Here is a 57,671-nt window from a genome sequence, read left to right on the forward strand (position 1 = left end):
ATAGATCAAAATATTAAGCTGAATTTATTATACCAGATTATGTTTTATCCCTTACCTGTATTCAGAGGCGGAGGTTTTATTGATCAAATGCCGGTAAGAAATACTTTGTCGACACTTTTTCCGGGAGAAAAAATAAGTTATGATTCTCAGTACAGGATTTCTAAAAAAGAGAATGGAGGATATCTTGTAAAGCTGGAAGCGAAGAATAAAGGTGATCATTCACATTTTAAAAGTATATATCAGGATCAATATCAGAAGACACTTGGTGGCTCCTTAGCCTATAAATATTTTCTTGAAGGAGAGTATATGTATAATGAAGACTCCGTATTGTCAGAGATAATGTTTCACGTAAAAGAGGAGCTTAATGAAAACATGCTTTATGTCTGCAGGTACCATATAAGACTCAATAAACAATAACATCAGTATCATTATGAGCGAATTATATATAGCACAGGGAACCCCGCTTATCTGCAGTAAAGGCAGAAGACTCATAGGAATTGGAGTGAGCTCACAGTCTACAGTACATCTGAAGAGTGGAGCAAAGCTGATGGCTACAGAAGATGATCGTTTTAAGGATAACTTTATATGTCCTCAAATGATGATGGCCGGAGCTTTAGCCGGAGTTGCTGTTGCAGCAGCCTTTTCCGGAGGGCTTTTTGTTTTGGCAGCAGCTGCCTGGGCAGGAAGTGCACTTATTGATGATTGCCTCAATATCTGTTCCTTTCTTTGCAAAGGTAGTGATTGGAAAAATACTCACCCGAAAGTAAAAATTGAAAATAAAAAACCTTTATTGCAAAACTCCAGTTTACATTGTTTTCTGGGAGGTGAGGTTACCTTTCATTTACCAATTGCCCAGCTGAAGGAAGCTTCGACCGCCAGCAAAATGGCCAAGGATTCGTATAATGATGAATACAAAGACAAAAAGGGACATGATATCAAAATAGATGGGTATACCCGCATTGATACCAGTGATCAAAGCCAACTAGATAAGTTATTTGGTTCTGGAAAGCTTACTCCAGAGGATTTTAATACCAACAAAGACGATGGCTTTTATTCTTCCCTATATTATAAAGATACAGGTGATAAAAATACAAGTGAGTATTTTGTAGCTTTCAGAGGTTCTGAACCGAAAGGGATGCAGTTTTATCATGACTGGTTTATTGAGGATGGGGGACAGGCTTTTGGTTTTGATACTCCACAAATAGAAAAAACAAGAGCACTTGCTGAAAAAATGGATGGGGCTACAAATAAAAAGTAAAATTTACCGGACATTCACTCGGAGGAGGAAACAGTGCCATGGCTTCCTATTATACAGGGCGTCCTGGCTATACCTTTAATGCAAGAGGCGTTCATAAAAATACCTTAAATTACCTCGATAAGAAAGGAGCGGTAAAATCAACTTCAAATATTTTTAACTATAGTACAAGCAATGATATTCTTAACGGATTACAAAATAACAGAGAAGGGCTGCTTTCGACATTAGCCATATCAAGAATTCCGGGACTGAACAAGCTTGCAATTTTTGGAGGTCTTACAGGAGCTGTTCCACGTGCTTTAGGCCAACAGCATGAAATATTCGGCTATATTGAAGACAATGAGGGGTTGGGAATTAAAACTATAGGTAGCGGGCATAGCGCCTATGATGATGCATTTCAGGCGATGTTGGGTACAATCAATACAGATGTTATAGCTAATAATATATAATATGAAATCAACTATTTTAATAATATTTTCCATGATGACAATTTTTTCATGTTCAGATTTTGGGCTAAGATCCCGTAAAAAAGAGAATAGAGCTGAATATCCTCCTGCAAAGATGTTTAAAGGAGGCGGTTTACTGGCTGCACAAAAAATGTTTGATGGAGATCTTAGCGGGATGGAGCAGGTTATCAAAGAAAAGAAAATAGATATCAATACATTGCAGGAAGAAACAGGATATACATTACTCATGTATGCTTCTATTATTGAAAATCTGAATGCGATGGAAAAACTTTTGGAATTAGGAGCAGATCCCAATATTATAGTTCCAAATGAAGGTCTGGAATCACCTTTAAACCATGCTGTGGCACTCAACAATTATGAAATGCTTCAATTACTTTTTAAATATAAAGCCAATCCGAATCCTGAATTGGGACATTCTCCATTATCAAAAGCCATGCTGCTGGGAGGGACTGACACTACTGAAAAGAAAATGATTGATTACCTACTTCAAAATGGAGCAGATATCAATAACATCTCTTTTAACGGAAGTAATATCATGGAGGATGCAATAAGAGATGATCTGAATACAGCAGAGTATTTTCTCAGCAAAGGAGGACAGCCTAAAATTAAGAACACCAATCTTTGTCCGATGGCCAATTATATTGAATATAAAGAAAACCAAAAAAATGAAGGTAATCTGCCAGACTCTCCTTACTATCAAAAGCTGTTTGGAATCAAAAAACAATTAATTGATAAATATAAAGTAACCTTTCCTTACCGGAATGATACAATAGCAGAGGCTAAGCTAAGAATCCAACTCTATGAAAAGCTAAATCCTAAAGATAAAATATCTGTTAATTTTAATAAAAATTATGGTGAAAGCCGTTACCAAGATGATTTAGCTATTGTGAAAGGACGATAAAAGCAAGGTGAAGTAATTACAGAAAAAGGAACATTAAGATGAGAAAATCAACTATTTTAATAATATTTTCCATGATGATACTCTTTTCCTGTTCAGATTTTGGGTTAAGATCCCATAAAAAACAGAATAGAGAACAATATCCTCCTCAAAAATTATTTGAAGGAATTCAGCTTCAGGCTGCACAAAAAATATTTGATGAAGACAATTCTGGATTAGAAAACATGATTAATACTCAGCCTGAAATAATTAATCAGCTAAGTGAAAAGAAGGGGTATACCTTGTTGTTTATGCTACTATGCTCGAAAATATAAAAGGAATGGAAGTTTTGTTACAAAAAGGAGCCGACCCCAATATTATTACCCCAGATCTTTTTAGTTCTCCGGTTTCGCAGGCAGTAGGTACTAATAATTATGAAATGTTAAATGTATTACTGAAATACAAAGCAAAACTTAATCCGGCAATTGGGGTTAGCCCTCTGAGTGACGCAATGTTATTGGGAGGCGAAGGCACAGAAAGAAAAATAATAGACTACTTGTTGGAACATGGTGCAGATATGTATCGTATGATGGAGGTAATATAATGGAAAATGCTGCCAGAGATGATTTGAAATTAGCTATTTATTTTTTAGAAAAAGGTGGACAACCTAAAATAAAAGGAACAGAATTATGTCCTATGGCCAGATATATTCAGTTTGAGGAAGAAAATCAAAGAAAGCATAATAAAACGGAAAATTTAAATGAAATATTAGCATTTAAGAAACAATTAATTGAAAAATATAACGTTCAGTTTAATAAAAACTATGGTGAAAATCTTTTTCAGGAAGATTTGAAAAGAGAGAAAGGTACATGACGTAAGATATAATAAAATCCATCAACCAGAGGTTAATCAACAATAATGAATTTCATACAATATAAAATACAAAAAAAAGATACCTTACAAACTATCGCAGAAAAACAACAAATTTCAGTAAAGGAGCTTGTGGATTTTCATAATCAACATTCCGGTATGACGGGCGTTATTATAGGAAATGCGTTGCCGATTCATCTGGAGCATATTATTGTCAGTAAAGAACATTTAAAAAAGCAAAAAGTAAAAAGCATAAAAGAAGGTGATAAGGTTATTTTTAATCAAAAAGCAAGATATCGTTGTGTACAGGTTAATACAACCAGTATTAATGGTGAGATAGCCCAGTTTGTAGAACAAAAATTTCAATATCTTCTTAAGATGGATACCGTTAATCAACTGGGATCTGTGAAAAGGGAAGATTACTTAAAAAGATGACCCCTTCCGTGATGTTGGATGTGCTTGATTTCATTGCAGAAACTGATCATATAAAACATAATACCCTTTTTACATTGGATGAGAAAGGGAAAATAAATACCATCCTCAACAGGAGAGAGTTAAATGAAAATTGGATGGCATATAAAAAGCAAAAACTCCACCATAACCCATTTATCATGGAACTCGCCAAAACGAATGCAGATGCGGTTCAGGAGCTTATTAAGTTAGGAGATGCCCAGTTTTCTCAGGAAGCTTCTAATGAAGAAGAATATAGAAAAGACTTTTTTTATTTTACTTGTTTTAATCAGTATACTCTCAATGATCATTTGGAGACCAGTCATTTTGATTTTCTCTCCACAGTGGTGCCGCCTAATGTAGTGCCTCTTAGCTTGAGATATGATAAGGTTTCTGAACAAAACGATAAACTTACCATCAGAATGATTGCCGAATATCAGTTAACCAAAGAATTGGAAGAAAAGATTATCAGCCAATATAATGTTTTACATCGACCAAGCATAGGTTTTAGTTACACTCAATATAAATTGATTTTCCGCTCTACCATTGAAATAGATACCCAAACCAGGTTGGTGAAAACAGCCACTGTAAAGATGAAAGAATCAATTGCTGATAATATCGAAAACGAATGCAATTATACTATAAAACAACTTGAAAACTATACCCCGGATGAAGGAAACTAGGAATTTTCAATTTGATGGTGTTGATGCCAAAACCGAATGGAAAATAGGATTGATACTGGCAGTCCCCGCATTAGCTGTATTCTTTCTGGTAATGTATGTGTCAGAATTTTACTTACCTAAAACCTATTTTTTATACCCTGTTTTACTAGCTTCAGTTTTAACAATAGTAATAAGTATCCTGATATTAAAATTACTAAGTGGAACTATAAAAGAAAAAAAATGGAATATTAATATTGATGACAAGGTGCTTGAAATCACCTATAAAAATATAAAAAAAGCGATCCCGTTAACGGATATCAGATCCATTAAAAATCTGGGAAATGTAGGTTTCAGATATCTTACAATAATAACACATCAGGAAACAATTAAAATAAGAGTTGGGAATACAGGTTTTGTGCCGTTTTCAACTCAAAAGGATCTTGAAATCTTTGACGATTTTGTAGAATATCTCAGACCTTTTTTAGATGAAAATTTTAATAAAAAAGAACTTAAGAATAAAATCAATACTCAGGTATTTCCCAACTATGGGGTATATGTCGTGAAATCTGAAAAGATTAAATACAGTATTATAAACAGATTGAAACCCTGGCAAATCATGATTATCTTCCTGGGCGGTGGCTTTTTACTGTTGATTTTACTATTTACACAACTTGAAAAATATTGGTAAAAAAATATAGGTTATGGCAGTTTATTTACCTGAAAAAGTATATGCAGTATGTACTAATCAAATGAATCCCGATCCAAGGCAGCTTTTATTGAGTGATTTAAGAGAATCATTTGCACGAACCGTGAAGTTCGGAGCCGAAGATAAAGTTTTTCTCGTCAAAATTGATAAAAAACTGAGTGAGGATTTTAAATGTAAGTCCAACTGGAGCACCGGTGCAGGAATGGTAGCATTAGGAGCCGGTGTAGGAGTCGGACTTGGAATTGCGGCTGTATGTTTAACAGTACCCGTGGCAGGCTGGATTGTGGGAGGAGCTATCGCCGTTGGTGCAGTTATCTGGGGACTTTTTAAAATGGCTCAAAGGCCGTCATGTAGCGAGATGATTGGATTTGAGGAAAGCCAATGGACTTTACATCATACTACCGTAAAATTTGATAGTCGTAAAGTAGAAGTTAAAGATCTTCATTTAGCACTGACTAAAAACTCTATGCTAACCTGCAAAGAAGGGGGAGTCATACTTCCTTTCATCAATAAAGCAGATGCCATGAAAGCGGCAGATACTATTGCAGGTAACAATAAAACTGAATTCTGGACCAACGTTGCAGGAGGATTTTTAACCGGAGCCTTACTTGGTTTCGGAATGGGGGTGGCATTACCTGCAGGTGCAAGTTTAACATGGGTGCAAGGTACCATACATGCTGTAACTCAGGGATTAATATTTGGTGCATGGATTCCTATTGGCCAATTCGTCATTACCCCGCTGGCTGGTAAATTCGGTACGGGGGTAAATTCAGCACAGGCCGATGGAGATAGCTATAAAGATGTTAAAGGTGCTCAGCAAAGTACTGATGATCCAATAATTCCTACTGATAACTGGGATCTTTGGAGCCCGATAAAAGATGGTCGTGATATCAGAAAGAAACTAGCTGAAAATAAAGCTTCAAAGGCTGATCTTGAAAAATTCGATAGAGGGATTGCTGAGGCTAAAAAACAAGGAACCTATTCATTAAAAAATAATCCGGACTTAAGAGAGATGTTTGAAAGAATGAAGGCTGGAGAGTTTGGGAAGGAACTTAAGGAGCAGGTGAGCAACAAGAGCGGCAATTTTAGAGGAAAGGTTAATGAAAAAAATGCAAATAAATCTGCTCAAGCCCATTCAGAAAAGGCAAACCTTTCCATTAGTGAGAATAACAAAGCAAATATAAGAAGCGGAGCCACATCAACGGCAGGAATTTTAACCTTAATTGCTCCTTTTGCAGCCAGCTATTTTTCCGAAAGAGCAATAAGACTGGCAGCAGAAGGCTTCACAAATGATGTTACCAAAGGAGTTACTGTAAAGGCAACAGATGCTTAATATATCAATACCAGTACTATTATATAGATAAAAAAGAAATCACTTTCAGAATGTTCAGTAATGTTCTCATGAACAGCTTTAACCGTATCTGCAAAGTTTAAAGCTGTACAAATTATTGATAAAATTATAATCTTGTTTAAACACTTTTTTCATATTATATTTCCCAAATTCGTGTAATAGTTAAAATTTTACTCTAATTTTTCATTTGGGGTTAAAGCGTTTATTTATAATGATTTATCATTTCACACAACACTATTGTCGTAGAATTACGACAAGAAATCGTAGAACTACTACAATTTTTCAGATTTACGTTCAAAAGCTTTTTTTTCAAATTCAATGACTCTATCTTTGTTATATAATTATCGAACAACAATTTATTACTAACGATTAAAATTTACAATCATGGCAGAAAGAAATTCAAGAGGAATCTTAAAATTCAACGGAGGAGAAGGGCAGAAACTGTTAAAAATGAACTACAGTGTATCAAGATCTACAGACGTTTCAGGACGTGTAGCATCAGACCCTTCTAACGCATTAATCAAGGTGACAGTAGAAGCTACTGAAAAATCAGACATCCTTGAAAGCTTACTAAACGGTAAATATAAGCCGACAAAAGGAGAAATTACATTCAACAAATCTCACGAAGAAGGAACATTGATCACTTTGAACTGGGAAAACGGATACGTAATTCAACACGAAGTAGACTTCGACGCTGTGGATAGCAACAGCATGCTGATCAGCTTTGTGGTAAGTGCTGAAACAATTGACTATGGAACTTCTCAGTATATGGGATTATGGCCTTCTTCAGGTAAATAAGCCAAGTCAAACTAAAAATAGAGCAGTATGCCCGGAAGGGTATACTGCTTTTTTATGACAAAACATCAGGAAATTTTAAAACGCTCCCGTCCCTCGATACTCAAACTCGGTCCTCAGACTGCCTACTTTTATTCCTATTTTATTATCTTTGTTCATTATTGAAAATATGGACGCAACACAAGATAAAAGGCTGTTTCTCATCGATGCTTATGCGATGATTTTCAGAGGATATTACGCACTGATAAGAAATCCGAGACTAACGAGCAAAGGATTAGATACTTCTGCTATTTTTGGGTTTACCAACTCTTTGATCGAATTGATCAGAAGAGAAAAACCGACTCATCTGGCAGTCGTTTTTGATGTGGGGCAGGCAAGTGTAAGAACTGAAGATTTTGCAGATTATAAAGCCAACAGAAGTGAAACTCCTGAAGCCATTAAAATTGCCATTCCATACATTCATAAAATCCTGCAAGCAATGCATATTCCCATTCTGGGAGTAGAAGGTTATGAGGCAGATGACGTCATCGGTACCATTGCCTGTAAAGCAGAAAAAGAAGGATATACCACATTTATGGTAACTCCTGATAAAGACTTTGCACAGCTGGTTACAGATAAAATCAAGATTTATAAACCTGGATTAAAAGGGGGAGATATAGAAATTCTGGGTGTAGATGAGGTAAAGGCAAAATATGAAATTGAAGACCCAAAACAGGTGATAGACTTCCTGGCTATGATGGGGGATGCAGTCGATAATATCCCCGGATTAGAAGGTGTAGGAGAAAAAACAGCCATGAAATTCCTGAAAGAATTCGGAAATATTGAAACCTTACTGGCCAATACCGATAAACTGAAAGGAAAACTGAAAGAAAAAGTAGAAGCTTCTGCAGAACGCGGTATTTTGTCTAAAAAACTCGCGACAATTATCTGTGATGCTCCTATAGAATTTCATCAGGAGCAGTACGATCTTGAAACTCCTGACTTTGAAAAAGTAAAAGAAGTCTTTGACGAAATAGAATTCAGAAGACTCTACGAAAATCTGTACAGGGCTTTTGCACCAGCACCAACGGAAACAATTGTGGTAAGTGAAGTGGAAGTAAAACAAACTCCTGCCGGTACGGAAGTGAAAGGGCAGGTGATGCAGCTCGATCTTTTTGCTAATTTTGAAGAACTTGATCAGGCTACTTCTACAAAATCGTCGATTGAACATAACGATCATCTTTACCAGTTTATTAACAATCCAAAAGCTCAGAAAAAATTAGTAGCCAATCTCCTGCAACAAAAAGTAGTTTGTTTTGATACCGAAACAACCTCATTAAACGAATTGGAAGCTGAGCTGGTAGGAATGAGTTTTTCGTATAAAAAGGTCTTGCCTATTATATTCCTTTGTCTGAAGACAGGGCTGAGGTATTGCAGACCCTTGAAATTTTCAGACCGTTTTTTGAAAAAGAAGACCTGCTGAAAATTGCCCATAATTTAAAGTTTGATTATAAAGTCTTAAAGCAATACGATATTACCGTTAAAGGAGCCATGTTTGATACCATGATTGCCCATTATTTGCTGAATCCGGACGGAAGACACGGCATGGATTACCTTTCAGAGATATATCTGAACTACAAACCGGTATCCATCGAGACTATTATTGGTAAAAAGGGAAAAAACAGGGTAGCTTCAGAGATGCAGATCTTAGAACACAAACTGACTATGCAGCAGAAGATGCCGATATCACTTTCCAGTTATACGAGCTGTTTGCACCCCAACTGAAAAAGAAAACCTTGAAGAGCTTTTCTATACTATTGAAATGCCTTTGATGGAAGTTCTTGCGAAAATGGAACTGGCCGGAATTTCCCTTGACGAAAAATGGCTGGCACAGGAAAGTATTGATCTGGAAAACGATCTTAAACAATTGGAAGCCACCATTTTTGAACTTTCAGGAGAAGAATTTAATATGAATTCACCTAAACAGTTAGGCGACATTCTGTTTGAAAAAATGCAGCTTGACCCGAAAGCAAAGAAAACAAAAACAGGACAATATGCCACTTCAGAAGATGTGCTTCAGAAACTGTCTTCAAAACATGAAATCATCAAGCATATCCTGGAGTACAGAACTTACCAGAAATTAAAATCAACCTATGTGGATGCTTTGCCTTCACAGATTGATAAAAAGGATAACAGGGTACATACCAACTTCTCACAGACCACCGCGGCAACAGGCCGTTTGGCTAGTGTAAATCCTAACCTGCAGAATATTCCGATCAGAACATTGAGAGGTCAGCAGATTCGTGGAGCGTTCGTTTCAGGAGAAGGAAACAAAATCATTTCTGCCGATTACTCACAAATTGAACTTCGTCTTATCGCTGAAATTTCCGGTGAAGAAAATATGATTAAAGCTTTCCAGGATGGAGAAGATATTCACGCTTCCACTGCTGCTAAATTATTTAAAATTCCGTTGGAAGAAGTATCCAAAACACAGAGAAGCCAGGCCAAGACTGTAAACTTCGGGATCATCTACGGACAGGGAGCTTTTACCCTGGCAGAACAAACCGGATTATCCCGTACCGAAGCCAAACAAATGATCGAAGCCTATTTTGAAACCTATCCGAAACTGAAAGAATATATGGCTGAGCAGGTAAGCAAGGCCCGTCAGTTAGGTTATGTGGAAACCATTTTAGGAAGAAAAAGACATTTAAAGGATATCAATTCCAATAATTTTGTGGTAAGAGGTCATGCTGAAAGAAATGCTGTAAACGCCCCTGTCCAGGGAAGTGCTGCAGATGTAGTGAAATTAGCTATGATTAAAATCGACAGAGAACTGGAAGAACAACAGCTGAAGACTAAAATGTTACTTCAGGTACATGATGAATTGGTCTTTGAATCTCCGGTTGACGAAATTGAAACGGCTTCAGCTTTGATCAGAAAAGAAATGGAAAGTGCTTTGGAAACACAGGTTCCTTTATTGGTTGAAATTGGAGTGGGGAATAACTGGTTAGAAGCCCATTAGTAAAACGATACCATACTTAATAACAAAAAACTTCCGCTATTGTAAGCGGAAGTTTTTTTATTGGGTTTACTTATAAATTTTTGAAGCTTTACTGACCTGTTTCAATCAATGGATACAGAATGATAAACCTTTCTTATAATATCTTCGGGAGAAGCTTTTTCAAATAAATAGCTTTCTTTTTTCACCTGAAAAGTCTTGGTGGTAGAAGGCGTATTTTCTTCCATCGTATTGACGGTTTCCTGTGTAAGCTTACCTTTTAAAGGTTCATAATTTAAAGCAGAGTGAGACCCTGCTCCCATATTATAAGTCTCGATGTAGGTGAGAATAAGTTTTCCGTTGATATATTTGAATGTACTGAATTGATTTCCGTTGGGGCCGATATCATATAAATTAATGTGTAAATTGCCTTGGTCAATACTGATGTCTTCAGTGTCATGCATCTTATAGCCTGCTTCGTTGTACTCGTCTGGAAATACTTTTTCAGAAGCTATATCCAATCGGTAAGTTTTATCATTATTTTTTAAGAGAATAAGCACTTTTCTTTTAGCCAGGGTATCGGATTTCTTTCGTAGCACTAAAACTTTATCGGTAAGCTCATCATGATTGAGGTCACCTTCGGCTTCATATTGAATTTCCTCATCTTTAGTGATAAAATCTAATGGTTCTTTCCCGGTTTTAAAAGTTTCCTGTTGAGATTCTCTGTTTTGTAAAGAGTCATTTTTTGCTTCTTTAGAGATGTGGTTTTGAGGATGGGGTGCTTTTTTATCCTTATCGCAGGAATTGATCACAAAAAAGATAAGATCAGAATAGAAATGATTTTTTTCAAGGGTTATTTATTTAGTATAAATCTAGCTTTTATTTCGTTATAATGGAGCAATAAAATACACATGCTTCCTGATAGAATGGCCGGAAATAGAGATAAAGACAAAGTGTAATACATCTCCGATTTAAAATCATAGCTACTCCAGGAAGATTCCCGGTCGACAAAAATAGAATAGTTTAAGAAGAACCAGGTCACGATCAGCAATAAAAACTCAATACTGACCTTGATAGCAGCGCTTTTTATGAAAGAAAGTACCGAAAAAATAATGGATAGGAGCATGCCTGAAAAAAATGATATCCATACTGCATCTTCAAAAAACTGCATTCAAGGCAGCCGCTTGACATATGACCGGAAAGCCGGCCCATAGACCAATAGATTTCAGCACATGTTATAACGAAAATAATAATCGTGCTGAGGAAAAATTTCTTTGTAAAGTGAAAGAGTTTTTGGTATTCTGGTTTTTTATTCAAGGTATTGTTTTCTATGGCTTAATTTAGAGGTCTAGCGTGTTATGTAAGAAAAATACCCTGCTGTCATTGAAATCATGCAACAAGGTATTTTTAGGTGTATTTGATGATGATTAGACGTTGAATTCGATCTCACCGATATAGTACAGTTTATTTTCCTCACCGTCTACAGAAACGGGGTTAGGAATAACAAACCTGCTGGCAAAAATAATAGCGTTCACAGGAGTATCCAGGCTCAGCTCATTAAGTTTCTGCTCCAGAACAGGAAGCCATTCATCCGCATAAGAATATTCTGAAAATTTTTCATAAAGTCCCAGTCTTTCATCTTCAAATCCGTATTCTATAAAATCATCGTCAAACCATTTGATATTTTGTGACTCGGCAAATTTTGAGACATACTGGTCCTCGGTTTCTTCTTCCATATAATAACTTTCATCCTCTTCTACAAAGTCATAAAAGTCCTCTTCATTTTTAAAATATCCTAACCAGAAGTGTGAAATTTCTTTATCCATGGGGAAATATATTGATTGTTTTAATTTTTTCTTGATTAATTTTCTACACCGATGTGTATTCAGACTGTAATATTACGAAAGTTTTCACGTAAATAAAATCTTCCTGTCATGAACAAAGCATGATCATGCAGACAGGAGATCAATTTTTTTATCGTAAATTTAGTCTGGGTTAAATAAAAAACTATGGAGTTTCTTCAGGATCATTACGTTGTTAAAAACGAACTTTTTTTGATATTTATTTCTGTTATTCTGGGCTTGCTGATTGGTGCAGAGCGCGAATACCGTAATAAATCTGCCGGTCTTCGGACTTTTATTTTAGTTTGTTTCGGTTCGTGCCTTTTTACCATTCTCTCCCTTAAAATCGGAGTTGCAAATCCTGACCGCCTGGCTGCCAATATCATTACCGGAATTGGTTTTTTGGGAGCTGGAGTTATCTTTAAAGGAGAAAATAAAATTGAAGGTATTACAACCGCAACTACTATCTGGGCGACAGCATCTATAGGAATGGCGGTAGGTTCGGGGTATGTATATTTTTCCCTTTTAGGAACCGCTCTGGTATTGATTATTCTGAGTGCTCTTACCTATTTGCAGAGTTTTATAGACAATTATCATAAAATCCGGGAATACAGAATCTCATTCACATCTTCAGCCGATGTAAAGCATTGTGAAGAAATTTTCAAAAAATACCATTTAGCGTTTATAATGATCAAACAACAATACACTCAGGGGAACCTGACGGTTATCTGGAGGCTTACCGGCAAAACAGAACACCATGAAGAACTGATGAAGAATCTGGTTGATGATCCTAAAATCATAGCCTATCAATTTTGACAAAAAAATAAAGGCCGAAGCCTTTATTCTTATTTTTTCTTGAAAATATATAAATCCTTGTTAGGACCTGTAATTTCTTTTCCTTCCATATCAAGTTGGTAAAGGGCATTTTCCCCTACTTTATATTTGTAGTTGGCTGTTTTACCCTTCAAAGTGATGATACTTCCTGTCGCATCCCATGAAAAAGATCCTTTATCCTGGTTTTTAGAATTTCTGTCAAGGTATTCCTCGCTAATGCTGAAAGTCTTATCCTTATTAAGCGTTAAGGAAGTTTTGATTCCCGGGCAATCTGCACAAGGAACCACTGCTTCGTAGGTACCGTCCCAGTCAAGAGCATTTTCGGAAGTGTCACCTATCGCACTGGTGACTGGCTGGGCTGTACTGTCTGGTGCTGGCTGAATAGCCGGTACTATGGAATCCGTTGTAGCCACGGTTGTTTCGGTAGTTTTTTCTTTTTTAGAACAAGAAGCCAGAAGTAAAGCAGCTCCGATTCCTACAATAAACATGGTGTTTTTCATCGTAATAATTAATTTAAATATGTTTTTAATCTAACTACCAGAAATCAAATATTACGCCAAGGAACCTGAAAGTTTAAAATTCGGGAAAACCGGCTCGAAGTCATGAAAAAGTAGCAATATTCCTACATGAAAAAATACAGAGAAATGAAATGAATGTCTTTCATCAACAAGCTCCGAAATAAATTCTTCATTTTCAACTTTAGATCGCTTTTATAAAGCCTATTCTTATTTTTCTTCGTAAATTCGGGCAAAATTTTTGATTATGACAAAAAAGATACTTTTATCCGTATTTCTTTTGCCGGCTGCAATGGCATTTGCACAACAATATGGAGGAATGTGGATTCCTACAGAACTGAATGAAAAAGAAATGAAGGATATGGGAATGAAAATCTCTGCCAAAGATATTTTCAATACCCAGAAACCAAGCATTAAAGATGCTGTAGTACAGTTTAACGGTGGATGTACAGCGGAAATAATCTCCCCAAAAGGACTTTTATTAACCAACCATCACTGTGGTTTCGGACAGATCCAGGCACATTCTACAGTGCAGAATGACCTTCTGTCAAACGGTTTTTGGGCTAAAAATACAAGTGGAGAACTTCCGAATCCGGGCGTAAAAGTAGATTTTATTGTAGACATAAAAGAAGTGACTGATCCTGTTTTGGAAGGAACGGATAACCTTACAGAACCTGAACTGACTAAAAAAATCAACAATAATATCGAGGTTTATAAGAATTCTCAGAAAATTGAATCTTATCAATCGATTCTGGTAAAGCCAATGTACTATGGAAACAAGTATTATGCATATACCATCGAAACATATAAAGACATTCGTCTTGTAGGAGCTCCGCCTCAAAGTATCGGAAAATTCGGAAGTGATACAGACAACTGGGTTTGGCCAAGACATACCGGAGATTTTTCAATGTTCAGAATCTATGTGGGTAAAGACAACAAACCGGCAGAATATTCAAAAGACAATGTACCGTACGTACCAAAACATTATTTACCGGTCTCTATAAAAGATAAAAACGAAAACGATTTTACTTTTGTATTTGGATTCCCTGGGAAAACTACAGAATACCTTCCTGCTGTAGCAGTGGAGAAAATCATGAAGGATATCGACCCTGCGAGAATTGCTGTACGTGATGTAGCTTTAAAAACATTAGATGAAAAAATGCGTGCAGATAACGAAACACGTATCAAATATGCTTCTAAATATGCTTCAGTAGCCAATTACTGGAAAAAATGGATCGGTGAAGTAGAAGGATTGAAAAAGTCCAATGCAGTCGAGAAAAAAGTGATGTACGAAGGATCTTTAGTTGCAAAAAATTCACAGATCAAAACTACATTGGATCAGCTGAATAAGCTTTACAATGATCAGGCTCCCTATGCATTAAACAATGCCTACTACACAGAAGTGGTAAAAAATGCTGAAACATTAAAGCTGGCAGGTGACTATTATGACTTCATTGCTTCCGTAGAAGCCGGAAGAATGGATGAAAAGGAACTTTCAAAATTAAAAAAGAAATTAACTTCTTTCTATAAAGATTACAGCGCAGAGCTTGATGCCAAAGTAACTGCAAAATTACTGGCATTATATGCTAATAAAACAGCTCCACAGTTTTTACCGGCAGGTTTCAACAAGTATAAAGATGAAAATGCCAATATTCCTGTTGTAGAAGATATGTCTAAAAATTCGATCATCACAGGAAGAACTGCTGTAAATGGTGCTGCAGTAACTGCTGATATCGATAAAGCATTTTCTAATCAGGATAAATTGATCAAGACGTTAAAGAAAGATCCTGTTTTCCAGTTGTATGTTTCCATGAAAGATACCTATATGAAAGCTGCTGACCCACAGTATACTTCAATGCAGGCAAAAATCGATGCACTTCAGAAGAAATTTATGGCACAGCAAATGGAAACTGATAAAGACAGAAAGTTCTTTCCGGATGCCAACTCAACCCTTCGTGTGACATACGGAAAGGTGAAAGGTTCAAGCCCGAGAGATGCTGTTTCTTACGGTTACCAGACACACCTGGCTGGAGTTATGGAAAAATATATTCCGGGAGATTACGAGTTTGACGTTCCCAAAAAACTTATCGATCTTTATAATAAAAAAGACTACGGGATTTATAAAGATAAAACCGGTGATGTTCCCGTAGGATTTACCGCTACCAACCATACAACAGGAGGAAATTCAGGAAGCCCGGCGCTTGATGCTAACGGTAACCTTGTAGGCCTAAACTTCGACAGACAATGGGAAGGAACGATGAGTGATATTAATTATGATCCGCGTTTCAGCAGAAACATTATGGTAGATACCAAATATATTCTTTTCGTCATCGAAAAATTTGCCGACTCAAAATGGCTGGTTGATGAAATGAAGATTGTAAAATAAATATTAAAATTTATACCTTTAAGAATCTATTTAAATTTATTTTGAATAGATTCTTTTTTATTTTAACAGGATGAAAGACAGACTCATCAATTTAATGGCAGCTATTGAACATGATAATATCGGGAAAACTTTTCCGCTGGATTATTGTCTGCCCCTTTATCATACTGTTTCTGATGCAGATCTTCCCCATATCAAACATATCATTCAATATAAGAATACGGCACAGTTTGAGCAGGATCTGGATTATTTTTCGAAATACTTTCAATGGGTAGACTGGAACGAATTCAAACACCATGGTAACAGGAATTTCAGTTCAAAGAAAAAAATTGCCTTACTTACCTTCGATGATGGGTTCCGGGAGTTTTATGATGTGGTGGCCCCTGTTTTAGAACGTAAAGGAATTTATGCCTGTAATTTTATAAATCCGGCTTTCATAGATAACCGGGATATGATGTTCCGATGCAAAGCCAGCATTCTTGTTGACAGGATACAAAATATGAAAAACCCGGATCCGGAAGTATATCATCTGCTATCCCTTAAAAATCATTCAAAGGAAGCATTACAGCAACGTATTTTGAATGTAAAGTACAGAGAAAAAGATATGCTGGATAGGCTTGGAACAAAACTGGATATTGATTTTAAAAAATACTCAGCAGAAAATAAACCTTATCTGAGTACGGAAGAATTAAAAAAATTGACCCGCAAAGGTTTCGGCATATCGTCCCATAGCTGGGATCATCCCAAATACGGGGATTTGTCATTGGAACAACAGATGGAAACCACCGACAAGACTTTCGCTTATTTAAAAGAAAATGGGTTTCTTTATGAGACATTTGCATTTCCTTTTACTGATTTTCAGGTGAAAAAAAATTTTTTTGACGAGCTCTTTAAAAATGAAGAAATATACTGTAGTTTTGGATGTGCCGGGGTAAAGCTCGACACCGTACAAAATAATTTTCAAAGGATTCCCATGGAAATGGGGGAGAGTGGAGCAAAAATTTTGAAGAAGGAAATAGTTTATTTCAAAATGAAAAAGCTGATCCGTAAAAATACGATAGAAAGAAAATGATGCAACTGAAAACATTCAACAGAAAAGAACTGGAAGACTTTATATCATCCGGTGATTTCGAGCAATATGATTTTCTTCCCATTACCAGACATCGTGCGGTATCCCAGATTAATAATCCAAAAGCATCAGACGACCAGACTTTACTCATTCTGGCTTTTGATGATGAGAAACTCATAGGATATGTAGGATGTTTTCCAGATTATTTTATCGTTGATGGTAAAACAGTCCGTTACGCCTGGCTCAGCACACTCTACGCCAACCCCGCATTCAGGAAAAAAAGACCGGCAAAGGCTCTTCTGAAAAGGGTTTTTGAAGAATATGAAGGACGGATTGTAATCACCGAGTTTACAAGAGAAGCAGAAGCATTGTATAATATTGCGGGAGCTTTTGACTATGTTTTTCCGAAAGAAGGAAAGCGGTATTACTTCAGAACAGACGCCGCAACTATAATTCCTGAGAAAAAGCCTGGGACCCAAAAATACAAACCTTTCTTTAAGGTTCTGGATGCTATTGCCAATTTTTTCATCTCCGCAAAGAACGTACTGATTAAAAAGCCTGACTTTCATTATGAAATTCTTAGTTCGGCCGATCAAGAAATCGTAGATTTTATCAATGAATTCCCCAGCCACCGTACCGCAGAAGAAATTAATGTTTTTATAGAAAACCCATGGGTATTGGAAGGAGATAAAGACGACAGATATCTCTTCTCAAGCTATGCCAGGACTTTTAGGTTTTTCTGGGTAAAAATTTTTGATGAAAATAATAAACTTACCACATGTTTTCTGCTTCAGCTCCGTGATGGATATCTAAAAATACCGTACCTGTTTACCCAAACAGATCAAAGCAGAATCATCCGTTTCTTAAACTATTTTATTGTGAAAAATAAAGTGAAAGCTCTGACAAGCTATCACACAGAACTCAACGAAGCGATAAAAGGTTCTAAAACATTTCCTACAATTCATGAACGCAGTTTTAAGAGGGAGTATCTCTTTCATCAACAATTGCTCAGGGATCTTCCGAAGGATTTTAATCCCTACTACCAGGACGGGGATGGAGACTGTATGATGACATAATCACTGTAGAAGGTAAAAAAATCCGCCCAATGTTGAGCGGATTGTATGTTTAGTGTCCGAAGATATCTTTTAAACTTACCTCTGTGAATGTTCCCATTTTATTCACAGCGTCCATATTCAGGTTTTCTTTTTTACCAATAATGGCGGTATTAAAATGTACTGACTGAATGTCTTTCTGATAGAATTCTTTAAGATCCTCAAATTTCAGATCTTGAATCTGCTCGTAGATATCTTTTCGGAAATCATGATCAATATTCAGTTTCTTCAGTCTTAAAGTATTGAAAAATATATTGTTTCGCGTTACCCTCGTTGAGGCAATCTGCTTTAAGGCAGCATTTTTGGCATTTTCAAACTGGATAGTCACTTCAGGAAGCTCATTCATTAGTTCGTTCAAAGTATCTACGGCAATCATCAGCTTGTCCGGCTGGGTGCCGATATAAGTGGTAATATAATCCGGATGCTTTAATTCTGAATTGGCAGCATAAGAAACATAGGCAGAATAAGCAAGACTCTTACTCTCACGGATCTCCTGGAAGACAATGGAAGATAATCCTCTGCCGAAATATTCATTGAAAACATTGATTTTTCCAAAGTCTGAAGGATTCACCAGATGTCCTTTCCCTATTTTGCTCATTTCCATTTGAACCATATCATAGTTGATAAAATAAACATTCCCTCCTGTGTCAGGTTCAGGGTATTGTTTGGGTTCCGGAATTTGAAGACTTTCATTCTCAGTGTATTTACCAATATATCCTTTAAATCCTTCAAAATCTTTTCCATAGAAAAAGATCTGATAAGGATAACTGAAAAGGTTTTTCATCCGGTCGGTAAATACTTCAGCTTTACTGTTTTCAAGTTCTTCTTTAGATATAACATCCGTAAAACGGGAGTAGCTTCCTAACTTTGTATAATTCGTCAGGGCGGTCATGATACGGTTTTTATCTTTTTTAATAGCTTGTCTGTTTTCCAGGACGGTTCCTACAAATTGATTGTAAACCTCCTGATCAGGCTGTACATTATGCATCCAGCTTTGCAGGAGCTCAATACCTTTTTCAATATTTTCTTCCAATCCGCTTAATGTGATAAGAAGCTGGTCGTTGGTCGTTTTAAAATCATTGCTGATCCCGATCTTGAAAAACTCTTTTTTCAACTCTTCAGGCGAAAGACGATCAGTACCCAGATATTGAAGCAGCTGGGTTGAGATTCCTAAATCTCTGTCATGATCGCTTCCGAAAGGGAAAATGAAATGCACCTGGGCAATATCATTATATTTATTTTTAACAAAGCTTATCTTTTTACCCTTGATCGTATCCGTAGCAATCTCCTTTTGATAGTCAATGAATTCAGGTTTTATATCCTCAGTTTTTTCCGTTACAATTTCACTTAAAAACGCTGACTGGGCCTCACGGTTGATTTTCACAGGAGTAATACCGGGATTTTCAACCCTTACAAGTTTATCATTAACGCCTTTCTCTTTATTGACAACGACGTAATTTTCCTTAAAAAATTCGTTGGCAAAAGCAATGACATCATCTTTGGTAAAACGTGCATATTCATCCATTTCGTTCAGTTCCTGTTCCCAGGTTCTTCCTTTGATATACGTATCGTAAAGATTAGTAGCAAGGCCATCAGCCGTTTCAAGTCCTTTCATCCGTTGAAGCTTAAAATCATTGATGATCGCAGGGAGCATCCAATCCGGAAAATCCCCTTTTTTGATCAGTTCAATTTCTTCAAGAACCATTTCTCTGGCTTCCTCCAGGCTTTGTGTTTCTTTTGGAACAGCTACAATAGAAAAATACCCGTATTGCTTTAGCCCGACGGAAAAGGCCTGTGCCCAAAGCATTTTTTGTGTCTGGTTGATGTGAAGATCCAATAAACCGGCTTCACCTCTGTTGCTGAGAATATTGGCAACAACGTCTGCAAGCATCGCTTCACGCGTACCATAGCTGTCAGTCCTCCATGCCAGTTGAACACGTGGAGTAGTAGGGCTTTTTACCGTTCTTTCTACAATCTCTGTCATTGGTGATTCAATGACCGGTGTTTTAGCTGGAAGTTCTTTATAGGGTAAAGCCCCGAAATATTGATCTATTAATAAGATGGTTTCTTCAAAATCAAGATCACCTACCAATACCATTGCATAGTTATTAGGAACATAATATTCGTTAAAATACTTGTGAATAGCCTTCATTGATGGGTTTTTCAAGTGCTCCGGTTTCCCTAATGTTGTTTGTTGCCCGTTGGGGTGAGTCGGGAAAAGAGCGGCCATCAGTTCATAATTCACAAGTCTTGTGTCATTATCCTGCGCCCTGTTGAATTCTTCATATACCGATTCCAGTTCAGTGTGGAAAAGACGGAGTACAATTTCAGAAAATCTTTCTTTTTCTATTTTTAACCATTTTTCAAGCTCATTATTCGGAATATTGTTTTTATAAACCGTTTCGTCAAACCATGTATGGGCATTGGTTCCGCTTGCCCCCAAAGATGAAATTGCTTTATCATATTCGTTCGCAATGGCATACTGGCTGGCTTCCTGGGAAACTTCATCTATTTTTTTATAGATTTCTTTCTTTTTTTCAGGGTTTTGCTCTGCCTTATGCTGCTCATATAGCTCGGAGATCTGATCCAGAAGTTCACTTTCTTTCTTCCAGTTTTGAGTCCCGATTTTAGAAGTTCCCTTAAACATCATATGCTCAAGATAATGAGCAAGTCCGGTGTTATCTGCCGGGTCATTATTACTTCCCGTTCTTACAGGAATGAAGGTTTGTATCCTTGGAGCATCAGAATTTTGGGCAAGAAAAACTTTGAGACCATTTTTCAATGTATAGATTCTTACCTTATTTTCATCATGGGTTACTGTAATATATTCGTATTGATTAGTATCTGTATGAACTGTTTCTTTGTATTTTCTGTCTATCATATAAACTCATTTCATCCCTTATCGATCCGGAATGCTTTACAAATGTAAGCAATCATAAAAAAAGTTCCTTATTTTTTATCATTATTACATCTATTATCCCGGTTGAAAACTTAAATCAGTACATTTAAAAGATATCCATCTCCCAATCGAAAAAGAGTAGTTGTTCTTAATATGTTCAATCTTTTAACCTTTCAGCTTTAACCTCACTCATGCTCCTGTCATCGCATAGTACAGCCAAAATCATGTATACTATCATATTCTATATAGAGTAAAACCATACATATATAATAATATAATTCGTCATCATCTTTGCAGTTCATTTTAGTGGTAAAAATGTTATTCCATAGCAGCGGGCTAAAGCCCTCTCAATAGAGTATCCTTTAAAATCAGGCTTTAGCCCAAACGTAAAACCTTTCCAAGACCATCCTCACGAAACTTATCGCCCCATACAGCCCTTACTCTCGCTATACTATATAATAAAGCATAACCATCTGCGCCAACCCGCAAGAATAACGGAAGATTTTATCCATTTTCAATATTCCTCTTCCTTCTTATATATATGTACCCAAAATTTTCCCTTCCAACCCCATTTTTCCCTGCTATTTTCGAGCCCTCCCACATTCCGGCGTCTCCCTTCAAACATTTGTTTAAAATTTTTCTCCCTGCCTTCCAATGGTTTACCCTCCAATATTACAATAAAGTAAAATTTATGTTACATAAACTTGCGGGGTATTGAGGAAGTCTCTATCTTTGCCCCACTGAAAAACGAAAGACATTCAGTAAGCGCAGAAGGGCTTTTAGATAAGCAAAAACAAAATACTCTTAAAAGAAACAGACGAAAAAAAACTTCAAAACTTTTTACAAAAAAAAGTTGCCGGTTAAAAAAGAGTTTGTATCTTTGCAGTCCCAATTAGAGGGAGCGCAGGAGTAGAGGGATTAAGGTTTCGAGAAGGGTTTAGGGTTACACAATAAACTTTAAATTTTCTTCAAAAAACATTTGGTCAATTCAAAATAAAGTTTTACTTTTGCACTCGCAAATACGGAGCAACACTGACAGAAAGATTGTTTCGTTATAAAGCGGAAGATATAAAGATCATTGACATACAATATAACAACCAAGTAAGGAAAAACTAAAGCGTTAAAAACTTTGAGTGAGTCAGACAAACATACAATGGAGAGTTTGATCCTGGCTCAGGATGAACGCTAGCGGGAGGCCTAACACATGCAAGCCGAGCGGTAGAGATCTTTCGGGATCTTGAGAGCGGCGTACGGGTGCGGAACACGTGTGCAACCTGCCTTTATCTGGGGGATAGCCTTTCGAAAGGAAGATTAATACCCCATAATATGTTGGATGGCATCATTCGACATTGAAAACTCCGGTGGATAGAGATGGGCACGCGCAAGATTAGATAGTTGGTGAGGTAACGGCTCACCAAGTCTGCGATCTTTAGGGGGCCTGAGAGGGTGATCCCCCACACTGGTACTGAGACACGGACCAGACTCCTACGGGAGGCAGCAGTGAGGAATATTGGACAATGGGTGAGAGCCTGATCCAGCCATCCCGCGTGAAGGACGACGGCCCTATGGGTTGTAAACTTCTTTTGTATAGGGATAAACCTACTCTCGTGAGAGTAGCTGAAGGTACTATACGAATAAGCACCGGCTAACTCCGTGCCAGCAGCCGCGGTAATACGGAGGGTGCAAGCGTTATCCGGATTTATTGGGTTTAAAGGGTCCGTAGGCGGATCTGTAAGTCAGTGGTGAAATCTCACAGCTTAACTGTGAAACTGCCATTGATACTGCAGGTCTTGAGTGTTGTTGAAGTAGCTGGAATAAGTAGTGTAGCGGTGAAATGCATAGATATTACTTAGAACACCAATTGCGAAGGCAGGTTACTAAGCAACAACTGACGCTGATGGACGAAAGCGTGGGGAGCGAACAGGATTAGATACCCTGGTAGTCCACGCCGTAAACGATGCTAACTCGTTTTTGGGCTTTCGGGTTCAGAGACTAAGCGAAAGTGATAAGTTAGCCACCTGGGGAGTACGAACGCAAGTTTGAAACTCAAAGGAATTGACGGGGGCCCGCACAAGCGGTGGATTATGTGGTTTAATTCGATGATACGCGAGGAACCTTACCAAGGCTTAAATGGGAAATGACAGGTTTAGAAATAGACTTTTCTTCGGACATTTTTCAAGGTGCTGCATGGTTGTCGTCAGCTCGTGCCGTGAGGTGTTAGGTTAAGTCCTGCAACGAGCGCAACCCCTGTCACTAGTTGCCATCATTAAGTTGGGGACTCTAGTGAGACTGCCTACGCAAGTAGAGAGGAAGGTGGGGATGACGTCAAATCATCACGGCCCTTACGCCTTGGGCCACACACGTAATACAATGGCCGGTACAGAGGGCAGCTACACAGCGATGTGATGCAAATCTCGAAAGCCGGTCTCAGTTCGGATTGGAGTCTGCAACTCGACTCTATGAAGCTGGAATCGCTAGTAATCGCGCATCAGCCATGGCGCGGTGAATACGTTCCCGGGCCTTGTACACACCGCCCGTCAAGCCATGGAAGTCTGGGGTACCTGAAGTCGGTGACCGTAACAGGAGCTGCCTAGGGTAAAACAGGTAACTAGGGCTAAGTCGTAACAAGGTAGCCGTACCGGAAGGTGCGGCTGGAACATCTCATTTTAGAGCGTCTTAAAGACGATAAAAAAATTAGTATCGCAAGATACAGTACTTACTTAAAGTTCAGGCTTTAGTTTTTATTTGGTTGATATATAACAATACAAAACCCACTAGAAATTAGTAAAGGGATTGAGATACAAGAGCCCAGAGCGAAGAACCAAGACGAATGAAAGTCTTGTATCTAGCATCTAGGATCTGTAAGTCTAAAAAGACAGTCTCGTAGCTCAGCTGGTTAGAGCGCTACACTGATAATGTAGAGGTCGGCAGTTCGAGCCTGCCCGAGACTACTAATTAAAAGACGGGAAGACATCAGATATGAGACATCAGACATTTAAGTCTGAGATCTGGGATCTGATATCTGAAGTCTACTAGCGGGGAATTAGCTCAGCTGGCTAGAGCGCCTGCCTTGCACGCAGGAGGTCAAGGGTTCGACTCCCTTATTCTCCACAGTTTTGTGAGTTTGATTTAAAAGTTACGGATGGAGCCAAAAACAACATCTGTTTATCAGACGAGCAAGAAGCAATTAAGATCATTGACATTAACGGTAAAGACATCACAAAGAGATAACCGAGCACTTTCGAGTGCGAAGTTTAAAAATATTAATTAGCATTGAATGCTAATGACAAAACTAAACTAATATAATTATTAGGAAAGAAATCGTTAAGGGCGTATGGCGGATGCCTAGGCTTTCAGAGGCGAAGAAGGACGTGGTAAGCTGCGAAAAGCTGCGGGGATTGGCACACACGAATTGATCCGCAGATGTCCGAATGGGGCAACCCGGCATGTTGAAGACATGTCATCCCTTAGGGGAAGCAAACCCGGAGAACTGAAACATCTAAGTACCCGGAGGAAAAGAAATCGAAGAGATTCCGTAAGTAGTGGCGAGCGAAAGCGGATTAGCCCAAAAGTCTTTTTATATTTAGAAGAATGTTCTGGAAAGAACAGCCATAGACGGTGATAGCCCGGTATTCGAAAGGTATATTAAGATGATAAATGAGTAGGGCGGGACACGTGAAATCCTGTCTGAATATGGGGGGACCATCCTCCAAGGCTAAATACTCCTGAAAGACCGATAGTGAACAAGTACTGTGAAGGAAAGGTGAAAAGCACTTCGAATAGAAGGGTGAAATAGAACCTGAAACCGTACGCCTACAAGCGGTCGGAGCAGCGTAATGCTGTGACGGCGTGCCTTTTGCATAATGAGCCTACGAGTTAATTTTACTAGCGAGGTTAAGGTATTAAGTACCGGAGCCGGAGCGAAAGCGAGTCTGAATAGGGCGCATAGTTAGTAGGATTAGACGCGAAACCTTGTGATCTACCCATGGGCAGGTTGAAGCTCTGGTAACACAGAGTGGAGGACCGAACCGGTTGACGTTGAAAAGTCTTCGGATGACCTGTGGGTAGGGGTGAAAGGCCAATCAAACTGGGAGATAGCTCGTACTCTCCGAAATGCATTTAGGTGCAGCGTCGTATATAAGTTTATTAGAGGTAGAGCTACTGATTGGATGCGGGGGTTTCACCGCCTACCAATTCCTGACAAACTCCGAATGCTAATAAATGTTCTACGGCAGTGAGGGCATGGGTGCTAAGGTCCATGTCCGAGAGGGAAAGAACCCAGACCAACAGCTAAGGTCCCCAAATATATGTTAAGTTGAAGCAACGCGGTTGGACTGCATTGACAGCTAGGATGTTGGCTTGGAAGCAGCCATTCATTTAAAGAGTGCGTAACAGCTCACTAGTCGAGCGGTCCGGCATGGATAATAATCGGGCATAAACATATTACCGAAGCTATGGATTTGTATTTAAGATACATCTGGTAGGAGAGCATTCTATTTGCGCCGAAGCAGTACTGTGAGGTATTGTGGAGCGGATAGAAAAGAAAATGTAGGCATAAGTAACGATAAAGCAGGCGAGAAACCTGCTCACCGAAAGACTAAGGTTTCCTCAGCCATGCTAATCAGCTGAGGGTTAGTCGGGACCTAACGCGAACCCGAAAGGGGTAGTGGATGGACAATGGGTTAATATTCCCATACTTGCTCACACTAAAAAGGGGACGGAGTGCCGTACTTACTGGAGACTGACGGAATAGTCAAGGCCTAGCCTTCGGGCGAAGCTGCTGTAGGGAAAGTGCTTCCAAGAAAAGCCGAAGTGAAGCAACCCGTACCAAAACCGACACAGGTAGTCGAGGAGAGAATCCTAAGGTGCTAGAGTGAATCATGGTTAAGGAACTAGGCAAAATAGTCTCGTAACTTCGGGAGAAGAGACGCCATCAGCAATGGTGGCCGCAGTAAAGAGGCCCAGGCGACTGTTTATCAAAAACACAGGACTCTGCAAAATCGAAAGATGCAGTATAGGGTCTGACACCTGCCCGGTGCTGGAAGGTTAAGGAAGGTGCTTAGCGTAAGCGAAGGCATTGACTGAAGCCCCAGTAAACGGCGGCCGTAACTATAACGGTCCTAAGGTAGCGAAATTCCTTGTCGGGTAAGTTCCGACCTGCACGAATGGTGTAACGATCTGGGCACTGTCTCAACCATGAGCTCTGTGAAATTGTAGTATCGGTGAAGATGCCGATTACCCGCAATGGGACGAAAAGACCCTGTGAACCTTTACTATAACTTCGTATTGACTTTGAGTAAGTAATGTGTAGGATAGGTGGGAGGCTTTGAAGCTGGCACGCTAGTGTTGGTGGAGCCGACGTTGAAATACCACCCTTTACTTACTTGGAGCCTAACTTCTTTCAGAAGGACATTGCGTGGTGGGTAGTTTGACTGGGGTGGTCGCCTCCAAAAGAGTAACGGAGGCTTTCAAAGGTACCCTCAGCACGCTTGGTAACCGTGCGTAGAGTGTAATGGCATAAGGGTGCTTGACTGTGAGACCAACAAGTCGATCAGGTGCGAAAGCAGGACATAGTGATCCGGTGGTTCCGTATGGAAGGGCCATCGCTCATAGGATAAAAGGTACTCCGGGGATAACAGGCTAGTCTCCCCCAAGAGCTCACATCGACGGGGAGGTTCGGCACCTCGATGTCGGCTCGTCACATCCTGGGGCTGGAGAAGGTCCCAAGGGTTGGGCTGTTCGCCCATTAAAGTGGCACGCGAGCTGGGTTCAGAACGTCGTGAGACAGTTCGGTCTCTATCTATTGCGGGCGTTAGATGTTTGAGAGGGCTTGATTCTAGTACGAGAGGACCGAATTGAACAAACCTCTGGTGTATCAGTTGTACCGCCAGGTGCACTGCTGAGTAGCTACGTTTGGAAGAGATAAGCACTGAAGGCATATAAGTGCGAAACTCGCCTCAAGATGAGACATCTTTTAAGGGTCGTTGGAGATGACGACGTTGATAGGCTACAGGTGTAAAGGCAGTAATGTCATAGCCGAGTAGTACTAATTACCCGTAGATTTATAGCCTGATAAGGCGCACAAGAAAGTGCAGCAAGGTTAGCTCTTTGTGAAAGTTTTTATCGCTTAAAACAGATATCAGAGATGATCTCTCAGATCTCAGGCATTGGTCTGACATCTGAAGTCTTACTTCTGACATCTTATATACAACCTTTAGGGTGGTTTTAGCGGTGGGGCTCACCTGTTCCCATTCCGAACACAGAAGTTAAGCCCACCAGCGCCGATGGTACTGCTAACGCGGGAGAGTAGGCCGCCGCCAGTTTTTATTTTATTTTTAAAAAGTCTCATACAGCAATGTATGAGACTTTTTTTGCTTTATACCTAAGCAGGTTACAGATTATAGCTTACAGGTTACAGGCTATAGCCTATAGGCCCTAATCCACTAGATCATTCCTGATTGATCATTTTCAACTCTCAATTCTCAATTTTCAACTTATTTACAGATCGTATTCCTGATATGGTCTTCCTTTACAATTATTTCTGTGTAGAATATGAGCAGATAGCCGGAAACAGCTTCTAAAAATCTATGTAATGATGAAATTTATTTCCATAATTACTGGCTTTTAGTCAAATAAAATTGATAAGTTTGTATACGTTTTCCAAAATAAATATAATGTCAGGAAACATTCTGATCATCGATGATGAGATCAAGCTCCTTAGGTTATTGGGCATGATCCTTTCCCAAGAAAATTTTAATGTAAAAGAAGCCTCTACATCCCGCTCTGCAATGACAATGCTTGAGCAGTATGATTTTGATGTGGTGTTGTGTGATGTCCGGCTTCCTGATGCATTTGGTGTCGAGTTGGTACAGTCAATCAAGACGAAATATCCTCACCTTGAAATTATACTGATGACTGCATTTGGAAACATTACTGATGCTGTCCAGGCTATGAAAAACGGGGCTTATGATTATCTTGTGAAAGGAGATGATAATGAGAAGATTATCCCATTGGTATATAAGGCATTAGAGAAGGTTAAAGATAACAAATCCAGAATTATTCCCCGTAACACAGTCAGGGATTTGCCCAAATCATAGGAAACTCACCTGCTATTTTACAGGCAAGGAAACTGGCTGAAAAGGTTGCATTAACAGATGCAGCGGTATTACTTACGGGTGAAACCGGAACTGGAAAAGAAGTTTTTGCGAATGCGATTCATGATGCGAGCGACAGAAATAAAAATAGTTTTGTCGCTATCAACTGTTCGGCATTCAGTAGAGAAATTCTTGAGAGTGAGCTTTTCGGACATAAACAGGGAGCATTTACAGGAGCCTTGAAAGATAAGAAAGGCCTGATTGAAGAAGCTAATGGCGGTACTTTATTTTTAGATGAGATTGGAGAGATGCCTATTGATCTTCAGGCAAAATTGTTAAGGCTACTGGAAACAAAGGAATTTATCAAAATGGGAGAAACAAAGGTTTCAAAATCTGACTTCAGATTAATTGCTGCCACCAACAGGAACCTCGAAGACGAAATAAAACAGGGAAACTTCAGGGAAGACCTGTATTTCAGACTCAATGTTTTTGAGATTAATCTTCCTGCTCTAAGAGAAAGAAAAGAAGATTTAAAAATGCTGGCAAAGAATTTTATTGATCAGTTTTCTCATAAGCTTCATTTATCAGGAATTCAGGTAAGTCCGGATTATTACAGAATATTGGAAAAGAATGACTGGAAGGGAAATATCAGGGAACTTAGAAATGCCGTAGAACGAAGTCTTATTTTGATGGATAATAATACTCTGGATACCGAGAGTCTTCCTCATTATTCTGAAAAAACTGTTTCAGAAAATGATTCTCTAAGTATCCGATCTCTTGAAAAAGTACATATACAAAAGGTATTACAGTATACGAAAGGCAATAAAGCGGAAGCGGCGCGGTTGTTGGAGATCGGAATTGCCACCTTATACCGTAAACTGGAAGAATACGGATTAAAATAAATATTTTATCATTTTAATAAAGAGCCTATCATTTTGATAGGCTTTTGTGTTTTTATAAGGTGTTGATTTTGGTTTTAATGTTTTGTAATTCAGTTGTTTATCTGTTGTATTTCAATAATGGACTTTCTTTTGGCATATAGTCTTTGAATAAAATATTTTAAAATGACAATTTCAAGAAAATCGTTTAAAAAACGGGAGCATGCTAATTTTAGTTTGCTGATTGTATCGTATGTATTGTTGATCCTTTTAACCTTAATAATAAAGATATGATGCTTATAAGTTTAATTCTGCTGTTTGCAGTATTGTATTGGCTTTTATATAAATCAGTTGAATTTTTTGATAGAATATAAAATTATGTGGAGTTTATTTTTTCTTTCAATTCTCGCCTTTGTGTATATCTGTTATGTTTTAATGAAACCCGAAAAATTTTAAACGATCATGAATACAGAGATTTCAGGCATCATAGCCATGTTTGCTATTACATTAGTGATCGGAATACTTTTAGGTAAATACATTGCTAATGTCTATGGATATAAAAAAACTGTTCTGGACCCAATATTCCAGCCCATTGAAAAGTTAATTTATAAAATATCAGGTATCAATCCCAACCGCCAGATGAACTGGAAACAGAATATGTATGCCATGCTGGCCATCAATTTTGTCTGGTTTATCATCGGGTTCATACTTTTAATGACCCAGGCCTGGCTTCCCATGAATCCCGACGGGAATCCAAACATGTCACCGGATTTAGCATTTAATACGACTATCTCATTTTTGGTGAATTGTAACCTGCAGCATTATTCCGGAGAGTCCGGCGTAAGCTATCTAAGCCAGTTGTACTTAATGTTTTTACAATTTGTAACGGCGGCAACCGGAATGGCAGCTATGGCCGTTCTTTTTAAAGCATTTAAAGAGAAAACGGCTACAGAACTTGGAAATTTTTATGATTATTTTACCAAGTCAATGATCAGAATTTTAGTTCCGATCAGTATTATAGTTGCTTTCATTCTTTCTGTCAACGGAACTCCGATGACTTTTGAGGGTAAAGATCAAATAACCGGCTTGGAAGGTCAAAAAATTGAAGTCTCCAGAGGTCCGGTAGCAGGTTTTGTGGCGATCAAGCATTTGGGAACCAACGGAGGTGGATTTTTCGGGACCAACTCGGCACATCCTCTTGAAAATCCTAATTATGTAACTAATATGACAGAAATGGTCACTCAGATGATTATTCCGTTTGCATTGGTTTTTGCGTTAGGCTTTTATTTAAACAGGAGAAAGCTGTCATGGGTCATCTTTACCGTAATGACGGTTGGTTTTCTTGCGCTTACCGTTCCGAATATAGTGAATGAGACCGGAGGAAATCCTTTAATCACAAAAATGGGTGCAGACAGCAGCCTGGGAGCGATGGAAGGTAAAGAAATCCGTTTCGGAAGCGCTGCTTCAGGATATTGGAGTATCGCAACAACCGTGATTTCAACGGGATCGGTGAATTCAATGCATGACAGTACTATGCCTCTTTCCGGAATGAATGAGCTGCTGGCGATGATGATCAACTGTTTCTACGGAGGTTGTGGAGTAGGAATCCTGAATTATTTTATCTTTATTATTCTCGCCGTATTCATAAGTGGCCTGATGGTAGGAAGAACACCGGAATTTATGGGAAAAAGATCGAAGCAAAAGAAATGAAAATTGCAATGATCGTTGCCTTATTCCATCCTTTTTTAATTCTTGTAGGAACGGCTCTGACGGCTTACTTGCCGGAATTTGGGACAAAAACGCTCAATAATCCCGGATTCCACGGGTTCAGTGAAATGTTGTATGAGTTTACCTCTTCTTCCGCTAACAACGGTTCCGGATTTGAAGGGCTGGGAGACAATACACCGTGGTGGAATATTTCTACAGGTATTGTACTGTTGCTATCCAGGTTTATCCCAATCATTGGTCCTGTAGCAATTGCAGGCTTACTGGCACAGAAAAAATTTATTCCGGAAAGTTCGGGAACCCTGAAAACAGATACAGCTACCTTTGGTTTCATGACGCTTGCCGTGATCTTACTCATCGCTGCGCTGTCATTTTTCCCTGCACTTACACTCGGACCTATTGCAGAACAGATACAGTATTTCTCAAAATAATTGTAAACATTAAAAATTAAGATCAATATTCAACCATTAAGGAAGCCGGAAAGTAGGGGACTAGTCTAAAAACTTACTGAAACGTTCACTTAATATAATCCATCTCTTTATCCCCCTTATAAGGTTTGCCTTGATGGTCGTTATTGATTAATGATAAAAACTCTTTCAAAAAAATGAAAAATCAATCACAAACATTATTTCAAAGAGATTTGGTTAACGAGGCAATTAAACAGTCTTTCGTAAAACTGAATCCGAAAATTATGTTTAAAAATCCAGTGATGTTTCTGGTAGAGATCGGAACTGTTGTCATGTTTATCGTCAGCATGTTCAGCCTGACGGGCGATCAGTCCCAGGGAAGTTTCTCTTATAATTTCTTAGTATTTATTATTTTATTTTTCACGGTTCTTTTTGCCAATTTTGCAGAAGCAATTGCAGAGGCCAGAGGAAAAGCACAAGCAGATACGCTTCGAAAAACCCGAGAAGAAACTCCCGCCAAACTTGTCGTTGATAATAAGCAGGGATTTCAGGTGGAAACCGTTTTGAAGATGTCTGCCGAGATGAAGTTAGGAGATATTTTCCTTTGCGAAGCCGGAGATCAGATTCCTATGGATGGGGAGATTATCGAAGGTCTCGCAACAATTGATGAATCTGCCATTACCGGCGAAAGTGCTCCCGTCATTCGTGAAGCCGGCGGAGATAAAAGTTCCGTAACCGGTGGTACGAAGGTCCTTTCAGACAGAATCAAAGTAAAAGTAACGACTAAACCCGGAGAATCTTTTTTAGATAAAATGATTGCTCTTGTAGAAGGAGCTTCAAGACAGAAAACACCAAACGAAATCGCATTAACCATATTGCTGGCAGGGTTTACCCTGACCTTTATAATTGTTACCCTCACTTTAAAGCCCTTTGCAGATTACGCGCAGACTCCGATTACCATAGCGGCATTTATCTCACTTTTCGTGTGTCTTATTCCCACAACTATCGGTGGTCTCCTTTCTGCAATCGGAATTGCAGGAATGGACAGAGCTTTAAGAGCCAATGTCATCACAAAGAGCGGAAAAGCGGTAGAAACAGCCGGGGATATTGACGTTTTATTACTTGATAAAACAGGTACAATCACCATCGGAAACCGTAAAGCAACCCAATTTCACCCTGCAGAAGGAATCAAGATGGAAGACTTTATCAAAGCTTCTGCATTGAGCTCTGTAGCAGATGAAACGCCGGAAGGTAAATCCATCATTGAATTGAGTGCATTGAAATCCGAAGATTTACTGGTTCCTAATCCTACATATATTGATTTTACTGCTGAAACCAGAACATCAGGGATCGATTTTGAAGATACAAGGATCAGAAAAGGAGCTTATGATACGATAAAAAAACTGACTGAAAAAGCCGGAAATGCTTTCCCGCAGGAAACCCAGGATGCAGTAACCGGAATTTCTGAAAATGGAGGTACTCCCCTGGTGGTAGCTGTCAATGAAAAAGTATGGGGAGTAATTGAATTACAGGATATTATTAAAACCGGAATTCAGGAACGTTTTCAACGATTAAGAAAAATGGGAGTGAAAACCGTAATGGTAACCGGAGATAACCCACTGACAGCCAAATTTATTGCAGAAAAAGCAGGGGTAGATGATTTTATCGCAGAAGCCAAACCTGAAGATAAAATGAACTATATCAAAAAAGAACAGCAGGAAGGAAAACTGGTAGCGATGATGGGAGACGGAACGAATGATGCACCGGCACTGGCCCAGGCAGATGTAGGAGTTGCTATGAACAGTGGAACGCAGGCAGCAAAAGAAGCCGGTAATATGGTCGACCTTGATAATGATCCTACCAAACTGATCGAGATTGTGGAGATCGGTAAACAATTGCTGATGACAAGGGGAACGCTGACAACATTCAGTATTGCCAATGACGTAGCGAAGTACTTTGCCATTATTCCGGCCTTGTTTATCACTTTTATTCCTTCACTTCAGAAGCTGAATATCATGAATCTGCATAGTCCTGAAACGGCTATTTTATCTGCTGTTATTTTCAATGCAGTGATTATTCCGTTCCTGATCCCGTTAGCGTTAAAAGGGGTAGCCTATAAGCCGATCGGGGCAAGTGCTCTGCTACGAAGAAACCTTTTGATCTATGGTTTGGGAGGAGTTATTGTTCCGTTTATCGGGATCAAAATCATCGACTTACTGATTAGTTTATTCTATTAAAATTTAAAGAAATGAAAAATCATATTGTTTCAGCATTGAGGCTGACTTTGGTAATGCTGATTGTCGTAGGAATTTATCTGGGGATTGTGTATGGAGGTTCAAAAATACTGCCTACACAGGGAAATGCAGAAATTATCAATCATAAGGGACAGAAGTTCTATGCTAATATTGGCCAGGAGTTTAAATCAGACCAATATTTTCATGGCCGTCCTTCAACTGTTAACTATAATGCAGCAGGAAGTGGGGGAAGTAATAAGGGACCGAGCAATGAGGAATACCTGCAAACTGTACAAAAAGAATAGATACTTTGAGAATGCAAAACCCTGAAATGGGAAATGCCAAAGTACCGGTTGAGCTGGTCACTTCAAGCGGAAGCGGGCTGGATCCTGATATTTCTCGGGAAGGCGCCTTGTATCAGGCCAAGAGAATTGCTAAGGCGAGACATCTTTCCGAAGAGCAAATCAAAAATGTAATCAATACACAAACTGAAAAACCGTTCTTAGGACTTTTCGGGCCATCAAAACTCAATGTTCTGAAGCTTAATATCGCTTTGGATCAATTAAAATAATAAATAATCATGTCAATGTTGTAAGACTTGACATGATTAACATACCTTACAACTAACGTGAAAAAATATCTAACTATAAGTGCAATCTTAGGAATGTTTTTTTCTAAAGCACAATCATCAGACTCATTAAAAACAGAAAATAAAGTAACTTTTTCAGCATATGCGGAACTATTTTATACCTATGATTTTAATGAACCCGGTAACCATCTCCGTCAAAATTTCTTGTACTCATACAACAGACATAATGAGCTCAACCTGAATCTGGGATTAATCAAAGCAAATTATCAGAGTGAAAATCTTCGTGCCAATGTAGCCTTAATGGCGGGAACCTATGCGCAGGACAATATGGCGGCAGAACAAAATGCATTACGCTACGTAAACGAAGCCAATATTGGAATTAAAATATCAAAAACAAAAAATCTGTGGATCGACGCAGGAATCATGCCTTCCCATATTGGTTGGGAGAGTGCTATTGGCAAGGATAATATAAACCTGACCAGAAGTTTGGCCGCTGAAAATTCCCCTTATTTTGAGACAGGAGCTAAAATTTCCTACACCTCAGATAGCGGAAAATGGTTTTTAAGCGGATTGGTACTGAATGGCTGGCAACGTATTGCAAAACCGGAAGGAAATCAGAGTATCTCTTTCGGTCATCAGTTGACCTATAAGCCGAATGATAAAATCACGTTGAACAGCAGCTCATTTATTGGAAATGATAAAGCAAAGGCAGATAAAAGAATGCGTTATTTTCACGATCTTTATGGAAGCTTTCAGTTGACGGATCAGTTTTCTGCTTTATTGGGATTTGATATAGGAGCAGAACAGAAAGCGAAGGGAAGCGAGCAGTACAATATCTGGTACAGTCCCAATGTGCAGATGAAGTATCAGGTTGACCAGAAATGGGCATTGGCGGGTAGATTAGAATACTACAATGACAAAAAAGGAGTGATTATCAATACAGGAACCCCGGACGGATTTCAGACATTTGGATATTCATTAAATGTTGATTATGCAGTATTGAAGAATGTAGTCTTCCGTACAGAAGCAAGAGGTTTTACTTCTAAAGATGCTATTTTTGCTAAAAATGATGAGTTCAGAAAAGGAAACTTTTTTGTTACAACGAGCTTAGCGGTTTGGTTTTAATGATGCACTTCACCAAAGAAAAAAGTGTTTAAAGTAAAATTAAAAAGAATAAAATCAATGTCATCAGCAACAGATTTTTTAGAACTGATCCAGAAGTCCCGAAAAGGGAAATTCAAAATTTATATCGGGATGAGTGCGGGTGTGGGAAAGACATTTCGTATGCTGCAGGAAGCACATTCCCTTTTACGAAACGGCATTGATGTAAAAATAGGCTATATAGAAACCCACGGGAGAGAAGAAACCGTTGCTATGGCAGAAGGGATCCCGCAAATTGAGAGAAAATCTGTTTTTTATAAAGGAAAAAATCTGGAAGAGATGGATCTTCAGGCTATTATCAATGAGCATCCTGAAGTAGTTCTTGTAGATGAGCTGGCACACACGAATGTGGAAGGTTCCAAAAATAAAAAAGATGGCAGGATGTTCTGGAGATTCTTGATAATGGGATCAATGTGATCAGTGCCATGAATATCCAGCATATTGAAAGTCTCAATGAAGAAGTAAAAAAAATAACCGGCATAGAAGTCACAGAACGGGTTCCTGATAAAATCCTTGCCCTCGCGGATGAAGTCGTAAACATTGACCTTACTGCCGATGAACTGCTGACCCGTTTAAAAGAAGGTAAGATCTATAAAAAAGAAAAAGTTCAGACGGCATTGAGCAACTTCTTCCAAAGCGGACACATTCTGCAATTGAGGGAACTTGCGTTAAAAGAGGTGGCCACGCACGTGGAAAGAAAAGTGGAAACCGAAATCAAGACCGAGAATTTTAAACCCATAAAATTTCTGGCCTGTATCAGCAGCAACGAGAAGATTGCCAAAACGATCATACGGAAAACCGCAAGGCTGGCAAGCTATTACAGCAGCCAATGGACGGTTTTATATATTCAGAAACCTTCTGAAAATCCGGAAAAAATAGCGTTGGATAAGCAGCGGTATCTGATTAATAATTTTAATTTAGCGCAGGAATTGGGGGCAAAAGTGGTGAGGATAAAAGAAAGCAGCGTTCACAAAGGAATTCTGGATTATGTAATCGATCACAATATTACCACAGTTTGTATTGGTAAGCCCCATGCAAAATTCTGGCATCGTCTGTTGGGGTATAGCTGGATTTATACGCTGATGAACAGATTGAATGAACGACAGGTAGATATTATTATTTTATCTTAGAAGTAATGAAACTTAGAACAAAACTCACCTTAGGCGTAGGCCTTTTATTTTTGCTGATCGTATTGCTTTCAGTGATTGGGTCTGTGTATATCAATAAATTAAAATCAGATACAGAAAAAATCCTTACTGCCAATTACAATAGTCTGGAGTTTTCTAAGAATATGCTTCTCGCATTAGATCATATCAGTACAGATAGTGCCATCGCCATAGCTGATTTCAAAAAGAATAACCAGCTTCAGGAAAAAAATTTAACGGAATTTGGAGAAAAAGAAGCTACCCAGAATCTGAATCTGCACTTCAACAGCTATTTGAAGGAACCCGGCACTGACAAGGAGAAACTGATCCGTGAAGATCTCGCCAAGATCATGTCTTTGAATATGAAAGGCATTGAACGGAAAAGTGATATTGCCATTATTACAGCCGGTAATGCTACTTTTTGGATTGTAAGTTTGGGAACGGTTTGTTTCCTGATTGCCTTTGTTTTATTGTTTAATTTACCCCAAACGATTGCGGAACCTATCGATCAGCTTACATTCAGTATCCGGCAGATTGCCAATAAAAATTATAGTGAAAGGGTCCATTTTAAAGGAAGTGAGGAATTCAACAGCCTTGCCCAGTCTTTTAACGTGATGGCGGAGCAGCTTCAGGAATATGAAAGCAGCAGCCTTTCCCAACAGCTTATGGAGAAAAAAAGGATTGAAACACTGGTCAATAATATGCATGATGCCGTAATCGGGCTGGATGAGAACCATTTTATCTATATGATCAATGATGAAGCTTTGAAAATAACCAATCTCCGCAAAGAAGATATTATAGGAAAAACAGCCCATGAAGTGGCGGTAAATAATGACCTGATGCGGGAGCTGCTGAAAAATATCGATCATCCGGTGAAAGACCCTATTAAAATTGTTCGTGATAATAAAGAAAACTATTTTGAACAGGATATTATCCCGATCAATATCGTTAAAACCGGTGAAAAAGAAAAGAGGTACATCGGTAAAGTTATTCTATTGCGGAATATTACCCCTTTTAAAGAACTGGATTTTGCCAAAACCAATTTTATAGCAACCATATCACATGAATTGAAAACTCCTATTTCAGCCATAAAAATGGGAGTTCAGCTTCTCGGAAATCAGAAATTCGGTGAGCTGAATGAGCAGCAGCAGGAATTGTTGAAGAGCATCAACGAAGACGGGCAACGCCTGCTGGATATTACGGGAGAACTGCTTAATCTTTCACAGGTAGAATCAGGGAATATCCGGTTGACCGTCGGGCAATGTTCTCCAAAGGAAATTGTGGAGACTGCCGTGAAAAATGTAGAAAAACTGGCTGAGCAGAAAAATATATCCATCCATTCACAATATCTTCTTGAAGATAATGATTTTGTGAATGCAGATTTTGATAAAACAGTCTGGGTAATGAATAATTTCCTTACCAATGCAGTCAAACATTCTTACCAGGATGAAAATATTCAGATTGTAGTTGAAAGACAGGATGCCTTCATTCAGTTTAGCATTACAGATACCGGTAATGGAATTGATGAAAAATACCATCGTCAGATTTTCGACCGGTATTTCCAGGTTCCGGGTGAGCACCAGAACGGAACAGGTTTGGGGCTGGCGATCTCAAAAAACTTCATCGAAAAACAAAACGGCGACATAGGAGTGAGAAGCTCTTTGAATCACGGAAGTACTTTCTTTTTCAGATTACCGGTGGTATAATACCTTACATTATCAGTTTTATAGAGGGAAGGATTCTTGAATCATAAGAAATCCATCTAAACGATTAGCATAAAACTCAATGCATTAATCCTCTATAGTATTAAACTCTAAATAATACAGATTGAAAATAAAAAAAGGCTGCAAATCATTTGCAGCCTTTTCCTGTAGTGGTAACCGGTTTAGTCTTTAATAAACTTCTGTACCATTGTTTTATCTTTTGTGAAGACTTTAATCATATAACTTCCTTTAGAAAGTTCTGAAACATGCAATGAATTTCCTTTTACAGTCATTGATCTGATAATTCTTCCTGTGGCATCATAAATTTCAGCCTTGATGACTTCTTCTTTAGATTTGATGTTTAACACATCTTTCACAGGGTTCGGATAGATCGTAAACTGAGTGCTATTTTTGCTGGTTTCTTTTGTTCCTAAAACATTTTCAACCGTCGTGGTATATGTATTGGTAATGATCGGGTGGTTGTAGTCAAAATAAATTTTGGCTGTGTTACTGAAACTCTCACCGGCATTTAATGTGGACTTCGTTTTGATCTTAAACGAAATATATCCATCATTATTTGCATCATCAAATGGCAGCTGAATATTTTCGAAAATAAATTCAACCACATTCGGACCTGTAACTTTAGCGACAAAATCGTGGCTTCCGTTTAATGCAACCAGTGAGGAAAGATCAAATTTTGTAGTATCGATTTCATCTTTTACAACAATATTTCTGGCATTGGCGGTTCCTGTATTTTCAAATCGGATCAGATAATGTACATAATCTCCCACTTTCGCTTGAGCGATAGAAGTTCCTTCAAGACAGGTTTTGTCGTTGGGATCAAAAGAATTCACTACAGTACGGTTGAGTGTGAAATTATTGTCAGCAGGTGTTTCATCTGTAGCTCCGCTGATTTGTGCTGTGTAATGTAGAATATCACCTGAATTTAAAGGAGGCGTCTGCGTTGGAGTATTTAATTTTATAGTTACCGTAATTTCCTTGGTTTCAAAAGGAAGAAGATTGGTAATATTCCAGTTCAAAACTCCCGGAGATTGTGATGTAGGAGCAAGGGTCGAAGACTGGTAGTCTGAAATCGTATCTTCGTAATTAAATACCAACGTTCCTGACTGTGCAGTATTACCTTTATTTTTGTAGACTATTTTATATTGGGATTGAAAACCGGGAGTGGCCGTTGTTATCGGAAGGATAACGACTTCGAGATCGTTAAACGTTCCATTCGGGGTGATACAGAAATTTTGAGCTAACGGACTGGCCTGGGTAGGGAAATCTGCCGTAATACTTGCAGGAGAGATCGTAAAATAATCCGGATTTTCCACAACCGGTGTGATGACATGGGTACCTGCCTGTACAGCTAAGGAATAATTTCCTGAGCTGTTCGCAATATAACTTCCTGAGTTGGTACCATCCGTAATGTTAAATTTCTGAAACGATTTATATGGATCAGTGGCATCACAACCATTATTATTAACGTCAACCTTTGTATTTCCCTGAACGGTATAGGTCGTTCCTCCCGGAACAAAAGAACAGTAACTGTTAATTTCGACATTGGTATGCCCATAGGTAGCTAGCATATTTGAAAACTTCTGTATTTTATTGGTGTCACAACATACATATGCTAAACTGGGAGTCATAGATTTTGGACCGGCAGAATATTCCAGGTTGGATTTCCCGTTTTTAGCATTCACATGCGTAATGGAATTACCAAGAGCACTTAATGAGCTTATCTTCGGATTCTGACTGATATCTACACTGGTAAGAAAATCTTCACCCAATGACAAAAATATAAGATTGGTAGCAGGGGAAAAGTCCATGGAAGTTATTTTGTTATTTCCTAAAGACAGACTGAACATTGCAGTTAATCCCGTTAAATCCAATGCTGTTATCCCCGTTCCGGATATAGTTAATCCCAATAAATTTGGCTTGTTATGAATACTTATAGAAGTAAGCAACGGACTCATGGCAACGGTTGCATATTCCAGATTGTTATTATTCTGAATATTAAGTGAGTTCAGTAACGAATTCTTATCCAGAGAAATATCATTAAGCAGCGGCGACGAGGTAAAATCAAGTGAAGTTACTTTTGTTTTTTGGATATTGACATATTCAAGCTTACTGAGTGTACTGTATGTAAGTGACGTAAGATTGGGTTTGATAATGTATATTTTCTTCAGATTGATATTATTGGTAAGGTTTAAAGTCGTGAAATTGGGATTGGAGCTTTCCCCGAAAAAAATATCTTCCAGGCTTGTAAGATTTGAGAGGTCTGCACTTTCCAAATGTGAATTTGCTGAAACTATAAGCTTTTTAAGAGGAATGTTTTGTAAAAAACCAAGATTCGAGATAGTTCCGCCATTATTAGAAAAGGAAAAAGATGCCAGCTGGTTACAACCTTGTATATTGATAGTATTCAATCCGTTGCTGAAGCAGGTCAGTTCTTTCAACGGAGTCATATTGCTCAGGTCAAGTATAGTAAGCGATGAATTTCCTGTTACATTAAAAGAAGTAAGATTGGTAAAATTCTTAATTCCCGTAATATCATTAATCAGTGTATTCGTTAAGACCAGCTTTGAGATATTCTGGGCTTCACTTACCTGGATCTCTCCGTCATTGTTCGTATCTATGATCGTCGGATTTCCATTGAGATCATAGGAAAAAGGATTATTACCCGTATTTGCCGTGAGTAGCTTTGCTTTGAATTTCGGATCCGGAAAGTTAATGGTCTGTGCAGTGACAGATAATTGTGCAAAGATGAGCACAAAAAGATAAATGTTTTTCATGGTTTGGTGATGTTTTAGTTTGTGTAAATATATGAAAAATGTTTATAATTTGATTTTTATTGCTTAATATTTTTCATTATAATGTGTTTTTGATTGTATATTTTGCTTTTAATATTACTTTTATTGTGATTTTTGATAATTGAATAAGTCGTAATTGTAAGCAGTGATATTGATATTATACTCAAATAACAAAAAGGGTATCGGATATAAAAAAAGCCGTGAAAACTCACGGCTTATCTATTGTTAGAATTTGGTTTTATTCTTATTCTTTGATGAATTTTACATGTGAAATTATGTCCTTCGTAAACAATCTAATGGTATAATTTCCCTTAGGAAGCTCAGAAATACTAACAGACTTCTTGGATACTCCCGTTGAAATCAACAGTCTTCCCGTTGCATCATAAATTTCCGCCTTAATAAGATCATTTTTAGATTGAATATATAAAATGTCCTTTGCCGGATTAGGATAAATACTTACACTATCTATTCTGTTTTTAACCTCAGCCGTAGACAAAGTCGTTGCAATGGTCGTAGTATAGGTATTCGTAATAATAGGAGCATTATAATCAAAATAGATTTTTGCTGTATTGCTGAAGCTGTCACCAGGGGCCAGGGTAGATTTTGTTTTGATTTTAAAGGAAACATATCCGTCATTATTTGCATCATCAAAAGGAAGCTGAATATTTTCGAAAATAAACTCTACCACATTGGGACTTGTAATTCTGGTTACAAAATTGTGGCTGCCATCCATAGGGATCAGGGATGAAATATCAAATTTTGCAATATCAATTTCATCTTTTACGACGATATTTTTAGCATTGGCTGTTCCTGTATTTTCAAATCGGATCAGGTAGTGAACATAGTCTCCAACCTGGGTTTGTGCAATGGAAGTCCCTTCAAGACATGTTTTATCATTAGGATCAAAAGAATTAACAACGGTTTGGTTAAGGGCAAAGTTGTTATCAGCAGGCGTTTCATCTGTTGCCCCGTTGATCTGTGCCATATAGTGTAGAACATCACCACCGTTTAAAGGTGGAGTTTGTGTTGGTGTGTTTAATTGTACAGTAACGGTAATTTCTCTGGTTTCAAATGGAAGAAGATTGGTGAAATTCCAGGTTAGAGTTCCGTTGGATTGGGAAGTCGGAGTGATCGTAGCAGCCTTATAAAGCATTAAACTGGTATTAAAATTAAATGCGATATTTCCTGACTGCATTCCGGTTCCTTTATTTTTATAAACGATTTTATACTGTGCATCAAATCCGGGAGCAGCATCCGTTACAGGAATGAGCATTATTTCAAGATCATTATGAATTCCGTTGGCTGCCAAACAAAAGTTCTTTATAACCGGGCTTGGCTGACTAGGAAAATTAACAGTGTAGCTTGCAGGTGTAATTGTAAAATACGGGTTCTCTACAACAGGTGTGATCGTATGTGTACCTGCCTGTACCGGGAAAGAATAATTTCCGGAGGTTCCGCTAATTATTGCTCCTGATACACTGCCGTTTGTAAGGGTAAAACGTTGGAAAGATTTGCCGGGATCATTGGGGTCACAACCATTGTTATTACTATCATATGTTGTGCTTCCCTGAATGGTGTAAAATGTTCCTCCAGGAGTAAATGAACAGTATGTGTTAATGACTGTATTGGGACTTCCGTGTGTAATAGTATAATTACTCAGTTCATTAAACTCTTCCTCATCACAGCATATATATTTTAGGGAAGAGTTGGGAAATAGATTCAGATAATACCATGGTTGAACTTTTCCATTCTTCATGAATATTTTTTCCAGATTGGGATTATTATGACAGGTGATCCTTGATAGTTCTTTATTATTTGATAAATCAAGTTGTGTAAGTGAATTGTATTCACATTTAAGCTCCGTTAGATTGATTAATGAGCTTACATCCAGACTAGAGAGGTGATTGTAACCGATAGTCAGAATATCAAGGTTGGGTGCTCCGGATATATCAAGTGAAGTAAGCTGGTTGGAATCAGCAGATAAAACTTTTAAAGCCGGTAAATTGGGCAAAACCAAATTCGAAATAGGATTATTTTTCATCTCAATATTCCAAAGGTTTGGATGATTGTCTAACGGGACAGAAGTGAGGTTGTTGTTTGATAATGAGAGTGTTTCAAGAGCGGGAGTACCCACCATGCTTATTGTAGGTATGTGGTTGTTGGATATATTGAGCTGTTTAAGAGATGTACATCCATCTAATTTGACACTTGAAAATGAATTACCATTGGCAAGTATGTTTTCCAACGTAGAATAATTGGTCAGATCTAGCAAAGGTAATCCTGTTGTATTGAAACTTATGGTTCTGAAATTAGGTGATCCTTTGAAATCAAAGTGTGATAAGTAAGGCGTGTTTGAAATAAACACAGCTTCGAGAGTGGGCATGTTGGAACCGATTATACTTTTTACTGCCGGACCTGAGTAAAGAGTTAGGTTTTTTAGAGCTGTACAGTTTTGTAAATCAATGTTTTGAAGGTTATTTCCACCTGTGACAACTAATCCCTTAATAGAATTATTATGTAAAGCTAAGGTTGTCTTGTCATACTTTTGTATTGAAAGAAATTTTAGATTTGGTGATGACAAAGTATTTATGGTGTTCAGATTAGGACCGCCAAGGTATAGATCTTCCAGATTAGGTAAAGCTATATCAACCGATACATAAGGATTCTCAGCGGCATATAGTATTTTAAGATTCGTAAAATGACTCAGGCCGGAAAGGTCACTGATCAAACTGCTTCTGACATCCAGCTTAACAACAGCTACAACTTCACTATATTGGATCTGACCGTCATCATTTGAGTCTATTTTAATATAATCTCCATTTTGATTAGCTGCAATGCTGTTTGTTGTATTGGCTGCCAATAGCCTTGATTTTAAATGAGGATCAGAAAAAGATATAATCTGTGCTTTGAAGATAGAAAACATGATCATAAAAATGACCGCCCATGCTTTTCTCATAATTTTTAGTTTTTATGTTTTTTATTGCAGTTGCGAAAATAGGCCATTGTAGTAAAATTACAATGGCCTGTTAATAATTATTTTGAATGCCTTACTGCTTTTCAATCAAATCCAGGAATTGTTGCTCATCAAGGATTTCAATAGTGCCGATATCCTGGGCTTTTTTAAGCTTACTTCCCGCTTTTTCACCTACCACAAGATAATTGAGGTTTTTAGAAACGGCAGAAATGTTTTTTCCGCCATGCTTTTCCACCATCTCTTCTGCAGATTCTCTCGTGAACAGAGATAGCTTTCCGGTGAAAAGGAAAGTTTTACCTTCCAGAACATTGGATAATACCTCATTGGTGCTTTCTCCTTTTTCCAGTTGTACACCGTAAGATTTTAAACGTTCAATCATTAAAACATTTTCGGAGTTCTGGAAAAAATCGACAATGCTGACTGCAATTTTAGCTCCGATATCTTCCACCTGACAAAGCTCTTCAACAGTAGCATTTTTTAACTCATCAATCGTAGGAAAGTTTTTTACCAGTTTTTTGGCAACCGTTTCCCCTACATGTTTGATTCCGATACCGTACAGTACTTTTTCAAATGCAATTTCTTTTGATTTTTCGATTCCTGTAATGATATTCTGGGCAGATTTTTCTGCCATTCTTTCCAGCGGAAGAAGTTGCTCTTTCGTCAGTACGTAGAAATCTGCAGGATTTTCAATCAACCGTTCTCTGTATAATTGCTCAATCGTTTCGCTCCCAAGATTTTCGATGTTCAGTGCTTTTCTGGAAACGTAGTGAATCATTCTTCCTACCACTTGTGGCGGGCAGTGAAGCTCATTAGGACAGAAATGGATCGCCTGGTCTTCAACTTTTACCAGCTCGGTTCCACATTCAGGACAGTTTTTGATATATTCTATTTCTCTGCTTTCCTCCGTTCTTTTATCAGTATTTACCCCAACAATTTTAGGAATAATCTCACCTCCTTTTTCTACATATACAAAATCATGCTCGTGCAGGTCCAGCTTTTTGATAATATCTTCATTGTGAAGAGAAGCTCTTTTTACAATGGTTCCGGCCAATAAAACAGGTTTTAAATTGGCGACAGGAGTAATAGCCCCCGTTCTTCCCACCTGATAAGAAACAGTCTGTAATTCGGTCTCTACCTTTTCTGCTTTAAACTTGTAAGCCATTGCCCAACGTGGTGACTTCGCGGTATATCCAAGCTGTCTCTGTTGTTGTAATGAATTTACTTTTAAAACAATACCATCAATCTCAAAGGGAAGATTATGACGCTCCGTATCCCAGAATGTGATAAATTCTTTCACCTCATCGAGTGTTCTGCATAATTTTGCCTGTTGAGACGTTTTGAAACCCCAGCTCTGAGCTTTCTGAAGCAACTCCCAATGAGTCTCTGCAGGAACTTCCTCCGAAATAAACTGATACAGTACAGAAGATAATCCACGTTTTCTTACCTCGCCGCTGTCCTGCATTTTTAAACTTCCACTCGCTGTATTTCTTGGGTTCATGAACGGGTCAAGACCTTCTTCCTCACGTTGCTTATTCAGCTTGTCAAAGTTTTTTCTTGTCAGATAAATTTCACCACGCATAAAAAACTGAGAAGGAAAATCTCCTTTTAATGTCAGTGGAATATCAGAAATTGTACGGACGTTTGGCGTAATCTCATCTCCCTGGAATCCGTCACCACGCGTTACAGCCTGGGTCAGTTTTCCGTTTTCATAAAGAATGGAAATGGATGCACCGTCATATTTCAGCTCGGCTACAAACTCTACTGGATCATTAATGGTTTTAATAATTCTTTTCTCCCAATCTTCCAGATCATCAAAATCGTAGGAGTTATCCAGAGAATACATCCTGAATTTATGCTGGATTGTAGGGAAAACTTTAGTGATCCCACCACCTACACGTACCGTAGGAGAATTGTCATCATAAAATTCCGGATGTTTTGCTTCCAGGTCGCGAAGTTCTTCCAATAGCATATCAAAGTCGTAATCAGATATGGTAGGAGTATCCAGCAGATAATAATTTTCGTTATGTTGGTGAAGCTCTTTACGGAGCTGCTCTATTCTTTGTTGAATGTTTTCAGACATTACTATTCTATCTTTTAAGCAAAAATAAATAAACTAATCCCATTTAAAAAATAACATAATTAAATAGTAACGGAAAATTAAAAATTCGTAACATGCTTCAACAGATTGATTATATCGCCAGTGTATTGATATTTATAATAAGTTAATATAGGGTTTTAATTTAATTAAAATAATGTTAAAGTTTTCTTAAATAGATGCCTTTTAAAGTTAAATATCTTTGCGCATCTAATAATTACATAAATGAGAAAAGTAAAGATTGTACTGGGATTATTGTTTTTAGGGCTTGGAACGATGGCGTATGCCCAGACCACGCAGGCTTCTATTGTAGGGAAAGTAACCGGACCGGGAAGTAAGGCCCAGGAAAAAGTGAAAGTAACGATCGTCAATGAATCTACAGGGTTCAGAACGGAAACAGAGACCAATTCAAAAGGAGAATATATCTTTAAAGAAATTCCTTTGGGCGGCCCTTATACAGTTATCGTCAATGATGACAAAAAGGAAGGCTACAGTGTAAACTTCGGAGATCAGGTTACTGTAAACATGGATCTTGGAGGAGAAAAGAATATTGAAGAAGTAAAGATCACAGGAAACCTTAAGAATAAAATCGGAAACCTTGGAGCTGCTACGGCCATTTCTGCGAAAAATATCAGTATGCTTCCGGTGAACGGAAGAAACTTTGCGAATCTAACCGAGTTGTCACCTCTGAGTGGTAAAGGTGGAAACCTTTCCGGTCAGCTTGGCTCTTCCACAAACTTTACGATTGACGGGATGACCGCAAAAAATCCTACTTCAGCAGGGGCTACGACCAGCCGAAGTGGTGCCCCGTTCTCAATTTCTATTGAAGCCGTTCGTGAATTTAAAATTACAACCAACCAGTACGATGTCACTCTGGGAAGAAGCGGAGGAGGAACAGTAAGCGCCGTTACGAAATCCGGAACCAATAAATTCTCAGGAAGCGCATGGGAATATTTAAGAACAAACTGGCTGTCCAGCCCTTACGATATCAAAGGAACCAAGAGGCAGAATGACTTCTCAACTTCTCAGTTCGGATTTTCACTGGGAGGACCGATCATCAAGAATAAATTACACTTCTTCGTAGCCTGGGACCATCAGCTGGATTCAAGACCATTGCTTATTGCTGATATCGGATCAAAAGAAGATGAATTAAGATTAAATACAACCACTGAAACCCTTAATAAATTTCTGGACATTGCCAGAGCAAAATACGGAGTGGGAAATACACCTCAGTTCGGAAGTTTTAATAAAGTAAGAAATTCAGACGCCGCCTTTTTACGTTTAGACTGGCAGATCAATGAAAAACATTTGTTAACCTTAAGAAATAACTTTACCCACGATCTAAATAAAAACGGATTAGGTGATAATACAAGCATCAATTTCTTTGAGTCTTACGGAAATGATAAAAACCTTGACAACAGTTTATTATTAACATTGAGGTCAAACCTGAAACCCAATCTGACCAATGAGTTGAAAGCTCAGTATCTGTACACATTCCAGAACAGTTATCAGAATGATGAGCTCGGTGGACCTGTACCGAGAGCTGTTGTAGAAAATATCCTGTCTCAGGGCGTAGGATCTACCAATATCCAGATCGGAGGTCACCGTTTTGCACAGGAAAGCTTTAGAAACAATGTATTTCAGATCGTAGATAACTTGTACTACAACACCGATAAAGTAAAATATACCTTCGGAGCAGACCTGATGTATACTACTTCAAAATCGATCTACGGAAGTGAAGTGAACGGGAGATTTTATTTCAGGGAAGATGGCAAAAATAATCCTAGCAATCTTTACAATTTTGAAAGCCTTAAACCTTACAGATTCTACAGGGAAGTACCTTTAGTTGATGATCCTTCCGTGAGATCCAATATCTGGAATATCGGTGTTTACGGTCAATTTCAGACAAAAATTGCAAAAGGTCTTGATGTGATGGCAGGCTTAAGATTGGATTATGGCGGTTATCCGAAAGCAGAATTTAATCAAAAGCTGTATGACGAAATGGGCATCAGAACGGATAACAAAATCAAGTCATTCGTGATCCAGCCCAGATTCCAGTTTGATTGGAATATCAACGAAGAAAATAAAGATTTCCTGAAGTTCGGAGCCGGAATATTCTCGTCTGATATCAACAATTACATGATCATCAATAACCTGGTATTTGACGGAAAACACCTTGCAACGGTGGATGTGACGGGTACTGATGTTCCTGTTCCGGATTTTAACAGCTATAGAAATAATTATGGCACAGTTCCGACATTGGCTGATAAACAGATTCCGACAATTAACTATACCGGTGAAAATGCTAAAATCCCAATCGTTTACAAAGCAAACATTTCCTACACCCACTTCTTCAATGAAAGATTCAGAGCAGGAATTGCAGCGTATATGGCATTGGGAAGAAACAATTATTACTACTATGACAGAAATATGAAAGTTAATCCCGTCTTCACCCTCGATAATGAAGGAGGAAGAGGAGTATTTGTGCCGGCAACAAGTATAAAAGATGGTAAAGTAGACTGGAAAGAAGGAAGAATCAATAACAATTTCGGCAGAGTACTGGAGCTGGTAAGTGACGGTAAAGTAAATCAGTTCTCCTTTGTGATTGACACGAGCTACCGTTACTGGAAAGATGGGGAAATCACAGCAAGTTATACATGGTCCGACATTAAAGATAATACTTCTTACAACGGGAACGTAGCCAATTCAGCCACACTGTCTACCATGATTCAGAGTGACCCGAGAGATTTAAGAATGACATATTCTGACAATCAGTTCCGTAATAAAGTCGTGATCTACGGTAACTCACCTACGATCGCAGGGTTTACACTGGGAATAAGGTATTCAGGGATCGGAGGAACCCGTTTCTCAATGACTTCAGGGGGAAATGTTAACGGAGATTTCGTAGATTCCAACGACCTGGCATACATCTTCCCGAATATTGCACAATCTATTTTGGATGATCCGCAAGTAGGAAAAGCATTGAAAGATTACGTAAATGAATACAATGGTAAAATAGCAGAACGTAACGGAGGTAAAAACGGATTCTTCGGAGTATGGGATGTAAGAATTGCCAAAAAAATTAAGTTTGATAAAATCGGTGCATTTGAACTTTCTGTAGATATTTTCAACGTAGCCAACCTGCTGAACAAAAGCTGGGGAGTTAATGAATCATACGGAAATACCGCTTTATACAGAATAAAAGGATTCAATCAGGTAACCAAACAGTTTGAATACGATAAGAATATCAGCGGTAACGGTTTAGTCCCTCTTTCAGGGAACCCATACCAGATCCAGATTGGAGCGAAGTATAGTTTCTAACGCATCAAAACCATACCCCACAAAAGCCGGAATCTTCCCTTTTGTGGGGTAATTTTTATAATAAGTCTCAATGGCTATCGTTATAATACCTACCTTTATCAACAGGTTTCCGAACTTTATTTTAATTATCTAAATTATATTATGAAAAATTTTATCTTAGGGTTAGCAGTTTTAAGTACAGGATTGATGAAAGCACAAACCCAGATTATTGCCCATAGAGGATATTTCCAGGCTCAGCCTCCTACAACGGAAAACTCCCTTAAATCTTTAGAAAATGCTCAGAAACTGAAAATTTACGGATCTGAGTTTGATGTGAGAATGACCAAAGATGGAGTATTGGTGATCAACCATGATGAACATCACGGTAAAATGGAAATTTCAGAAACATCTTTCAAAGAATTGGAGGCTCTGAAATTATCCAACGGTGAAAAATTTCCGACATTAAAGGATTATTTAAAACAAGGAAAGAAAGACACTTCCCTGAAACTGATTGTGGAAATAAAACCGGCAAAAACTCCTGAACTGGAAAATGAGCTGACCCGGAAAACCATCAGGACAATTAAAGATATGAAGCTGGAGTCTCAGACTGAGTTTATTTCCTTCAGCCTGAATATCTGCAAAGAAATTAAAAAGCTTGCTCCAACCGCTAAAGTTCAGTATCTGAACGGAGAACTGTCTCCCGAACAAATCAAAAAAGAAGGATTAGACGGTATGGATTACCATTACAGTGTTTTCCAGAAAAATCCAACATGGATTGCTGAGGCCAAAACATTAGGGCTGATCACCAATTCCTGGACGGTAAATGATGTGGCAGTATATGATGAGTTGAAAAAACAGGGCATAGGATTTATCACAACCAATATCCCGGATCAACTGAAAAATAAATAACCCGAATCTTTCTGGGTGTATCACAAATACCTCAGTCAAAAGACCAGACATTCCCCTCTCCTCCGGAGGGGTGTCAAATCTTTGATTTGACGGGGTGGTTAACCTCCAACCAAAAATGTATGTAATATCTGCAATCTGCCCCTATAATGGAACAGATTGCTTTTTTTATCCAAATATTTCTCTGTAATACATTTTGCAGGTGATGTATGGATATTTCCGGAATGGAATTTTATTGTATCTGTTTTTAATTCAATACTTTACATTTGTTTTGTGGTATTATCCCAAGAGAAGACAATAAAGGTACGTAAATAAGTTCTGACTATGATATTAAAAGTACTTAATTCCTTAAATCGTTGTGAAACAGAGTGGTATATTTAGTTGTTAAGAAAAAATTAACAATCCATTCAATAAACATTTAAAAAATGTTAAAATCATATTAAAATCGTAGTCATATTGTCGTTTTAATTTTGCGCAAACAAAAAGGATATGCGTAAAGAGACACAAAAGCTGTTGGTTTTGTCGCTGTTAGGAATAATCAGCGTCAATCTGACGGCTCAGCAGAAAGCTAAAAAAGACACCATTAAAGGGCTTGACGAAGTAGTGGTAACTGCTTTAGGGATCAAAAGACACGACAAGTCTTTGGGGTATTCTACCCAAACTATTAATTCAGATGAAATTTTACAAACCCAGAACAATAACTGGGCACAATCTCTGGAAGGTAAAGTAGCCGGATTAAAAATTCAGACTGCCGGAGCCGGCCCTTTGGGAACAAGCCGTATTACGCTTCGTGGAGATATTTCAATGAATATGGGAAATAATGGTGCGCTGATTGTTGTGGACGGCGTTCCTTTGAGTGATAAAAGAACAGGCACCGGCACCGGGGCATACGGAGCGGGCTCCGGGGGAGACTTACCAATCGATTACGGAGATAGTTTCAACAGCATCAATCCTGATGACATTGAATCCGTATCCATCCTAAAAGGACCTTCCAGCGTCTGCATTATATGGTTCCCGAGGTTCCCGGGGAGCTATTATGATTACCACGAAATCAGGTAAGACCAGAAAAGGAAAAATTCAGGTTACGCTAAATTCTTATTCGAGCTTTGATACGGTTTTAAAATGGCCGGATTATCAATATGAATACGGACAGGGAACCCAGCAGAAAGATAAAAACGGAAATTATTATTATTCTTACGGAGCCTCACCGGATGGAGTCAATACAGGCTCTACGAGTAGTGCATTCGGACCGAAGTTTGACGGTCAGTACTATTTCCAGTATGATCCTGCCATAGAAGGGCAAAGTAAAGAAAGAAAACTCTGGAAACCTTATAAAAATAATATCAAAGACTTCTGGCAGACCGGAGCAACCTATTCAAACAGTATATCGATTGCTCAATCTAATGAATCAACTGCATTCAGGACTTCCATCTCTTATCTGAAGAATGAATGGATGATGCCCAATACAGGCTTCAATCGATTCAACGGAGCAATCTCTTTAGATCATAAACTGAGCAGCAAAGTAAAAATCGGGACCAAAGTCAATTTTAGCCAGACGACAAGTGATAATCTTCCTGCAACGGGATATAATAACCAGTCGATCTCTTATTTCATGATTTTCCAGAATCCCAATGTTGATCTTGACTGGTACAAACCGATTTGGAGAAAAGGCCAGGAACAGGTGGATCAGGTACATCCTTTCAGTTCTTATATTGATAATCCTTATCTGATCGCTTATGAAAACCTGAATACAACCAATAAAAAGATCCTTACGGGAAATATTAACGTAAGCTATCAATTTGCGAAGAATCTGGATGTGGCTTTCAAATCAGGATTGGAATGGAGCAATGAAATGCGTACCCAAAGAAGACCATGGAGCTCTGCCAATTACCTGAAAGGTTATTACAGGGAACAATATATCAGGTATATGGACCTTAATAATGATGTCTTGTTCACATATAAAAATAAATTCGGAGACTTTGGAATTACAGCTTCCGCCGGAGGAAGTATCAGGTACTATGAATCTACCATGAGTGATTACAGGGCTATCGGGCTTAATAAAGCCGGTCTTTATCAGTTGTCTAATGCGACATCTTTAGACAACAGGCTTCCGAAACCAAACGATAATCAGGTGAACAGTGTCTATGCATTGGCCAACTTCAGTTATAAGGATATGATTTTTCTTGATGTAACATCCAGAAACGACTGGAGCAGCACCCTGCCTCGTCACAACAGATCCTATTTTTATCCTTCCGTATCCTCATCCTTTGTCCTGTCTGATATCTTTAAACTGAAATCAGATCAGTTCAATTTCTGGAAACTGAGATTATCATGGTCGAAAGTAGGAAATGACACCTACAATTATATGCTTGATAAATATTACGAAAATAGCACTTTCTCAGGATCGGTAGAGTCTCCGCTGTTATACCCGAATCCCAATCTGAAGCCGGAAATGATTACCAATATAGAAGGCGGACTGGATTTTACCCTCTTAAAAAACAGATTGACATTCAATTTTACAGCATATCAGATCAATTCAAAAAACCAGTCCATTGTTATCCCGGTTTTATATGAAACAGGCTACAACAAAAGAATTATCAACTCAGGAGAATTGAGAAACAGAGGGATTGAATTGGTACTAAATGCTTATCCGGTCAAGAATAAAGATTTCTCATGGAACATTAATGCCAACTGGTCTATGAACAGAAACAAAATACTTTCTCTTCCGGATGAATTCCAGGGGCAGCCCTATACAATGGCCAGCGTGGGAGGTGTAGTATATTATAACGCAGTTGTAGGAGGTTCATTGGGAGATATGTACGGATACGGTTTAATGTATTCTCCGGATGGCCAGGTGATCTATGGAGCCGATGGCCTAACGGCTAAACCTACAGAAATGAAAAAGATAGGAAATGCATACCCGAAATGGAGAGCAGGACTTCAGAATGAATTTAAATATAAAAACTTTACAGTCAGTTTCTCATTCGATGGACAGTATAAAGGTATGGCTTACTCACAGTCTCATCACAAAATGTCTGAACAGGGAAAACTTACCCATACGCTTGCAGGAAGAGACAACCCTGGTGGTTTGATCGTTGGGCAGGGAGTGGTTCAGAATGCTGACGGGACTTTTTCTCAAAATACAAAAGGAATTCCCGTGGCTACTTACTATGGAGATTATTACAGGAGAGCCAATGTCGAAACCAATTCATTCGATACTTCTTTCATCAAACTGAGAGATGCCAGGATTTCTTATTCTTTCCCCAAATCAGTAACAGAGTCTTTAAAAATGACCGATATCACCCTTGCCGTATTTGGAAGAAATCTCTGGATGTGGACGAAGTTCCCGCTATTTGATCCCGAAGCTGCTACCCTTGACGACTCTACCATCACTCCCGGTGTTGAAATGGGTCAGTTGCCTACCGCAAGAACAGTAGGAATTCAGTTAAACGTTAAATTTTAAAATCAGAAACATGAAAAAGTTAATCTATATATGTTCATTCCTTGCCCTTCTCAATACCACTGTTTCATGTGACAGGAGTCTTGAGGAAATCAACAAAGATACCAGCAGAATTAATGAGCCGGTGGCCAGCTCTTTGTTGGTTCCGATCCAGTACAATATGGCTGCGGTAGGCTATAACAGGGCCAATGACTTTACTTTCGATATCATGCAGGTTTCTCTGGATTTTCCGAATGAGGGAAATTCCCTGAGCCGTTATTATATCACAGAAAATACAGGAGCCGGATTCTGGAATAATTCTTACCGTTGGCTGAAACAGGTAGATGACCTTAAAAAAGCAGCCATTGCTGAAGGTGATAAAAATTACCAGGCCATTTCAATGGTGCTGAATGCATGGATTTATTCCAATCTTACCGATACTTACGGAGATATCCCGTTTTCCCAGGCATCACAACTGGATAATGGTATTCTTCAGCCAAAGTTTGACAAACAAAAAGATATTTATGTAAGTCTGTTAGATGATCTAAAGGCTGCCAATAGTCTTTTTGTTACCAATAAAACCCTGACCGGAGGAGATTTGTTTTATAAAGCGGATACTGATGTCAACGGAATCACCAATTGGAAGAAATTCTGTAATTCTCTTTCTTTAAGGCTTCTGACAAGAATTTTAAGCAGAGACGGAGAGGTTAATGTAAAAGAAAGAATTCAGGAAATTGCCAACAATCCGACCGTATATCCTGTTTTTCAGACTAATGCTGATGCTGCCAAGCTTGACATTTCAGGAATTTCCCCCTTAATGCCGCCTATCGCAAGACCTCAGGATTTTACGACAGGGAGGGCTGCATCTGAATTCTTTTTACAGACCTTAAAGGCAAATAATGATCCGCGCGGTCCTATGTTTTTTACCCAGGCTAAGGACCTTAATAATGTCAATATCGGATATGTAGGAGCGCCTTCAGGGTATCCTTTCGGAACTGTTTTTAACTACCAGCCTTCCAACCTTAATCAAAACCTGGCAAAAGCTCCCCTGAAGATATTTATTTATCCCTATGCGGAGCTGCAGTTTACCTTAGCTGAGCTGGCCTTAAAAGGAATTATTACCGGCAGCGCAAAAACTTTCTACGAAAATGGCGTAAAGGCATCTATTGAACAGTGGGGATCAGTAGTTCCGGCTAACTATTTTGATAACGATAATGTTGCCTTCAATGCAGATATTAAAAAGATTATGCTCCAGAAGTACATCGCTCTTTTCTTCGTAGACCAGCAGCAATGGTTTGAAAAGAGGAGAACAGGGTTTCCGGTGCTTCCGAACAATGGCGGATTGCTGAATAACGGAGAGCTGCCTCAAAGATTGATGTACCCTCCCAATCCTAAAGTGTTGAACACAGCCAATTACCAGGCAGCCGTTCAGCAAATGGGCGGAGATCATATCAATGTGAAAATGTGGTGGAACAAATAATTGAGAATGTAAAGAGTAAAAATAATTTAAAAATTTAAAAATAATGAAGATCAATATACAATGTATCGTGCCTTGCCTGCTGGTTTCAGCAATGGCATTCTCACAAACTTCTGTTTCAGGATATGTATACGAAGATACTAACAAGAATCAGAAAAAAGAAAATCGGGAAAGAGGAATTGAAGGCGTAGCTGTTTCCAATGGCGTTCAGGTAATTCTTACGGATAAAAACGGGAGATACAGCCTTCCGGTTCAGGAAGATCAGACTATTTTCGTGATCAAGCCTTCAGGATATCAGACTGCTTTAAATTCCAACAATCTTCCGCAGTTTTATTATCATCACAAACCTAAAGGATCACCCGCTGATTTTAAATATAAAGGAGTAGCACCAACAGGACAGCTTCCCAAAGAAGTAAACTTTCCGCTTTATCCACAGAACGAAAATAAAAATTTTGATATTCTGGTTTTCGGTGACCCACAGCCTTATACCGAAAAGGAACTTGATTATTTCAAAAGAGGAATTGTGAATGAAGTAAAGAACACTAAGAAAAATGCTGTTCTTGGAATCAGTTTGGGGGATTTGGTAGGAGATAACCTGAGCCTGCAAAAACCTTACGCAGATGTGATGAAAGAAGTTGGATTACCATGGTATAATGTAATGGGCAATCACGACATGAATTATGATGCTAAAGAAGATAAACTGTCCGATGAAACTTTTGAATCCAATTTTGGCCCGGCCAATTACTCTTTCAACTACGGGAATGTACACTTTATTATTTTAGATGATATTTTGTACCCCGATCCCAGGGATGGAAAAGGATATTGGGGAGGCTTCCGTGAAGATCAGCTGCAGTTCATTGAAAATGACCTGAAACTGGTAGATAAAAACAAACTGATTGTCATCTCTTTTCATATTCCGCTGGAACATAAGAATGAAGACAGTTTCAGAAATGCAGACCGTCAGAAGTTATTCGATTTCCTAAATCCTTTCCAGAATGTACTCTTATTATCAGCCCATACCCATATCCAGCAACAGATTTTTTATGGTAAACAGGAAGGTTGGAAAGGGATGAAAGATTTACATGAGTACAACGTGGGAACAACCTGTGGTGACTGGTATTCCGGAACACCTGACGATGCAGGACTTCCGACATCAACAATGAGAGACGGAACCGCAAAAGGGTATTCTTTTATTAGTTTTACCGATAACCAGTATAAAGTGAAATACAGAACTGCCGGAAAACCGGAAGATTATCAGATCAAGTTATACGTTCCGAAAGTAATTCCTTATCCCTCAAAAACTTCTGCGAAAATACTGGCCAATTTCTTTATGGGAAGCAAAAAAGATAAAGTAGAGTACAGAATAGACAACGGAAAATGGGAAGAAATGGAGTATGACGAAACCATCGATCCGAATTTTGCTCTTTCCGTGTTCAAATGGGATACCACTGAGAAGATCTTACCGGGCAGAAGACCTTCCAATCCTGAAATGTCTAAACATATCTGGGAGGCAGATTTTCCCAAGAAACTTGCTCTGGGAAAACATAAAGTAGAGGTGAGAGCAGTTGATATGTATGGAAATAAATTCACTGCATCAGAAGACTTTGATGTTCAGAATTCAATCCAGATTCCTTAGACTTTTAATTTTTTACTATACTTTTTTTTAGATTTTGAAACCGGTTCTTTTGAAATCGGTTTCTTTATTTTGGGAAGGTTTAAAATGTCGAACTATTAATTTTTATTAAATCACATAGAAACATAGAAAATGAAAAATTGATAAAAACTCAAAGGGGGAGATCCCGGATTTAAATGTTATATTACCTGTGAAGTCATTTCAGGCAACTTGTTGTCTCAAAATACTACTGTGCCTATGTGGTTTATACTCTTCCCAACCATTAAAAAACTATTAAATATCCTTTCTTTCCGTTCCATAAAAATGTTCTTTTGTAACTTTGTGCAACGAAAAGTATTATCACTATGAATATAAATGGAAAAAATGCCATCGTAACAGGTGGTGGAAGAGGACTGGGTAAAGCTGTAGCATTAGCTTTGGCTAATGAAGGAGTGAACGTAGCCATTACAGGAAGAAACGAAGAAACCTTAAAAATACCGTTGAAGAGATTAAAAAACTGGGAGTGAATTCAGCCTACGCAATATTCAGTATTGATGATGAAGCTGCTGTGAACTCAGGAATCGCTACTCTGGCAGAATCGCTTGGAGGTGTGGATATCCTTGTGAATAATGCAGGTATCGGCGACTTCGGAACCATAGAAGAAATGCCGTCTGAAACCTGGGAACAAGTGATTAAAACAAACCTATTCGGAGTGTACTATGCTGCTAAAGCTGTACATCCGTTTATGAAAGCAAAAGGTGAAGGAGATATTGTAAACGTAGCTTCTACAGCGGGACTGAAAGGAGGACCAAACATGTCAGCCTATGCCGCTTCAAAAGCAGCCGTAGTTTCTTTATCTCAATCTATGATGGCAGAATGGAGAAAGCAAAATATCCTTGTGATTACATTGACCCCAAGTACCATTGCTTCTGATATGAGTATCCAGGGCGGACTTACAGACGGAAATCCGGATAAAGTATTACAACCTGAAGATTTTGCAGAATGGGTAAGGGATATTTTGAAAATGAACAGAAGAGCTTTGATTGCCAATGG

Annotated in this window: 28 protein-coding genes, 2 tRNA genes, 3 rRNA genes and 8 pseudogenes (2 of these 41 running past the window's edge); 34 read left to right on the forward strand and 7 right to left on the reverse strand. The window is 38.4% G+C overall.

From position 1 onward, the window contains the following. From H3Z85_13000 to polA, 12 genes and pseudogenes are all read left to right on the forward strand, one after another. Nucleotides 1–417: the 3' end of a hypothetical protein gene (locus H3Z85_13000; GenBank protein QPQ50419.1), read on the forward strand. 438 nt of this gene lie to the left of the window's left edge; the window shows 417 of its 855 coding nt (coding positions 439–855); its start codon lies off the left edge, out of view; it ends in the stop codon at nucleotides 415–417. A 13-nt stretch (nucleotides 418–430) separates the two neighbouring features. Further along, nucleotides 431–1,704 (forward strand): annotated as a pseudogene (locus H3Z85_13005) (DUF4280 domain-containing protein). A gap of 112 nt (nucleotides 1,705–1,816) precedes the next feature. Beyond that, a complete protein-coding gene (locus H3Z85_13010; protein QPQ53894.1) occupies nucleotides 1,817–2,623 on the forward strand; it encodes an ankyrin repeat domain-containing protein in 807 nt (268 codons plus the stop codon). A gap of 38 nt (nucleotides 2,624–2,661) precedes the next feature. After that, nucleotides 2,662–2,934 (forward strand): hypothetical protein, encoded by a 273-nt coding sequence (locus H3Z85_13015; GenBank protein QPQ50420.1) that lies wholly within the window; start codon nucleotides 2,662–2,664, stop codon nucleotides 2,932–2,934. After that, nucleotides 2,919–3,203, forward strand: coding sequence for an ankyrin repeat domain-containing protein (locus H3Z85_13020; protein ID QPQ50421.1), 285 nt, complete (start codon nucleotides 2,919–2,921; stop codon nucleotides 3,201–3,203). Before H3Z85_13015 ends, H3Z85_13020 begins: the two co-directional genes overlap by 16 nt. Beyond that, complete coding sequence (locus H3Z85_13025; GenBank protein ID QPQ50422.1) at nucleotides 3,203–3,472, forward strand: hypothetical protein; 270 nt, start codon at nucleotides 3,203–3,205, stop codon at nucleotides 3,470–3,472. The genes H3Z85_13020 and H3Z85_13025 overlap by 1 nt, the downstream gene beginning before the upstream one ends. 45 nt (nucleotides 3,473–3,517) lie before the next feature. Then, the gene (locus tag H3Z85_13030; protein QPQ50423.1) at nucleotides 3,518–3,904 is read left to right on the forward strand and encodes a LysM peptidoglycan-binding domain-containing protein; all 387 of its coding nucleotides are present in this window, start codon (nucleotides 3,518–3,520) and stop codon (nucleotides 3,902–3,904) included. Next, nucleotides 3,901–4,602, forward strand: coding sequence for a hypothetical protein (locus H3Z85_13035; protein ID QPQ50424.1), 702 nt, complete (start codon nucleotides 3,901–3,903; stop codon nucleotides 4,600–4,602). Before H3Z85_13030 ends, H3Z85_13035 begins: the two co-directional genes overlap by 4 nt. After that, entirely contained in the window at nucleotides 4,589–5,269 is a 681-nt protein-coding gene (locus H3Z85_13040; protein QPQ50425.1) for a hypothetical protein, read from the forward strand. The genes H3Z85_13035 and H3Z85_13040 overlap by 14 nt, the downstream gene beginning before the upstream one ends. 13 nt (nucleotides 5,270–5,282) lie before the next feature. Beyond that, nucleotides 5,283–6,620 carry a hypothetical protein gene (locus H3Z85_13045; protein ID QPQ50426.1) on the forward strand — a complete coding sequence of 446 codons (1,338 nt, stop codon included), beginning with the start codon at nucleotides 5,283–5,285 and terminating at the stop codon, nucleotides 6,618–6,620. A 402-nt stretch (nucleotides 6,621–7,022) separates the two neighbouring features. After that, nucleotides 7,023–7,436: a hypothetical protein gene (locus H3Z85_13050; protein ID QPQ50427.1), complete on the forward strand. Its 414-nt coding sequence runs from the start codon at nucleotides 7,023–7,025 to the stop codon at nucleotides 7,434–7,436. A 166-nt stretch (nucleotides 7,437–7,602) separates the two neighbouring features. Then, nucleotides 7,603–10,434, forward strand: a pseudogene (polA, locus tag H3Z85_13055) (DNA polymerase I). A 101-nt stretch (nucleotides 10,435–10,535) separates the two neighbouring features. On the opposite strand, the gene H3Z85_13060 reads toward polA, so the two are convergent. Both H3Z85_13060 and H3Z85_13065 read right to left on the reverse strand, forming a co-directional pair. Continuing rightward, nucleotides 10,536–11,222 carry a hypothetical protein gene (locus H3Z85_13060; GenBank protein QPQ50428.1) on the reverse strand — a complete coding sequence of 229 codons (687 nt, stop codon included), beginning with the start codon at nucleotides 11,220–11,222 and terminating at the stop codon, nucleotides 10,536–10,538. Between the two features lie 615 nt (nucleotides 11,223–11,837). Continuing rightward, nucleotides 11,838–12,236, reverse strand: a complete 399-nt coding sequence (locus H3Z85_13065; protein ID QPQ50429.1) for an immunity 22 family protein — start codon at nucleotides 12,234–12,236, stop codon at nucleotides 11,838–11,840. A 183-nt stretch (nucleotides 12,237–12,419) separates the two neighbouring features. Here H3Z85_13065 and H3Z85_13070 point away from each other — a divergent pair, with 183 nt between their 5' ends. Beyond that, a complete protein-coding gene (locus tag H3Z85_13070) occupies nucleotides 12,420–13,067 on the forward strand; it encodes an MgtC/SapB family protein (GenBank protein ID QPQ50430.1) in 648 nt (215 codons plus the stop codon). A gap of 29 nt (nucleotides 13,068–13,096) precedes the next feature. Here the strand turns inward: H3Z85_13070 and H3Z85_13075 are convergent, their stop codons facing one another. Next, nucleotides 13,097–13,585 (reverse strand): copper resistance protein NlpE N-terminal domain-containing protein, encoded by a 489-nt coding sequence (locus tag H3Z85_13075; protein ID QPQ50431.1) that lies wholly within the window; start codon nucleotides 13,583–13,585, stop codon nucleotides 13,097–13,099. Between the two features lie 262 nt (nucleotides 13,586–13,847). Here H3Z85_13075 and H3Z85_13080 point away from each other — a divergent pair, with 262 nt between their 5' ends. The 3 genes from H3Z85_13080 (at nucleotide 13,848) to H3Z85_13090 (ending at nucleotide 18,128) form a co-directional block, all read left to right on the forward strand. Then, entirely contained in the window at nucleotides 13,848–15,986 is a 2,139-nt protein-coding gene (locus tag H3Z85_13080; protein QPQ50432.1) for a S46 family peptidase, read from the forward strand. 70 nt (nucleotides 15,987–16,056) lie between these two features. Continuing rightward, the gene (locus tag H3Z85_13085; GenBank protein QPQ50433.1) at nucleotides 16,057–17,055 is read left to right on the forward strand and encodes a polysaccharide deacetylase family protein; all 999 of its coding nucleotides are present in this window, start codon (nucleotides 16,057–16,059) and stop codon (nucleotides 17,053–17,055) included. Next, a complete protein-coding gene (locus tag H3Z85_13090) occupies nucleotides 17,052–18,128 on the forward strand; it encodes a GNAT family N-acetyltransferase (protein QPQ50434.1) in 1,077 nt (358 codons plus the stop codon). The genes H3Z85_13085 and H3Z85_13090 overlap by 4 nt, the downstream gene beginning before the upstream one ends. A 49-nt stretch (nucleotides 18,129–18,177) precedes the next feature. Here the strand turns inward: H3Z85_13090 and H3Z85_13095 are convergent, their stop codons facing one another. Further along, a complete protein-coding gene (locus H3Z85_13095; GenBank protein ID QPQ50435.1) occupies nucleotides 18,178–21,045 on the reverse strand; it encodes an insulinase family protein in 2,868 nt (955 codons plus the stop codon). 1,168 nt (nucleotides 21,046–22,213) lie between these two features. Between H3Z85_13095 and H3Z85_13100 the strand changes: the two genes are divergently transcribed. The 12 genes and pseudogenes from H3Z85_13100 (at nucleotide 22,214) to H3Z85_13155 (ending at nucleotide 38,002) form a co-directional block, all read left to right on the forward strand. Next, nucleotides 22,214–23,734: ribosomal RNA gene (locus H3Z85_13100) — 16S ribosomal RNA — on the forward strand. Between the two features lie 206 nt (nucleotides 23,735–23,940). Then, nucleotides 23,941–24,014 (forward strand) — tRNA-Ile (locus H3Z85_13105). An 86-nt stretch (nucleotides 24,015–24,100) separates the two neighbouring features. Next, nucleotides 24,101–24,174 (forward strand) — tRNA-Ala (locus H3Z85_13110). Nucleotides 24,175–24,377: 203 nt separating this feature from the next. Next, nucleotides 24,378–27,134 (forward strand): 23S ribosomal RNA (locus H3Z85_13115). Nucleotides 27,135–27,278: 144 nt separating this feature from the next. Next, nucleotides 27,279–27,386 (forward strand): 5S ribosomal RNA (rrf, locus tag H3Z85_13120). Together the 16S, 23S and 5S rRNA genes with 2 tRNA genes alongside form the textbook arrangement of a ribosomal RNA operon. Nucleotides 27,387–27,737: 351 nt before the next feature. Then, nucleotides 27,738–29,059, forward strand: a pseudogene (locus H3Z85_13125) (sigma-54-dependent Fis family transcriptional regulator). Between the two features lie 438 nt (nucleotides 29,060–29,497). Further along, nucleotides 29,498–31,191: pseudogene (gene kdpA, locus H3Z85_13130) on the forward strand (potassium-transporting ATPase subunit KdpA). A gap of 173 nt (nucleotides 31,192–31,364) precedes the next feature. Beyond that, nucleotides 31,365–33,404 carry a potassium-transporting ATPase subunit KdpB gene (gene kdpB, locus H3Z85_13135; protein ID QPQ50436.1) on the forward strand — a complete coding sequence of 680 codons (2,040 nt, stop codon included), beginning with the start codon at nucleotides 31,365–31,367 and terminating at the stop codon, nucleotides 33,402–33,404. 11 nt (nucleotides 33,405–33,415) lie between these two features. Continuing rightward, nucleotides 33,416–33,972, forward strand: a pseudogene (gene kdpC / locus H3Z85_13140) (K(+)-transporting ATPase subunit C). Nucleotides 33,973–34,065: 93 nt separating this feature from the next. Further along, nucleotides 34,066–35,115 carry a porin gene (locus tag H3Z85_13145; GenBank protein QPQ53895.1) on the forward strand — a complete coding sequence of 350 codons (1,050 nt, stop codon included), beginning with the start codon at nucleotides 34,066–34,068 and terminating at the stop codon, nucleotides 35,113–35,115. Nucleotides 35,116–35,172: 57 nt separating this feature from the next. Further along, nucleotides 35,173–36,281: pseudogene (locus H3Z85_13150) on the forward strand (sensor protein KdpD). 5 nt (nucleotides 36,282–36,286) lie between these two features. Continuing rightward, nucleotides 36,287–38,002: a PAS domain-containing protein gene (locus H3Z85_13155; protein QPQ50437.1), complete on the forward strand. Its 1,716-nt coding sequence runs from the start codon at nucleotides 36,287–36,289 to the stop codon at nucleotides 38,000–38,002. Between the two features lie 179 nt (nucleotides 38,003–38,181). Here H3Z85_13155 and H3Z85_13160 read toward each other — a convergent pair whose 3' ends face one another. From H3Z85_13160 to ligA, 3 genes are all read right to left on the reverse strand, one after another. Continuing rightward, nucleotides 38,182–40,797: a T9SS type A sorting domain-containing protein gene (locus tag H3Z85_13160; GenBank protein QPQ50438.1), complete on the reverse strand. Its 2,616-nt coding sequence runs from the start codon at nucleotides 40,795–40,797 to the stop codon at nucleotides 38,182–38,184. A gap of 262 nt (nucleotides 40,798–41,059) precedes the next feature. Next, a complete protein-coding gene (locus tag H3Z85_13165) occupies nucleotides 41,060–43,771 on the reverse strand; it encodes a T9SS type A sorting domain-containing protein (GenBank protein QPQ50439.1) in 2,712 nt (903 codons plus the stop codon). Between the two features lie 91 nt (nucleotides 43,772–43,862). Continuing rightward, nucleotides 43,863–45,869 (reverse strand): NAD-dependent DNA ligase LigA, encoded by a 2,007-nt coding sequence (gene ligA / locus H3Z85_13170; GenBank protein QPQ50440.1) that lies wholly within the window; start codon nucleotides 45,867–45,869, stop codon nucleotides 43,863–43,865. A gap of 240 nt (nucleotides 45,870–46,109) precedes the next feature. Between ligA and H3Z85_13175 the strand changes: the two genes are divergently transcribed. The 6 genes and pseudogenes from H3Z85_13175 to H3Z85_13200 form a co-directional block, all read left to right on the forward strand. Then, nucleotides 46,110–49,205: a TonB-dependent receptor gene (locus H3Z85_13175; GenBank protein ID QPQ50441.1), complete on the forward strand. Its 3,096-nt coding sequence runs from the start codon at nucleotides 46,110–46,112 to the stop codon at nucleotides 49,203–49,205. A 141-nt stretch (nucleotides 49,206–49,346) separates the two neighbouring features. Next, on the forward strand, nucleotides 49,347–50,093 hold the full coding sequence (locus H3Z85_13180; GenBank protein QPQ50442.1) for a glycerophosphodiester phosphodiesterase: 747 nt from the start codon (nucleotides 49,347–49,349) through the stop codon (nucleotides 50,091–50,093). 486 nt (nucleotides 50,094–50,579) lie between these two features. Next, a pseudogene (locus tag H3Z85_13185) lies at nucleotides 50,580–53,553 on the forward strand (SusC/RagA family TonB-linked outer membrane protein). A 10-nt stretch (nucleotides 53,554–53,563) separates the two neighbouring features. After that, on the forward strand, nucleotides 53,564–55,009 hold the full coding sequence (locus tag H3Z85_13190) for a SusD/RagB family nutrient-binding outer membrane lipoprotein (protein ID QPQ50443.1): 1,446 nt from the start codon (nucleotides 53,564–53,566) through the stop codon (nucleotides 55,007–55,009). 43 nt (nucleotides 55,010–55,052) lie between these two features. Then, nucleotides 55,053–56,642, forward strand: coding sequence for a calcineurin-like phosphoesterase C-terminal domain-containing protein (locus tag H3Z85_13195; GenBank protein QPQ50444.1), 1,590 nt, complete (start codon nucleotides 55,053–55,055; stop codon nucleotides 56,640–56,642). Between the two features lie 341 nt (nucleotides 56,643–56,983). Next, nucleotides 56,984–57,671, forward strand: a pseudogene (locus tag H3Z85_13200) (3-ketoacyl-ACP reductase); it runs 25 nt beyond the window's last position.

Source organism: Chryseobacterium indologenes (assembly GCA_016025055.1).
GTDB lineage: Bacteria > Bacteroidota > Bacteroidia > Flavobacteriales > Weeksellaceae > Chryseobacterium > Chryseobacterium indologenes.

Excerpts from the sequence above, each read along its gene's own strand:
- H3Z85_13155 (QPQ50437.1), top strand. The coding sequence starts at position 36,287 with ATGAAACTTAGAACAAAACTCACCTTAGGCGTAGGCCTTTTATTTTTG.
- H3Z85_13165 (QPQ50439.1), bottom strand. The coding sequence starts at position 43,771 with ATGAGAAAAGCATGGGCGGTCATTTTTATGATCATGTTTTCTATCTTC.
- H3Z85_13030 (QPQ50423.1), top strand. The coding sequence starts at position 3,518 with ATGAATTTCATACAATATAAAATACAAAAAAAAGATACCTTACAAACT.
- ligA (QPQ50440.1), bottom strand. The coding sequence starts at position 45,869 with ATGTCTGAAAACATTCAACAAAGAATAGAGCAGCTCCGTAAAGAGCTT.
- H3Z85_13090 (QPQ50434.1), top strand. The coding sequence starts at position 17,052 with ATGATGCAACTGAAAACATTCAACAGAAAAGAACTGGAAGACTTTATA.
- H3Z85_13040 (QPQ50425.1), top strand. The coding sequence starts at position 4,589 with ATGAAGGAAACTAGGAATTTTCAATTTGATGGTGTTGATGCCAAAACC.
- H3Z85_13180 (QPQ50442.1), top strand. The coding sequence starts at position 49,347 with ATGAAAAATTTTATCTTAGGGTTAGCAGTTTTAAGTACAGGATTGATG.
- H3Z85_13175 (QPQ50441.1), top strand. The coding sequence starts at position 46,110 with ATGAGAAAAGTAAAGATTGTACTGGGATTATTGTTTTTAGGGCTTGGA.
- H3Z85_13085 (QPQ50433.1), top strand. The coding sequence starts at position 16,057 with ATGAAAGACAGACTCATCAATTTAATGGCAGCTATTGAACATGATAAT.
- H3Z85_13045 (QPQ50426.1), top strand. The coding sequence starts at position 5,283 with ATGGCAGTTTATTTACCTGAAAAAGTATATGCAGTATGTACTAATCAA.
- H3Z85_13075 (QPQ50431.1), bottom strand. The coding sequence starts at position 13,585 with ATGAAAAACACCATGTTTATTGTAGGAATCGGAGCTGCTTTACTTCTG.
- H3Z85_13080 (QPQ50432.1), top strand. The coding sequence starts at position 13,848 with ATGACAAAAAAGATACTTTTATCCGTATTTCTTTTGCCGGCTGCAATG.
- H3Z85_13145 (QPQ53895.1), top strand. The coding sequence starts at position 34,066 with ATGTTTTTTTCTAAAGCACAATCATCAGACTCATTAAAAACAGAAAAT.
- H3Z85_13050 (QPQ50427.1), top strand. The coding sequence starts at position 7,023 with ATGGCAGAAAGAAATTCAAGAGGAATCTTAAAATTCAACGGAGGAGAA.
- H3Z85_13195 (QPQ50444.1), top strand. The coding sequence starts at position 55,053 with ATGAAGATCAATATACAATGTATCGTGCCTTGCCTGCTGGTTTCAGCA.
- kdpB (QPQ50436.1), top strand. The coding sequence starts at position 31,365 with ATGAAAAATCAATCACAAACATTATTTCAAAGAGATTTGGTTAACGAG.
- H3Z85_13095 (QPQ50435.1), bottom strand. The coding sequence starts at position 21,045 with ATGATAGACAGAAAATACAAAGAAACAGTTCATACAGATACTAATCAA.
- H3Z85_13015 (QPQ50420.1), top strand. The coding sequence starts at position 2,662 with ATGAGAAAATCAACTATTTTAATAATATTTTCCATGATGATACTCTTT.
- H3Z85_13160 (QPQ50438.1), bottom strand. The coding sequence starts at position 40,797 with ATGAAAAACATTTATCTTTTTGTGCTCATCTTTGCACAATTATCTGTC.
- H3Z85_13035 (QPQ50424.1), top strand. The coding sequence starts at position 3,901 with ATGACCCCTTCCGTGATGTTGGATGTGCTTGATTTCATTGCAGAAACT.
- H3Z85_13020 (QPQ50421.1), top strand. The coding sequence starts at position 2,919 with ATGCTCGAAAATATAAAAGGAATGGAAGTTTTGTTACAAAAAGGAGCC.
- H3Z85_13070 (QPQ50430.1), top strand. The coding sequence starts at position 12,420 with ATGGAGTTTCTTCAGGATCATTACGTTGTTAAAAACGAACTTTTTTTG.
- H3Z85_13025 (QPQ50422.1), top strand. The coding sequence starts at position 3,203 with ATGGAAAATGCTGCCAGAGATGATTTGAAATTAGCTATTTATTTTTTA.
- H3Z85_13065 (QPQ50429.1), bottom strand. The coding sequence starts at position 12,236 with ATGGATAAAGAAATTTCACACTTCTGGTTAGGATATTTTAAAAATGAA.
- H3Z85_13190 (QPQ50443.1), top strand. The coding sequence starts at position 53,564 with ATGAAAAAGTTAATCTATATATGTTCATTCCTTGCCCTTCTCAATACC.
- H3Z85_13010 (QPQ53894.1), top strand. The coding sequence starts at position 1,817 with ATGTTTAAAGGAGGCGGTTTACTGGCTGCACAAAAAATGTTTGATGGA.